Here is a 56,503-nt window from a genome sequence, read left to right on the forward strand (position 1 = left end):
ATCGTCCGGCGCCGCGAGCAGCGTCCGTGGGAGCGCAGCGCCGAGCTCGTCGAGGTCGTCCGCGGCGCGATCCCCGCCGCCACGCGCACGACGGGCGGGAACCCCGCCAAACGCACCTTCCAGGCGCTGCGGATCGAGGTGAACGGCGAGCTCGAGGTCCTCGAGCGCGCGGTCCCCGCCGCGGTGGACGTGCTCGCCGTCGGCGGGCGCGTCGTCGTCGAGTCGTACCACTCGCTCGAGGACCGCATCGTCAAGCGCGTGCTGGCCGCCGGGGCGACGATCAGCGCGCCGCCCGGGCTGCCCGTCGTGCCGGAGGAGGACCAGCCCTACCTGCGGCTCCTCACCCGCGGCGCGGAGGAGGCGTCCACGGACGAGCGGGAGTCCAACCCGCGCTCCGCGTCCGTCCGGCTCCGCGCCGCCGAGCGCACCCGGCCCACGCCGTCGCACCGCCGCCCGTCGCACCGCCAGACCGACCGACCGCACGACCCGGGGGAGAGGACACGATGAGCGCACAGAGGTCGACCGCCGCCCGCCCGCTCCCGCGCACGGCACGCCCGGCGCCCGCGCCGCGCCCGTCGCTCACGGCCCTGCCGGGTGGCGCGTCCGAGCGCGCGCTCCGCTCGCGGCTCGAGCTCGTCCGCGCGCCGCTGCAGGCGCGGTCCAAGATCCCGTTCCTCGTCGTCTGCATGTCGATCCTCGGAGCGGCGCTCCTGTGTGCTCTCCTGGTGAACACGACGATGGCGCGCAACTCCTACGAGATGTCGGAGCTGCGCCGGGAGGTGAGCCGCGTGGCCCAGGACACCCAGAGCCTGCAGGCGCAGGTCGACGCTCAGAAGACGTCGCTGCCGGACATCGCGACCTCCCTCGGCATGGTCCCCGCGGAGGACCCGGCGATGCTCCGGCTGTCCGACGGCGCGGTCCTGGGCATGCCGCAGGAGGAGGCCGGGCAGTGACGGGCGAGTCCGGAGCAGGGCGTGACCGCCGGTCGCGACCCGCGGCGAGCTCGCAGCGGTCCCGCCCCGCCCCCACGGCCTCCCGGCCCTCGCCGGGAGGCCGTGGCGCTGCTGCCGACGGGCGCAGGGTCTCGGGGACGGGCACCGGTTCGGCCGCGCGCGACCGGGTGCCCGGCGCCCGCGTCGCGGCGTCGGCCCGCCCGTCGAAGAGCACCGCGTCCCGCGCGCCGCGGAGCGGCGCCCGCCCGCCCTCCCGCCCCGCGCGCGGGACCCGCGAGCCCGGTCGCCCCGAGCGGCGCCAGCGCTGGCTCATCGTGGTCGCCGGCGTGATCACGGCGGTCTTCGTGGGTCAGCTCGTGAACGTCCAGGTGCTGCGCGGGCCGGCGCTCGCGGCCGACGCGCGCGCCGACCGCACGCGCAGCTCGACCCTCCTGGCCCACCGCGGCGACATCACCGACGCCGACGGCGTCGTGCTCGCGACGTCCGTGGACCGCTACACGGTCGCGGCGGACCCGAAGACGATCGCCGAGTTCAAGCCCCGCGCCGCGGACCTCGTCGACGGCGAGCCGCTCGAGGAGGGCGGCGCCGTGGGCGTGGCCAAGCTGCTCGCCCCGATCCTCGGAAGATCGTCCCCGGAGCTCGCCGCGCAGCTCAACGGGACGTCGCGGTACGTGGTCCTCGCCAAGGAAGTCACGCCCGAGGTGCAGCGCCAGATCACGGAGCTGCGGCTCTCGGCCTACGTGCGCACCACCATGACGAGCGAGCGGACGTACCCGGCAGGCACCGTCGCGGGCAACCTCGTGGGCTTCGTCAACGAGGAGCAGGCGGGCGGCGGTGGGGTCGAGGCGTCCTACGACGACGTCCTCGCCGGCGTCTCCGGGTCGCGCGAGTGCGAGGCCGGGCTGGGCGGGCAGGTCATCCCGACCGGCCGGTGCGACGTCGTGGACGCGGTGCCCGGGCGCAACGTGCAGCTCACGGTCGCCCGCGACGTGCAGTGGAAGGCGCAGGACTCGGTGGACCGCGCCGTGAGCGAGACCGGCGCGGAGTACGCGATCGCCGTCGTGCAGGACGTCCGCACGGGCGAGGTCCTCGCGCTCGCGGACTCCGGCACGGTGAACCCGAACGACCGGACGACCGACGCCGTCGCCCGGCCGAGCCGCGCGGTGTCGAACGTGTTCGACCCCGGCTCGACGGGCAAGGTCGTCACGATGTCCGCCGCGATCGAGGGCGGGTATGCCGACCCGGCGACGCAGTTCGAGGTGCCCTACCTCTACACGACGCCGAACGGGGAGACCTTCCGGGACTCGCACGAGCACCCGGTGGAGCGGCTCACGCTCGCCGGCGTGCTCGCCGAGTCGTCGAACACCGGGACCGTCCAGGTCGGGGAGAAGATCCCGAAGCAGGTGCGCTACGACTACCTGCACAAGTTCGGGTTCGGGGAGAAGTCGGGCCTCGGCCTGCCCGGGGAGTCCGCGGGGATCCTGCACCCCGCCGACGCGTGGGACGGGCGTACCGAGTACGCCGTGCTCTTCGGACAGAGCGTGTCCGTGAACGCGATCCAGGCCACGAGCGTCTTCTCGACCATCGCGAACGGAGGCGTCCGGACGACGCCGAGCATCGTCGCGGGCACGACCGACGAGCGCGGCACCCTCGTCCCGGCCGAGCGTCCGGCCCCGGTGCGCGTGGTCTCGCAGGAGACCGCGGACACCGTGCTGCACATGATGGAGTCGGTCGTCGAGGAGGGCACGGGCTCGAGCGCCGCGGTGCCCGGCTACCGGGTCGCGGGCAAGACGGGCACGGCGCAGATGGCGGGCTCCGACGGGAGGCTGTCCGCGATCATGGCGTCGTTCATCGGCGTCGCGCCCGCCGACGACCCGCGGTACACCGTGTCGGTGTTCCTCAAGAACCCCCACTCGTCGATCTTCGGCGGCGTCGTCGCGGCGCCCGTGTTCAGCGAGATCATGGGCTTCACGCTCGAGCACGAGGGCGTGCAGCCGAGCACGGAGCCGTACGTGCCGCTCCCGACGACGTGGTGAACCTCACCACGCCCGCCGGTCTCGTGCGGCGGGCCCGTCCCTTTGTCCGCGCGGATGTCCGTGCAGGTGTCCGCGAACGTGCCGGTGAAGGTCCCGTGAAGCGTGGTCCGGCGCGGCGGACGGGCCAGGACGGCTTGCGAGGGTCGCGGCCCCGGCACGGTAGGTTCTACACGTGACATCCCCGATCGACCGCCTTCGTCCTGCCGCGACCACCCGTCGGTCGGTCGGGGACCTGGCAGCACGGTTCGGTCTCGACGTCCGCGCAGGTGGCGGGCCTGGCGGGCCGTCCGCCCCGGGCCCCGTGGAGGTGTGGTCGGTCGCGTCCGACGACCGGACCGCGGACGCGGGCGACCTCTTCGTGGCCCTCCCCGGCGCCCGTGCGCACGGGGCGCGCTTCGCGCCCGCCGCCGTCGCGCGCGGTGCCCACGCCGTCCTCACGGACGAGGAGGGCGCGGCGCTGGTGGCCCAGGCGGGGCTCGACGTCCCCGTGCTCGTGGCCGCAGACCCGCGCGCGTTGCTCGGCCCGGTCGCCGCGTGGGTCTACGGCAGCCCCGCGCAGGACCTCACGACGTTCGGCGTGACCGGGACGAACGGCAAGACCACCACCACGTACCTCGTCGACCACGCGCTGCGCGCGCTCGGCTGGAAGGGCGGCCTCATCGGCACGGTGGAGATGCGGTCGGGCGACCGCGTCCTGCCCAGCCGGCTCACGACGCCCGAGGCCGCCGACCTGCAGGCGCTGCTCGCCGCGATGCGCGAGGACGCGGTGCGCACCCTCGCGATGGAGGTCTCGTCGCACGCGCTCGCGCTGCACCGGGTCGACGGGCTCGTGTTCGACGTCGTCGGCTTCACCAACCTCAGCCAGGACCACCTCGACTTCCACGGCGACCTGCAGGAGTACTTCGAGGCGAAGGCGCTCCTGTTCACGCCGGAGCACGCCCGCCGCGGCGTCGTCGTCGTCGACGACGCGTGGGGCGAGCGCATGGTCGCTGCCGCCGGTATCCCGGTCGCGACGCTGCGCGTCGGTGCGCGGAGCCCGGAGGACGGGCAACCCGTCGCGGACTGGACCGTGCACGACGTCGAGCCGTCGGCGGCCGGGGGCTCCGCGTTCACGCTGCACCACCGCGACGGCCGCAGCGTGCGCACGACGACCGCCCTGCCCGGCACCTTCAACGTGGCCAACGCGGCGCTCGCCCTCGCGCTCGTGCTCGAGGCGGGCACGGACCCGCGTGACCTGGAGGCGGCGCTCGACGCGGCCGGCGGGCTCACCCCGGCCGTCCCAGGGCGCATGGAGCTCGTGTCGCGTCCGCCGCACCGGCCGCGCGTCGTCGTCGACTTCGCCCACAACCCGGACGCGCTCGCGCTCGCGCTCGACGCGCTGCGCCCGACGACGCGCGGCCGCCTGGTCGTCGTGTTCGGCGCCACGGGCGACCGTGACCGCGGCAAGCGGCCCACGATGGGGGGCGTCGCGGTCGAGGGGGCCGACGTCGTCGTCGTGACGGACGACGACCCGCACGGCGAGGACCCGGCCGCGATCCGGGCCGAGGTCCTCCCGGGGGCGCTCGCCGCCCGCGAGGCGGCGGCCGCAGCCCCGGAGGCGCGCGACGTCGTCGTCCTCGAGGTCGCGCCGCGCGCACGGGCGATCCACCAGGCGGTCGCCGCCGCGGGCCCCGACGACACGGTGCTCGTCGCGGGGCGCGGCCACGAGGTGTGGCAGGAGATCGCCGGCGTCGACCACCCCCTGGACGACCGCGTCGAGGCGCGCGCCGCGCTCGAGGAGCGAGGCGCGGCCCGCGCACCCCACGACACCCCCGACGACCTGAAGGAGCACCACGCATGATCGAGCTCACTGCGGCGCAGGTGGCCGCAGCGACCGGCGGACGGCTGTCCGCCGACCCGGAGGTGCGGGTCGGGGGGCCCGTCGTCGTCGACTCGCGCCGGGTCGCGCCGGGGTCGCTCTTCGTCGCGCTGCCCGGCGAGCACGTCGACGGCCACGACTACGCGGCAGGGGCCGTCGCCGCCGGCGCGACCCTCGTCCTCGCGGCGCGCGAGCTCGACGTGCCGTGCGTCGTCGTCGACGACGTCCAGACCGCCCTCGGCGAGCTCGCCCGGCACGTGCTCGCGACGCTGCGCGAGCGCGGCGACGTGCGCGTGGTCGCCGTGACGGGCTCCGTGGGCAAGACGACGACCAAGGACCTGCTGGGTCAGCTGCTGCGGCCCGAGGGCGAGACGGTCGTGCCGCGCGGCTCGTTCAACAACGAGATCGGGCTCCCGCTCACCGTGCTCGAGGCGGACGCGTCCACGCGGTTCCTGGTGCTGGAGATGGGCGCGAGCGGCGTCGGTCACCTCACCTACCTGACGCGCATCGCGCCGCCCGACGTCTCGGTGGTCCTCGTCGTGGGCAGCGCCCACCTCGGGGAGTTCGGCGGGATCGAGGCCGTGGCGCGAGCGAAGGCGGAGATCGTCACGGGCCTGGCTCCGGGAGGGGTCGCGGTGCTCAACGCCGACGACCTCCGGGTCGCCGCGATGGCCGACGCCGCCCCGGGCGAGGTCGTGACGTTCGGGACGATCCCCGCGTCCGACGTGCGCGCCGAGGACCTCGGGATCGACCGCACCGGCCGTGCGTCCTTCACGCTGCGCGTCCGTCCGGGAGCTGCCGGGGACGCGCGGCCGACCGAGGAGACGCACGCGCGCGTGACCCTCGGCCTCGTAGGGGAGCACCACGTGACGAACGCCCTCGCGGCCGCGACGGCGGCGCTGCGGCTCGGCGTCGCGCTGCCCGACGTCGCCGCGCGGCTGTCCGACGCGCGCGCGCTGAGCCCGCACCGCATGCAGGTCACCGAGCGGCCCGACGGCGTCACGGTGATCGACGACTCCTACAACGCCAACCCCGACTCGATGCGGGCCGCGCTCAAGGCGCTGGCCGTCATGGCGGGGCGCGACCGACGGTCCGTCGCGGTGCTCGGCGAGATGCTCGAGCTCGGCGAGGACTCGCGCGTCGCTCACGACGACCTCGGCCGGCTCGTGGTCCGATTGAACGTCAAGCTGCTCGTCGTGGTCGGCGAGGGCGCCGGCGGGATCCACGACGGCGCGACCCAGGAGGGGTCGTGGGGCGACGAGACACGGTTCGTCCCCGACGTGGAGGCGGCGTCCGCGCTGCTGCGCGACGAGCTGCGGGAAGGGGACGTCGTGCTCGTGAAGGCCTCGAACGGGTCCGGGCTGTGGCGGCTCGGCGACGAGCTGGCCGCGGCCGGCGCGGACACGCCCGGAGGTGACGGCGCATGATCGCGATCATCGTCGCGGCGAGCGTCTCCCTGCTCGTCGCCCTCTTCGGGACGCCGCTGTTCATCCGGTTCCTCGTCCACCGCAACTACGGGCAGTTCGTCCGCCAGGACGGCCCGACAGCGCACTTCACCAAGCGCGGGACGCCCACCATGGGCGGGGTGGTGATCATCGGGGCGACGCTCCTCGGCTGGGCGATGTCGTACGTCGTCTCGGGGCGGTTCCCGAGCGTCTCCTCCTTGCTCGTGCTGTTCCTCATGACCGGGCTCGGGATCGTCGGGTTCCTCGACGACTTCACGAAGATCCGCAAGCAGCGCAGCCTCGGGCTCACGGCGCGCGCCAAGATCATCGGCCAGGGGGCCGTCGGCATCGCGTTCGCGGTGCTCGCGCTGCAGTTCCCCAACGAGCACGGCCGGACGCCCGCGTCCACGCGCATCTCCTTCCTGCGCGACACGAACCTCGACCTCGCGTTCGCGGGCGCGACGGTCGGGCTGATCCTCTTCGTGATCTGGGCGAACTTCCTCATCACGGCGTGGTCGAACGCGGTGAACCTCACCGACGGCCTCGACGGACTCGCGACGGGCGTCTCGCTCATCGTGTTCGGCTCGTACGTGCTCGTGGGCATCTGGCAGTTCAACCAGACGTGCCAGCGGCTCGCCTCCGCGGGCCCGCGCTGCTACGAGACGCGAGACCCGCAGGACCTCGCGATCGTGGCCGCGGCGATCGTCGGCGCGTGCTTCGGCTTCCTGTGGTGGAACGCGAGCCCGGCGAAGATCTTCATGGGCGACACCGGCTCGCTCGCCCTCGGCGGCGCGCTCGCCGGCCTGTCGATCCTTACGCGCACCGAGTTCCTCGCGCTCATCATCGGCGGCCTGTTCGTCATCATCGTGCTCTCCGACGTCATCCAGATCGGCTTCTTCAAGATGACCGGGCGGCGCGTGTTCAAGATGGCCCCGCTGCACCACCACTTCGAGCTGTCCGGCTGGGGCGAGGTCACGATCGTCATCCGCTTCTGGCTCATCGCCGGGCTGTTCGCCGCGCTCGGCTTCGGCATCTTCTACGCCGAGTGGGTGGTCAGCTAGTGGCACGCGACCGTCACGACCTCGCGGTCCCGCTCGACGAGGCGCGCGTGGTCGTCGCGGGCCTCGGCGTCTCGGGCCGGGCCGCCGTCGCCGCGCTCGCACCGCGGGCCGCCGCCGTCGTCACGCTCGACGACCGCGCCGCGGACGCCGACCTGCGCGACGCGGACGACGTCGACCTCGCGGCGACCGACCTCGTCGTCGTCTCGCCCGGCTGGCCGCCCTCCCACCCGCTGCTCGTCGCGGCGGGGGAGCGGGGCGTGCCGGTGTGGAGCGAGGTCGAGCTCGCGTGGCGGCTGCGCGTGGACGGACCCTCCGGGCGCCCCGCGCCGTGGCTCGCCGTGACCGGGACGAACGGCAAGACGACGACCGTCGAGATGCTCGAGACGATCCTGCGGACCGCGGGGCTACGTGCCGCGGCGGTGGGTAACGTCGGCACCCCGGTGGTCGAGGCGGTGGCCGACCCCACGCTCGACGTGCTCGCCGTGGAGCTCTCGAGCTTCCAGCTGCACTTCACGCACACGACGTCGCCCGAGGCGGGCGCGGTGCTCAACGTCGCCCCGGACCACCTCGACTGGCACGGCGGGATCGACGCGTACGCCGCGGACAAGGGCCGGGTCTTCGAGGACGCGCAGGTGGCGTGCGTCTACAACGCCGCCGACCCGCGCACCGAGGCGCTGGTGCGCGAGGCCGACGTGGTCGAGGGCGCGCGCGCCGTCGGCTTCACGCTCGGCGCACCGGCGCGCGGCCAGCTCGGCGTGATCGAGGACGTGCTCGTGGACCGCGCCTTCCATGCGCCCGCGGACGCGCCCGACCGGCACACGCACGCGGCCGAGTTCGCCACGCTGGGCGACCTCGCGCACCTGGCCGGGGCCGACGGCGTCGTGCCCGCGCACGTCGTCGCGAACGCGCTCGCCGCAGCCGCCCTCGCGCGGGCCCACGGCGTCCCGGCCGTCGCCGTGCGTGACGGTCTGCGGGCGTTCCGCACGGGCTCGCACCGCATCGAGCAGGTCGCGTCCGTCGACGGCGTCGCCTACGTCGACGACTCCAAGGCGACGAACGCGCACGCGGCCTCCGCGTCGCTCGCGTCGTTCGCGCCCGGGACCGTCGTGTGGGTCGCGGGCGGCCTCGCCAAGGGCGCCTCGTTCGACGAGCTCGTCGCCGCGCGCGCCGACCGGCTGCGGGCCGTGGTGCTCATCGGCGTGGACGCGGCGCCGTTCGCGGGCGCGCTCGCCCGACACGCGCCCGATATCCCGGTCGTGCGGGTCGATCCTGGCGAGACTGGGACGGTGATGCCCCGCGCCGTCGACTCCGCCCGCCGCCTCGCGCAGGCCGGCGACACCGTGCTGCTCGCCCCGGCCGGCGCGTCGATGGACCAGTTCCGCTCGTACGCGGCGCGCGGCGACGCGTTCGCCGACGCGGCGCGCGCGCTGCGCCCCGACCACGGGTAGGCCGGCCCGGCCATGACACAGACCGCGAACGGACGAGGGGCGCCGTCGACGCGCACGACCCCACGCACGGGCGCGGGTCGGAAGACGGCACCGGGCCGGGCGAAGGCCTCGGCCCGCAGCGGGGCGCGCCCCCGCACGCCCGCCACCCCGACCGAGCGGCCCTGGCTCGGACAGTGGAACAGCACCGTGACGAGCTACTACCTCCTGGTCGGGGCGACCGCGTTGCTGACGATCATCGGGCTCGTCATGGTGTTCTCGAGCTCGGCCGTCACGGAGATCGCCGCGGGCAAGTCCCCGTTCAACGCGTTCGCCAAGCAGGCGCAGTTCGTCCTCATCGGGCTTCCGGTGCTCCTGATCGCGACGCGGATCCCGGTCGCGTGGTACCGGCGCCTCGCCTGGCCTGCGCTGGTCGCGGCGGTGGCGCTACAGCTCCTCATCTTCACGCCGCTCGCGAAGAACGTGAACGGCAACACGAACTGGATCGACCTGGGCGCCTTCGACGTGCAGCCGTCGGAGGTCGCGAAGCTCGCGCTCGCGCTGTGGCTCGGCGCGGTGCTCGGCCGCAAGCAGCGGCTGCTCGGGCAGTGGCGCCACGTGCTGGTCCCCGCGGTGCCGGTCGCCGTGCTCGTCATCGGGCTCGTCCTGGCAGGTCACGACCTGGGCACCGCGCTCGTGCTCATGGCGCTCGTCGCGGGCGCGTTCTTCGTCTCGGGAGCCGACGGCCGTCTCCTCGCGCTCGGCGCCGGGCTCGCGGCCTTCGTCGTGGGCTACGTCTTCATCCTCAACCAGTCGGGCGGCGACCGGCTGGGGCGCATCATGGCCACGTACCGTGAGTGCACGGACACGTTGGGCGAGTGCTACCAGTCGCTGCACGGGCAGTGGGCGCTGGGCACCGGGGGCCTCACGGGCGTCGGACTCGGTGCCAGCCGCGAGAAGTGGAGCTACCTCCCGGAGGCGCACAACGACTTCATCTTCGCCGTGATCGGCGAGGAGCTGGGCCTCTTCGGCACGCTCCTCGTCCTCGGCCTGTTCGTGATCGTCGGCGTCGCGACCAGCCGGATCGTCCGGCGGCACCCGGACCCCTTCGTGAAGATCACGACCGCGGCGATCGCGTGCTGGATCGTCGGGCAGGCGTTCATCAACATCGGCGTCGTGATCGGGCTGCTCCCCGTGATCGGCGTCCCGTTGCCGCTCGTCTCCGCCGGCGGCTCGGCGCTCATCATGACCATGGCCGCGCTCGGGGTGCTCATCTCGTTCGCGCGCACGGAGCCCGGCGCGGCCGAGGCGCTGGCGGCGCGGGGGAGCGTCGTACGGCGCTCGCTCGCGGTCGTGGGCCGGGCGGCCCGGCCCCGGCGCCGAGCGCGATGACCCCGGTCCGGTGACCGGGCGACACCGGCCCCCGCGGCCGACATCTTCAGACCACAGCCAGGACGCGGCACCCGCCGCAGGGAAGGACGACGAGGTACGTGACGACGATCGGTTCGGTGGTGCTCGCAGGCGGCGGGACGGCGGGGCACGTGAACCCGCTCCTGGCGGTGGCGGACGAGCTGCGGGCGCGTGAGCCCGGCGTGGTGGTGACCGCGCTCGGGGTCGCGGGCGGCCTGGAGGACGACCTCGTCCCCGCGCGCGGCTACCCCCTGCGGCACGTGCCGCGCGTCCCCCTCCCGCGACGGCCGAGCGCCGAGTGGGTCAACCTCCCGGGGCGGCTCAAGTCGGCGGTCGACGCCGCGGGTGCCGTCATCGACGAGACGGGCGCACGCGTCGTGGTGGGCTTCGGCGGCTACGTGTCGACCCCCGCCTACCTCGCCGCGCGCCGTCGTGACGTCCCGGTGGTGATCCACGAGCAGAACGCGCGGCCGGGGCTCGCCAACCGGCTCGGTGCCCGGTGGGCTGCGCGCGTCGGGGTGACGTTCGAGGGCACCCCGCTCAAGGGCGGCGTGGTGACGGGCCTGCCGCTGCGCCGCGAGATCCAGGACCTCGTGGCCGCCCGCGCGGCCGACGCGGGGGCCGTGCGCACGGACGCCGCGGCGCGGCTCGGGCTCGACCCGGGTCGGCGCACGCTCGTCGTCACGGGCGGGTCGCTCGGGGCGCAGAGCCTCAACGAGGCGGTCTCCGGGGCGGCCGACGCGCTGCTCGGCGCGGGCGCGCAGGTCCTGCACCTGACGGGCAAGGGCAAGGACGCCGCCGTCCGCGACGCGGCCACGGCCGCCGTCGCGGCCCGGCCCGGCGCGCGGTACGACGTGCGCGAGTACCTCGCCGAGATGCAGCTCGCGCTCGCCGTCGCGGACCTGGTCGTGTGCCGCGCGGGCGCGGGGACCGTGGGCGAGCTCGCGGCGCTGGGCATCCCCGCCGTGTACGTGCCCCTGCCGATCGGCAACGGCGAGCAGCGGCTCAACGCGGGCCCGGTCGTCGCGGCCGGAGGCGGCCTGCTCGTCGACGACGCGCAGCTCGACGCGGTCTGGGTCGCCCGCGAGGTCCCGGCGCTGCTCGGCGACCCGGCGCGACTCGACGCGATGGCGCGCGCGGCCGCCGGCGCGGGGGTGCGCGACGGCGCGGCGCGCGTCGCCGACCTCGTCGCGGAGGCGGTCGCCGCCGCCGGCCAGACCGGGACGCGCTCGTGACGACGCCCGGCGCCACCGCCCCGGTCCCGCTCGAGGAGCTCGGCACGGTCCACCTCGTCGGGGTCGGAGGCGCCGGGATGTCCGTGGTCGCACGGCTCCTCGCCGCCCACGGTGTCCGGGTGCAGGGCTCGGACGCGCGCGAGAGCGAGACGCTCACCGCGCTCCGGGCCGACGGCGTGCAGGTCTGGGCGGGGCACGACGCCGCCCACGTCACGGGCGCGGACACGCTCGTCGTCTCGAGCGCGGTCCGCGAGTCGAACCCGGAGCTCGCCGCCGCGCGTGCCGCGGGGCTGCGCGTGCTGCACCGCTCGCAGGCGCTCGCGTCGCTCATGGCGCGCGGCCGTTCGGTCGCGGTCGCCGGCGCGCACGGCAAGACGACGACGTCCGCGATGATCGCGACGGTCCTGCGCGGCGCGGGCCTCGACCCGTCGTTCGCGATCGGCGGCACGGTGCTCACCGCGGACGGTCCCGTCGCCGGGGGGCACCTCGGGTCCGACGTCCTCGTCGCCGAGGCCGACGAGTCGGACGGCTCGTTCCTCAACTACGCGCCCGACGTCGCGGTCGTGACGAACGTGGAGCCGGACCACCTCGACCACTACGGGTCGCGCGCGGCGTTCGAGCAGGCGTTCGTCGACTTCGCGGCACGGATCGTCCCGGGCGGGACGCTCGTCGCGTGCGCGGACGACGCCGGGGCGCGGGCGCTCGCGGCCGCCCACGCCGAGGGCGGGGGCGTGGTCGTCACCTACGGCGCGGCCGAGGACGCCGACGTGCGCGTGTCGGACGTGCGCCCGACCGCCGACGACGGGCGTGCCGGCGCGCGGGCGTCGCTCGCGGGTGCTGTCGGGGGCGCCACGCTCGACGGGCTCGAGCTGGGGCTGCGCGTGCCGGGCCACCACAACGTACTGAATGCCACAGCGGCGGTCGTGACGGCGGTCGTGCTCGGCGTGGAGCCGGCGGCGGCTGTGGCGTCGGCGCACGGCTTCCTCGGCACGGGGCGCCGGTTCGAGGCACGCGGCGAGGCCGGCGGGGTGCGGGTCGTCGACGACTACGCGCACCACCCGACGGAGGTCGCGGCGCTGCTGGCCGCCGCGCGGCCCGTCGCCGCAGGTGGCCGGGTGCTCGTGCTCTTCCAGCCCCACCTGTACTCGCGCACCGCGACGTTCGCGCGCGAGTTCGCGCAGGCGCTGGGGGCTGCGGACGAGGTCGTGGTCACGGGGATCTATGCCGCACGGGAGGACCCCGACCCGGCGGTGGGACCACGCACGATCACGGACCTGATGGACGCCCCCGGCGTCGTGGTGGCAGCCGTGGAGGACCGGGTCGAGGCCGCGCGCCACGTCGCGGACGCCGCGCGGCCGGGGGACCTCGTCCTCACGGTCGGGGCCGGCGACGTGACCGAGCTGGGCGCGGTGGTCCTCGCGCGGGTCGCCGAGCGGACCGCCGGTGCCGGGGCTCCCGGAGGGGGCGCGGCCTGATGCGCCCGCCGCCCCGGCCCCGACCCGCCGCACCCCGACCGGACCGGTCGGGCGCGGGGGAGAGCGCCGCGCGGCCGGCGGCCCCGGCACGGCCGGGGACGCCGAAGCCGGTCACCCGGGCGCCGGCCGAGGAGACGCCCACCCGGCCCGTCCGCCGCGTGACCTCCGCCGGGCGCGAGCTCGTGCCGTCGACCACCGCGCGCCCACGGGCCGGCGGGCCCGCGACGGGACCGCAGAGCGTCCGAGGGCGGCCGCGGGGTTCCGCGCGGACGCCGACCGCCTCGCGCGGGACGCCGACGGCGCCGGTCGGCGTGGTGTCGCACGGGATGACCGAGCGGCTGGCCGAGCGCGACGCGATGCGCCGGCACCGGGTGCGCACCCGCGTGCTGGGGTGGGTCTCGGGCGCCCTCGTGGCGGCCGCGATCGTGTGGCTCGCGTTCTTCTCCTCGGTGCTCGGGCTCGACCCGGAGGACGTGACGATCTCGGGGGAGGGCACGGTGATCGACCCGGCCCAGGTCGAGGCCGTCGTCGCGGAGTCCGCCGGGGTGCCGCTGCCGCGGCTGGACACGGTCGCCCTGCGCGAACAGGTCCTGGCGCTCAACGGCGTCCGCGACGTCGAGATCCGCCGCGCCTGGCCGGCGGGGCTGACCGTGCGGCTCGAGCCGCGCGAACCCGTGGTCGCGGTCCCGGTGGACGGCGGGTTCGCGCTGCTCGACGCGGACGGCGTGCAGGTCCGGACGGACCCCGTCGTCCCCGACGGCCTGCCGGAGATCGACGCCCCGCTCGACGACCGCGGGGCCAAGGCGCTCGACGCGGCGCTCGTGCTCCTCAACGCGCTGCCGGCCGACCTCCACGCGCAGGTCGCCGAGGTCTCGGCCCCGACGCGGGACGCCGTCCGGATGACGCTGCGCGACGGCGTCGTGGTGGAGTGGGGGAGCTCGGAGGAGGCGGCGCTCAAGGTGCGCGTCCTGCAGACGCTCCGGGCGGTCCCGGAGAACGCGGGCGTGACGCTCTACGACGTCTCGGCACCCACGATGCCGGTGACGCGATGACCCGCACGGTGGCGTCCCGACCGGGGATCGCCGACACGCGCGAGGCGGTCGTTGATGATGGGCACGTCGACACCTACGGTCGACCCATGAACGACCTGACATAACTATAACCCTCTAGTTGAGGGTGAAGGTTCAGGGCTGACCGATCGAGAGGCATTGACGTGGCAACTCCGCAGAACTACCTAGCAGTGATCAAGGTGGTCGGCATCGGCGGTGGGGGCGTGAACGCCGTCAACCGGATGATCGAGGTCGGCCTCAAGGGCGTCGAGTTCATCGCCATCAACACGGACGCGCAGGCGCTCCTCATGTCGGACGCCGACGTCAAGCTCGACGTCGGCCGCGAGCTGACGCGCGGTCTCGGCGCCGGCGCAGACCCCGAGGTCGGCAAGAAGGCCGCCGAGGACCACGCCGAGGAGATCGAGGACGTGCTGCGCGGCGCGGACATGGTCTTCGTCACCGCGGGCGAGGGCGGCGGCACCGGCACGGGCGGCGCGCCCGTCGTCGCGCGGATCGCGCGCTCGCTGGGCGCGCTGACCGTCGGTGTCGTGACCCGGCCGTTCACCTTCGAGGGTCGTCGCCGCTCCGTCCAGGCGGACCAGGGCATCGAGAACCTGCGCAACGAGGTCGACACCCTCATCGTCATCCCCAACGACCGCCTCCTGTCGATGTCCGACCGCAACGTCAGCGCGCTCCAGGCCTTCCACCAGGCGGACCAGGTGCTGCTCTCCGGCGTGCAGGGCATCACGGACCTCATCACGACGCCTGGTCTCATCAACCTGGACTTCGCCGACGTCAAGTCGGTCATGCAGGGTGCGGGCAGCGCCCTCATGGGCATCGGCAACGCACGGGGCGACGACCGCGCCGTGCAGGCTGCCGAGATGGCGATCTCGTCGCCGCTGCTGGAGGCCAGCATCGACGGCGCGCACGGTGTCCTCCTGTCGATCCAGGGCGGCTCCGACCTCGGGCTCTTCGAGATCAACGAGGCCGCGCGCCTCGTCCACGAGGCCGCCCACACCGAGGCGAACATCATCTTCGGCGCCGTGATCGACGACGCCCTGGGCGACGAGGTGCGTGTCACCGTCATCGCCGCGGGCTTCGACGGTGGCGCGCCGCAGGTCCGCGGCGACGCCCGCGCGCTCGGCCAGGTGGCCGGCGCGCAGCGCCCGGCGACGAGCGCGATCCCCGTCGTGGCGGCCGCGCGCCCGGTGCCCCCCGCGCCGGCCCCGACGACCGGAGCGCACACGCTGCCCCGCCCGGTGGTGCCGATCCAGCCGGAGGCCGACGACGTGCCCGTCACGCTCGACGGGGGCTCGGGCCCGGTCCCCGTCCAGCCGACGCCCGCCCCGACGTTCACGGTGGTCGGCTCGGGCGACGCCGCGAACCAGAACGCCGACGCGGTGCCGGGCGGCCAGAACGCGGGTGTCGAGGTGCCGCCGCGGATCTTCGACGAGGAGCCGGCGCGTCGCAAGGTCGAGGAGCTCGACGTCCCCGACTTCCTCAAGTGACCCGGTGCTGACCCGGGGCCGGACCCGATGAGCACCCGACCGGCGTCCGACGGGAGGGGCGGTGTCCTCGACGCCGCCCCTCCCGTCGTGCTCGCCGTCGACCTCGGTCCCGGGGTGCGCGCCGGGTTCACGACGCGCACGGGTGGTGTCTCGCCGGAGCCGTGGGACTCGCTCAACCTCGGCCTGAACGTGACCGACTACGCGGCGCGCGTCCGGAGCAACCGTGCGCGCGCCGGCGCGTGGCTCGGGGCACCGGTCGCCTTCGCGTCCCAGGTGCACGGCACGCACGTCGTGCGGCTGGACTCCCCGCTCCGGGGCGCGGACGGTGCGCCCGTCGACTCCGTGGGCGAGGCCGACGCGATCGTCGCGACCGCACCGGGCGTCGGGCTCGGCGTGCTCGTGGCCGACTGCGTGCCCGTGCTCCTCGCGGACGCCGACGCGGGTGTCGTCGGGGTGGCGCACGCCGGACGGCGCGGGCTCGCGCACGGCGTCGTCCCGACGGTCCTCGAGGCGATGCGCGCGGCGGGCGCGCGGGTCGGGAACGTCCGGGCCGCCGTCGGGCCGAGCGCGTGCGGGCGGTGCTACGAGGTTCCCGCGACGATGCGCGACGACGTCGCTCTCGCCCGGCCGGCCACGCGGTCCACGACGTCGTGGGGCACCCCCGCGCTCGACCTGCCGGCGGGCGTGGTGGCCGACCTCGTCGCCGCGGGGGTCGAGGACGTCGTGCACGTCGACGCGTGCACGATCGAGGACTCGCGGTTCTTCTCGCACCGGCGCGCGGCGCGCGGCGGGACGACGACCGGTCGCTTCGCCGGGCTCGTGACGCTCGACGCCCCGTGACGTCCCCCGTTCTCGACCTCCGGGTGAGGTTGAGGACGACGGGCGTGTCGTCCCCTGATCGTCCGACGCCCTCGGTTAGCGTGAACGCACCGGTCCGACGGCCGGTGGACCGACGGATCGATCGAGGACGGAGCAAGGCCCATGGCGGGAGCGCTGCGCAAGACCATGCTGTATCTGGGCCTCGCTGATGATCGCGGCGAGGACGAGCAGGACGAGTACGTCGACGAGCTCGACGAGACGGGGGCGGACGTGTCGCACGACTACCAGGCCCAGGTGACGCCGCTGCACCGCGCGCTCGGACCGCGCGAGGTGCCGCAGACGAGCATGTCGGCCGCAGAGCTGCGCAGGATCACGACGGTGCACCCGCGGTCGTACAACGACGCGCGCGTGATCGGGGAGGCGTTCCGCGGCGGCACGCCCGTGATCATGAACCTGTCGGACATGGACGACGCGGACGCGAAGCGCCTGGTCGACTTCTCCGCCGGCCTCATCTTCGGGCTCCACGGTGCCATCGAGCGCGTCACGAACAAGGTGTTCCTGCTCTCGCCCGAGCACGTGGAGATCACCGGCGAGGAGCAGGCCGCGCCGCCGGCCCCCGGCCGCGCCGGGTTCTACAACCAGAGCTGACGACGTGCGGGGCGCGCAGCGCCCGCCCAGCACGCGCCCGCGCACGACAGACGGAGGGACGGACGTGACGACACGTCCGTCCCTCCGCTGCTGTCCGACCCCGCGGCAGGCGTGTCCCGTGCCCGGTCGCGGCGCGCGCGTCTGGCACAGTTGACCCGTGATCTGGGACCTCATCACAGGGATCGTCGGATTCCTGCTCTGGCTCTACCTGCTGCTGCTCATCGGTCGGCTCGTGTTCGACTGGGTGCAGTTCTTCGCGCGCGACTGGCGGCCCCGAGGCGTCATGCTCGTGGTCGCCGAGGTGATCTACTCGGCGACGGACCCGCCGCTGCGCGCGCTGCGCCGTCTCGTCCCGCCGCTCTCGCTGGGGCAGGTGCGCCTCGACCTGGCGTTCATCATCCTCTTCTTCGCGGTGACGATCGCCGCGCAGATCGTGTCGTCGCTCTGAGACGCACGTCACGTGCCCGGGGCGCGCGCCCCGTCGGTCGTGGTTCGCTACGTCCGGTTCGCCCCGACCGCGACCGCCCCGACGCCGGACCGTCACGTCATCCACACGGGCGCGCGGCGCGCGAACGCGCGGCCGCTCCCGACCCCCACGGGCAATCTCCGCTACTTTGGACTCTGGTGATCGCGAGGTCGCCCGGACCGACACGCAAACGCTATGAGGTGAACCGATGGCACTGCTCACTGCAGAGGACATCCTGAACAAGAAGTTCTCGGCGACGAAGTTCCGCGAGGGATACGACGTCGAAGAGGTCGACGACTTCTTGGACGAGGTGGTGAGGACCCTCAACTCCGTGCAGGAGGAGAACGAGGACCTCAAGTCGAAGCTCGCTGCCGCGGAGCGTCGTATCGCCGAGCTCAGCAGGGCCGACGCGTCCAGCGCTGCGGTGCAGCCCGCCGTGGTCGAGGCGCCCAAGGCGCCCGAGCCGGAGCCCGCCCCGGTGGCGCCGATCTCGCAGGCCGTCGTCGCGAAGAACGGCGCGGAGCCCGAGTCGGCGACCGGCATGCTCCAGCTCGCCCAGAAGCTGCACGACGACTACGTGCGCTCGGGCCAGGAGGAGGGTGACCGGCTCATCGCGGAGGCGAAGGAGGAGGGCACGCGCATCGTGCGCGAGGCCGAGGAGACCTCGCACCGCACGCTGTCGCAGCTCGAGCAGGAGCGCTCGCTCCTCGAGCGCAAGATCGACGAGCTGCGCATCTTCGAGCGCGACTACCGCACGCGCCTCAAGAGCTACCTGCAGAACCTGCTGGGCGACCTCGACAACCGGGGCAGCGCCCTCCCGCCGCGCAGCAACGTCGGCGGGGCGAGCCGGACGAGCGACCTCGCTCCCGGCATCTAGCACCTGCGTCGACCGTCCGGCAGCGGCCGGTACGCCCTCGCACCTGCGTCTTTCCGCCTCGGCGGCTCGGCGTGGTGTGTTGTGCGTACCGGCCGCTGCGTCTACTCTCGCGTGACTCGAACTTGGAGGGGCGACATGACCAAGCTCACCACCGCGGCCCGCACGGCCGTGCGCGACCGATTCCCGAACCTCGCGAAGGACGTCAAGTCCTTCCCCGTGCGCGACGGGGAGGAGCCCTGGACCCTGCGGGAGGCCGAGGAGCTCGCCTCCGAGCTCCTCTCGGAGAAGGAGCGCCTGGAGGGGGAGCTGGCCTCTGCCGACGAGGAGCTCTCCAATCTCCTGCGCCACTCCGGGGACGGGGCGGGGGACGACCAGGCGGACTCGGGCTCGAGCGCCCTGGAGCGGGAGCAGGAGCTGACGCTCGTCAACAACGTGCGCGACCTTCTCGCGCAGACGTCGCACGCCCTCGACCGCATCGCGGCGGGCACGTACGCGACCTGCGAGGAGACCGGGCTGCCGATCGGCAAGGCGCGCCTCCAGGCGTTCCCCCGGGCCAACCTCTCGGTCGAGGCCAAGCAGCGCGCCGAGCGGCGCTGAGCACCGCTCGCGCGACCGGCGGGGCCGGGACCCGCGCAGAGGTCCGGCCCGACGTGGCAGACTTGCCGCCGATGTCCACCTCCGCGCGCCCCGAGCCCACCGAACCCGCCGCCGCCGCCGCCGGCACCGATCCCGGCGGCGCGCCCGTCGCCGAGGCCGGTACCGAGACCGGCGCCGTGCCGGGTACCGAGGCCGGCACCGCCGCCCGGGGTCCGCGGCGCGTCCTCGTGGTCTGGACCGTCGTCCTCGCCGTCCTCGTCCTGGCTCTCGACCAGCTCACCAAGTGGTGGGCCGAGTCGAGCCTCACGCTCGGCGACGACACGATCCCGCTCCTGGGGTCGCTCCTCGGACTTCGGCTCATCTACAACCCCGGCGCGGCACTCTCCATCGCGACCGGGATGACCTGGCTCCTGACGATCGTCGTCGTGGCCGTGGTGGTCGTCATCGTGCGCATGGTGAGCAGGATCGGTTCTCGCGCGTGGGCCGTCGCGCTCGGGCTGCTGCTCGGCGGGGCGCTCGGGAACCTCGTCGACCGGTTCTTCCGCGAGCCCGGGTTCGCGCGTGGCCACGTGGTCGACTTCATCGCCTACGCGAACTGGTTCGTGGGCAACGTCGCGGACATCGCGATCGTCGCCGCGGCGGTGATGATCGCCGTGCTGTCGGTCCTCGGGATCGGGCTCGACGGGACGCGCCACGGTAGCGACGAGAAGCCCGAGGCCCAGGCCTCGGACGACGCGCCCGAGGTCCCCGCCGTCGGGGTCCAGGCTGACACGGACCCCGAGCCGGCGGCCGAGCCCGGCCCGGCGACGCTGCGCGCCGAGGGCGAGGAGGAGCGGTGAGCCTCCGGTCGCTCCCGGTCCCGGACGGCCTCGCCGGCGAGCGGGTCGACGCCGGTCTGTCCCGCCTCCTCGGCCTCTCCCGGACGCGCGCGGCGGAGCTCGCGGCGGGTGGCGCCGTCCGCCTCGACGGCCGGGAGGTCGGCAAGTCCGACCGGCTCGTGCCGGGGGCGTGGCTCGAGGTCGACGTGCCCGACGCCGCACCGGCGGCGGTCGAGGTCGTCGCCGAGCCCGTGCCGGGCATGGGCATCGTCTACGACGACGACGACGTCGTGGTGGTCGACAAGCCCGTCGGCGTCGCGGCGCACCCGTCGCCGGGCTGGACGGGACCGACCGTGGTCGGCGCGCTCGCCGCGGCCGGCTATCGGATCTCCACCTCCGGCGCGGCCGAGCGCCAGGGCATCGTGCACCGCCTCGACGTCGGGACCTCGGGCCTCATGGTCGTCGCGAAGAGCGAGGTCGCATACACGGCTCTCAAGCGCGCCTTCAAGGAGCGCACGGTCGAGAAGGTGTACCACGCGCTCGTCCAGGGACACCCCGAGCCGACCACCGGGACGATCGACGCGCCCATCGGGCGCCACCCCAGCGCCGACTGGAAGTTCGCGGTCACCGCGGAGGGCAAGCCGTCGGTCACGCACTACGAGGTCCTGGAGATGCTGCCCGCCGCGTCGCTCGTCGAGGTGCACCTCGAGACGGGGCGCACGCACCAGATCCGCGTGCACTTCTCCGCGCTGCGCCACCCGTGCGTCGGCGACCTCACCTACGGCGCCGACCCGGTGCTCACCTCCCGCGTGGCCCTGACCCGGCAGTGGCTCCACGCCGTGCGCCTCGGGTTCGAGCACCCGACGACGGGGCAGTGGCTGGAGCTGACGAGCGAGTACCCGGAGGACCTCGCGCACGCGCTCGAGGTCCTGCGCGGGGCGTACGCGTGAGCGACGACGTCCCCGGCGCGGGCGCGCGCCGGCTCGTCGTCGAGCGCGTGGTCGACGACGCCGGGCTGGCCGCCGCGCACGCGCTGCGGCTCGCCGTGTTCGTCGACGAGCAGGGCGTGCCCGTCGAGGAGGAGATCGACGACCTCGACACCGCGGCGACGACGACCCACGTCCTCGTCCGTGACCGCGCGCAGGGCGGCGACGTCGTCGGCACGGGCCGCCTGCTCACGGACCCGGCGCACCCGGGCGAGGTGCACGTCGGCCGGGTCGCGGTGTCCGCGTCCGCGCGGGGTACCGGCGCGGGTGCCGCGGTGATGCGCGCGCTGGAGGAGATCGCGCTGGCCGATCACGCGGCGTCGGGCACCGACGGGCGGCGCGTCGTGAGCGTCCTGCTCTCCGCCCAGGTCCAGGCGATCGGCTTCTACGAGCGGCTCGGGTACACCGTCTCCGGTCCCGTCTATCTCGACGCGGGGATCGACCACCGCGACGCCGCGAAGACCCTCACGACCGACGCCTGACGCGTTCGCGGACGCGGACGGGGAGCCGTCTCCGGGTCGGCGACGACGGCTGTGCGACGTGGCACACCGGAGGGCGCCGAGGGTGCCCGGGGGCGTGGGTGCCGCGACTTAGGATCGGTACATGCCGACCGCCACAGAGGACTTCGTCCACCTCCACGTCCACACCGAGTACTCGATGCTGGACGGTGCGGCGCGGATCGGGGACCTGTTCGACGAGGTCGAGCGGCTCGGCCAGAAGGCGATCGCGACGACCGACCACGGGTACGTCTTCGGGGCGTTCGAGTTCTGGTCGCGCGCGCAGGCCAAGGGCATCAAGCCGATCATCGGCGTCGAGGCGTACATCACGCCGGGGACCAGCCGGTTCGACCAGACGCGCGTGCGGTTCGGTCAGCAGGGGCAGGAGTCCGACGACGTCTCGGCGCGCGGCGCGTACACGCACATGACGCTCCTCGCCAAGGACAACGAGGGCCTGCACAACCTGTTCCGGGCGTCGTCGCTGGCGTCGCTGGACGGCCAGATGGGCAAGTGGCCCCGCATGGACCGGGACCTGCTCCAGACCTACGGCAAGGGCCTGATCGCGACGAGCGGCTGCCCGTCGGGGGAGATCCAGACCCGCCTGCGGCTCGGCCAGTGGGACGAGGCCGTGCGGACCGCGGGCGAGCTGCAGGACGTGTTCGGGCGCGAGAACTTCTACGTCGAGCTCATGGACCATGGTCTCGACATCGAGACCCGGGTCACCCAGGACCTGCTGCGCCTCGCGGAGACGATCGGCGCGCGGCTCGTCGCGACGAACGACCTGCACTACGTGCGCGAGGACGACGCGTCGAGCCAGGAGGCCCTGCTCGCGATCAACTCGGGCTCCACGCTCGACGACCCGGACCGGTTCAAGTTCGACGGGACCGGCTACTACGTGAAGTCGGCGGCGGAGATGCGGCGCGTGTTCGCGGAGCTGCCCGAGGCGTGCGACAACACGCTGCTCATCGCCGAGCAGTGCGAGGTGTCGTTCGACACGAAGGCGAACTACATGCCGCGCTTCCCCGTCCCCGACGGCGAGGACGAGACGAGCTGGTTCGTCAAGGAGATCGAGCGCGGGCTGCACCGGCGGTACCCGGCCGGGATCCCGGACGCGTCGCGCAAGCAGGCGCAGTACGAGACCGAGGTCATCATCCAGATGGGCTTCCCGGGGTACTTCCTCGTGGTCGCCGACTTCATCAACTGGGCCAAGGAGCAGGGGATCCGCGTCGGTCCGGGCCGTGGCTCGGCCGCCGGGTCGATGGCCTCCTACCTCATGGGCATCACGGAGCTCGACCCGCTCGAGCACGGCCTGATCTTCGAGCGGTTCCTCAACCCCGAGCGCGTGTCGATGCCCGACGTCGACGTCGACTTCGACGAGCGTCGGCGCGGGGAGGTCATCCGGTACGTCACGGAGAAGTACGGGGACGACCGCGTCGCCCAGATCGTCACCTACGGCACGATCAAGGCGAAGCAGGCCCTGAAGGACTCGGCACGCCTGCTGGGCTTCCCCTTCGCCATGGGGGAGAAGCTCACCAAGGCGATGCCCCCCGCCGTCATGGGCAAGGACATCCCGCTGTCCGGGATCTTCGACCCGAAGCACGAGCGCTATCCCGAGGCCGCGGAGTTCCGCCAGCTCCACGACACGGACCCCGAGGCGCAGCGCGTCGTCGAGCTCGCGCGCGGCATCGAGGGCCTGAAGCGGCAGTGGGGCGTGCACGCCGCGGGCGTCATCATGTCGAGCGACCCGCTCATCGACATCATCCCGATCATGCGCCGCCCCCAGGACGGGGCGGTCATCACCCAGTTCGACTACCCGACGTCCGAGGGCCTCGGGCTCATCAAGATGGACTTCCTCGGGCTGCGCAACCTGACGATCCTCGACGACGCGCTCGAGAACATCGAGATGAACGGCAAGGACCCGATCGAGATCGAGTCGCTGACGCTCGACGACAAGGCGTCCTACGACCTGCTCGCGCGCGGTGACACGCTGGGTGTGTTCCAGCTCGACGGCGGGCCGATGCGCGCGCTGCTGCGCCAGATGAAGCCGGACAAGTTCGACGACCTCTCGGCCGTCATCGCGCTGTACCGCCCGGGCCCCATGGGCATGAACTCGCACACGAACTACGCGCTGCGCAAGAACGGCCTGCAGAAGATCGAGCCGATCCACCCGGAGCTCGAGCAGCCGCTCGCGGAGATCCTGGACGAGACCTACGGGCTCATCGTCTACCAGGAGCAGGTGCAGCGTGCCGCGCAGATCCTCGCCGGGTACTCGCTCGGCCAGGCCGACCTGCTGCGGCGTGCGATGGGCAAGAAGAAGAAGGAGATCCTCGACAAGGAGTTCGTGCCCTTCCAGGCGGGCTGCCGCGAGCGCGGGTACTCCGACGGCGCGATCCAGGCCGTGTGGGACACGCTCGTCCCGTTCGCGGGCTACGCGTTCAACAAGGCGCACTCGGCGGGCTACGGCCTCGTCGCGTACTGGACGGCGTTCCTCAAGGCGAACTACCCGACCGAGTACATGGCGGCGCTCCTGCAGAGCGTGCGGGACGACAAGGACAAGCTCGCCCTGTACCTCAACGAGTGCCGGCGCATGCACATCACGGTGCTGCCGCCCGACGTGAACGACTCGGCGGCGAAGTTCACGGCCGTGGGCAACGACATCCGCTTCGGGCTCACGGGGGTGCGCAACGTCGGCGCCAACGTCGTCGACGCGATCATCCGCACGCGCGAGGAGAAGGGCGCGTTCACGTCGTTCACCGACTTCCTCGACAAGGTGCCGGCCGTCGTCTGCAACAAGCGCACCATCGAGTCGCTCATCAAGGCGGGCGCGTTCGACTCCCTCGGTCACCCGCGGCGCGCGCTGCTCGTCGTGCACGAGCAGGCGGTCGACTCGGTCATCAGCGTCAAGCGCAAGGAGGCCGAGGGGCAGTTCGACCTGTTCGCCGACTTCGGTGGCGACGCGGAGGACGGCATGTCGTTCTCGGTCGACGTGCCCGACCTCCCGGACTGGGACAAGAAGCAGCGGCTCGCGTTCGAGCGCGAGATGCTCGGTCTCTACGTGTCCGACCACCCGCTCTCGGGGTTGGAGCACGTGCTCACGCGGGCCGCGGATACCGGCATCGCGAACCTGCTCGCCGACGAGGGCCGGCCGGACGGGTCGACGGTGGTGATCGCGGGCCTGGTCACCTCGCTGCAGCGCAAGATGAGCAAGAACGGCAACCCGTGGGCGGCGGTGACCATCGAGGACCTCGAGGGCGCCGTGGAGGTCATGTTCTTCGGCGAGACGTACCTCGCCTACTCGACGATCCTCGCCGAGGACCAGGTGGTCGTGCTGCGGGGGCGCGTGCGCCGTCGCGACGACACGATGCAGCTCCAGGCCATGGAGGTGTCGCTGCCCGACATCACCGTGGGGGCGGAGTCGCCGCTCGCCGTGAAGGTGTCCCACACGCGCTGCGTGGAGCCGATCATCGTCCGTCTGCGCGAGGTGCTCGCGACGCATCCCGGCTCGGCCGAGGTCCACGTCCAGGTGCTCGAGCCCGGGAAGACCACGGTCGTGCGTGCCGGCGACGGGCTGCGCGTCGAGAAGTCGCCGGCGCTGTTCGGCGACCTCAAGGCGCTGCTCGGGCCGTCGTGCCTGGTCGGCTGACGCGGATGACGGAGGAGGCCGTCGTCGGCGCCGCCCGGGCGTCGTGGGACGACGGCTCGGCGTCGCACCGGTTCCGGGTCGTGCCCGCGGCGTACGTGCTGCTGCGCCGCGGCGACCAGGTGCTGCTCCAGCTCCGGCAGGGCACCGGCTACCGGGACGGGTTCTGGGCCGCGGCGGCGGCCGGGCACGTCGAGCCCGGGGAGTCGGTCGTGGCGGCGGCGGTGCGCGAGGCACGCGAGGAGCTCGGCGTGGCGATCCGACCCGCCGCTCTTCAGCCCCTCACCGTGCTGCACCGCGGCGAACCCGGCGGCCCGGCGCTCGAGCAACGTGTCGACTTCTTCTTCACGGCCACGGAGTGGGTCGGCGAGGCCGCGCTCCTGGAGCGGGACAAGGCGGCCGACCTGCGATGGTTCGGCCTCGACGACCTGCCGGACCCCGTCGTCCCGCACGAGCTGCACGTCCTGCGGGCACTCCTTGCCGGCGCCGTGCCGCCGATCATGACCTTCGGGTTCGACGCCTGACACCGGGCGACCGGTCGCACACGCACCGGGCGTCCGGTGACCGGGCGCCCGCGGCGCCCGGCGACGGAACCCGTAGGCTCGACGCCGTGATCCGCCTCAACCCCGAACAGCTCGTCTTCGTCACCGAGCGCCACCTGGCGACGCTCACCACGCTGCGCGCCGACGGCACGCCGCACGTCGTCCCCGTCGCCTTCACGTGGGACGCCGACGCGGGCGTGCTGCGCATCACGACCAACCGTGCCTCGGTCAAGGCCCGCAACGCGCGCCTCCCGGGAGCGGACGGCGGCGCACCGAGAGCCGCGGTGTGCCAGGTCGAGGGCGGCCGGTGGATCACGCTCGAGGGCACGATCGAGGTCGTCGAGGACGCGGACGAGGTCGCGGACGCCGTCGTGCGGTACGGCCGTCGCTACCGGGCGCTCTCGCCGAACCCCGAGCGCGTCGTGCTCCGGCTCACGCCCGACAAGGTCATGGCCTCGACCTACATGGCCTGACGGCCCGCTCAGGCGACGGTCGCGCTCTCGGTCCCCTGAGGGTGGTCGACCGAGATGACGTCGCCGCGGTGCAGCTGGCGGCCACGGCGCGTGTCGACCTCGCCGTTGACGCGGACCTCGCCCTCCGTGACGAGCTCGCGCGCCTCCGCGCCGGACTCGGCGAGGCCGGCGAGCTTGAGGAACTGCCCGAGGCGGATGACGTCGTCGGAGATCTCGACCGGGCGGGCGTCGTGAGGGGCGTTCATGCCGCCCATTCTCCCTGCCCGCGCCGGGTGGGCGCGACGCGGCGTGCTGCGGCCCGCGCGGCGCGACCGGTGGGCGAAACGCCTCGTCGCGGGGTCCCGCGGGCTCCTAGACTCGACCCATGATCACCCGCATCGATCTTCGAGGACGTTCCCTGTCCGCCCGCGAGCTCGTCGAGACCCTGCCGCGCGCAGAGCTCGGCGTCGAGGACGCGGCGCATCGGGTCGCCCCGATCATCGAGGCGGTTCGCGCCCGCGGTGCCGACGCGCTGCGCGAGTACGCCGAGCGGTTCGACGGCGTGCGGCCCGAGCACCTGCGCGTCCCCGGCGACGCGCTCGCCGACGCCCTCGCGCGGCTCGACCCGGACGTCCGGGCGGGCCTGGAGGAGGCGATCCGTCGGGTCCGGCTCGTGCACGCCGCCCAGCGCCCGCAGGACTTCACCGTCGAGATCGGGCCCGGTGCGCAGGTCCGCCAGCGCTGGGTGCCGGTGCGCCGCGTCGGGCTCTACGCGCCCGGCGGGCTCGCGGTCTACCCGTCGTCCGTGGTGATGAACGTCGTTGCGGCCCAGGAGGCCGGCGTCCGCAGCCTCGCGGTCGCGTCGCCGCCCCAGAAGGAGAACGGCGGCCTGCCGCACCCGACGATCCTGGCGGCGTGCGCGCTGCTCGGGGTCGACGAGGTCTACGCGGTGGGCGGCGCACAGGCCGTGGCGATGTTCGCGTACGGTGCGGCGGGCAGCGAGCCGCAGGACGGGGACGTGCTGTGCGAGCCGGTCGACGTCGTGACCGGACCGGGGAACGTCTACGTCGCTGCCGCGAAGCGGCTCGTCCGCGGCGTCGTCGGGATCGACGCCGAGGCTGGTCCCACGGAGATCGCGATCCTCGCGGACGGCACCGCCGACCCGGGGCACGTCGCGGCCGACCTCATCAGCCAGGCGGAGCACGACCCGCTGGCGGCGGCCGTCCTCGTCACGCCGTCCGTCGAGCTCGCCGCCGCGGTCGAGGCCCGCCTCGCGGACCTCGTGTCGGCCACGAAGCACGCCGCGCGCGTCGCGCAGGCGCTCGCCGGTCCGCAGTCCGCGATCGTGCTCGTCGACGGCCTCGAGCACGGGTTGCAGGTGGTCGACGCCTATGGCGCGGAGCACCTCGAGATCCAGGCGGACGGAGCGGCCGAGCTCGCGGAGCGCGTCACGAGCGCGGGCGCGATCTTCGTCGGCCCCTGGTCGCCCGTCTCGCTCGGCGACTACATGGCCGGCTCGAACCACGTCCTCCCGACCGGCGGCTGCGCGCACTTCTCGAGCGGCCTCGGGGTGCACAGCTACGTCAAGGCGGTCCAGGTCGTCGAGTACGACCGCGACGCCCTCGAGGAGCTCGCGGACCGGATCGTCGCCGTCGCGAACGACGAGGACCTCCCGGCTCACGGCGAGGCGGTGCGGGCGCGGTTCCGGTGACGGGCGCGCGCGAGGACCGTGCGCCGGTGCGGCGTGCGGTCCCGCGCGACGCCGACGACCTCGTCGCTCTGCGCGTCCACCTCATGCGCGCGATGGGCGAGGCGGACGCCGAGGACGGCCTCTGGCAGCACCGGGCCAGGGAGTGGTTCGCCCGGATGCTCGGCTCGGACGACGTCGTGGCCTTCGTCGTCGACGGACCGGGCCAGGTCGAGGCGTGCGCGCTCGTCGAGCTGCACCGGTCGGTGCCGTCCGCGCGGAACCCGCACGGCACGACGGCGCACCTGTCGAACGTCTGCACGGTGCCCGGCGCGCGGGGGCAGGGCTTCGCGCGCGCATGCGTCCTCGCGGCCCTCGACTGGGCGCGCGCGAGCGGCGCCGACTCGGTCTCCCTGCACGCCACGGCCGACGGCGAGTCGCTGTACCGCTCGCTGGGCTTCGTCGACACGACCTACACGGAGCTCCGCCTGCGGTGGTGACGCGCTCCCCGCCGCCTCAGCGCACGCCGAGGACGAACGGGTGCGCCGCCGCCGCGCCGGCCTGCCGCAGCAGGCGCGCCGCGACGGTGAGCGTCCACCCCGACTCGGTGTAGTCGTCGACGAGGAGCACGCGTCGCCCGGCCAACCCGGCGCGGGCGGCGTCCGACAGCTCGAGCTGCAGGCGCCCGGCGACGCCCGCGAGACGCGTCGCGGAGTTCACGTCGTGCCGCCCCGGTTCCTCGCGCCCCGGGACGGGACCGACGGCGCCGATGAGCGGCTTGCCGAGGTAGCTCGCGAGCCCGTTCGCGAGGTGGAAGGTGAGGCGCGGGCGGGTCGCGGAACGCACCGCGACGACACCGTCGACGAGCAGCCGCCGCTCCGGTGCGGTCGCCGAAGCGTCCTCGCCGGCGTCCAGCTCGGTCTGCGCGGCGGCCTCGTACAGCTCCGCCCACTCGTCGAGCACCCGGGCGGCCGCGCGCCGGAGCGCGACGGGCGTGTCGCCGTCGGGCGTCGCGGGGGCGAAGAGCTCGCGCAGCGGGGCGGACCAGCCGAGCCCGTCGAGCCGCGCGACGGCGCGCCCGGTCTCCGCGAGCTCGTCGGGGCCGAGCCGACCGCGCAGGTCCAGCCCCAGGCGGTCCATACCGCTCGGCCACTGGCGGCGTGCGACGACCTCGACGCCGGGCCGGTCCATGTCGGCGCGCGCGGCGGCGACGGCCTCCGCGTCAGGGAGCGCGGGCAGCGTCACGCCGCCGCACGTGTCGCAGCGCCCGCAGCGCCACCCGTCCTCGAGCTCCGGGTCGTCGAGCGCGGCACGGAGGAACGCCATGCGGCACCCGTCCGTCGCCTCGTAGTCGAGCATCGCCTGCTGCTCGGCCGAGCGCGTGGCGTCGACGCGCTCGTACCGCTCCGCGTCGTACGACCACGGCCGCCCCGTGGCCTCCCAGCCGCCCTTGACGCGCCGGACCGCGCCGTCGACGTCGAGCACCTTGAGCATGCCCTCGAGGCGCGAGCGCTTGAGGTCGACCTGCGTCTCGAGCTGCGCGACCGACTGGGTCCCGCCCGTGCTCAGCGCGTCGAGCGTCGTGCGGACCTGCGCCTGCGGCGGGAACGCGGTCGAGGCGAACCACTCCCAGATGCGCCGGTCCTCCTCGCCGGGCAGCAGCACGACGACCGCGGAGTCCACGCCACGGCCCGCGCGCCCGACCTGCTGGTAGTAGGCGATGGGCGAGCTCGGCGCGCCGAGGTGCACGACGAACGCGAGGTCGGGCTTGTCGAACCCCATCCCGAGCGCCGAGGTGGCGACGAGCGCCTTGACCCGGTTCTCCTTGAGGTCCTCCTCCAGCCGCTCACGCTCGGCCGGGTCGGTCTGACCCGTGTACGAGGCGACGGCGAGCCCCGCCGCGCGGAGCTGGCTCGCGACCTGCTCGGCCGCGGAGACGGTGAGGCAGTAGACGATGCCCGACCCGTCGACGTCCTGGAGCGCCTCGACGAGCCACGCCACGCGCGTCGGCTGGTCGGGCAGGCGCAGGACGGCGAGGTGCAGGGACTCGCGGTCCAGCCCGCCGCGCAGCACGAGCACGTCCTCGTGGCCCGCCTCACCGGCTCCGGGGACAGCACCGGACGCGTGCGCCGCGGTGACGCCGAGCTGCTCCGCGACGTCCGCGGTCACGCGCGCGTTCGCGGTCGCCGTCGTCGCGAGCACGGGGATGCCCGGCGGCAGGTCGGCGAGGAGCGTGCGGATGCGCCGGTAGTCGGGACGGAAGTCGTGGCCCCAGTCCGAGATGCAGTGCGCCTCGTCGATGACGACGAGTCCGGCGTCGGCGGCGAGACGCGGGAGCACCTCGTCACGGAAGCCGGGGTTGTTGAGCCGTTCGGGCGAGCACAGCAGCACGTCGACCTCGCCGGCCGCGATCGCGCGGTGCACGTCGTCCCACTCGGTGACGTTCGCGGAGTTGATGGTCACGGCCTTGATGCCGGCCCGGGCCGCGGCCGAGATCTGGTCGCGCATGAGCGCGAGGAGCGGGGAGACGATGACCGTGGGCCCGGCGCCGCGGTCGCGCAGCAGGCGCGTGGCGACGAAGTACACCGCGGACTTGCCCCACCCGGTGCGCTGCACGACGAGCGCCCGCCGACGGAACGCCACGAGGGCCTCGATCGCGCGCCACTGGTCCTCGCGCAGCGTCGCGTCGTCGCGCCCCACGAGCGCGCGCAGCGCGGTCTCGGCGTCCTCGCGCAGCGACTGCCCGTCGAGCAGGCCGCGCAGCATGGCGAGCTTGGCCCGCTTGGCGGCCTCCCCGCCGTCGGGCACGGGTGTGGGTGCGGCGGTGCCGCCCGCGGCCTCCTCGCGCGGCTCCGGTGTCGCGTCCGGTCCGGGCTCCGACGGCGCGGCCCCCGCCCAGGGGTCGCCGTACGGGTCGGCGGGCTCGTCGAGCGGCGGTGCGTCGGCCGGGTCGAAGGGCAGGTCGGCGTACGGGTCGGTGGGGCTCACCCGCACGATCGTAGGCGCACCCGCCGACCCTCGGGTCGTCGTGCACAGGCCGCGGCCCACGGACCCCGGGGCGGGGTCGCAGGCCGCGAGAGGCGAGGGCGCCGTGCGTCAGGAGCGCATGTCCATGACCACGCGCCCGTCGATCTTGCCCTCCTCCATCTCGGAGAAGATCGCGTTGATGTCGTCGAGCGGGCGCACCGTGTACGTCGGGCTGATCTTCCCGCGGGCGAAGAAGTCGAGCGCCTCCGCCATGTCCTTGCGCGTCCCGACGATCGACCCGCGGACGGTCAGCCCGAAGAGCACGGTCGTGAAGATGTCGAGGGGGAACTTCTCCGGCGGCAGCCCGACGAGCGAGACCGTGCCGCCGCGGCGCAGCGCACCCACGGCCTGGGGGAAGGCGTGCGCGTTGACGGCGGTCACGAGCGCGCCGTGGACGCCGCCGCCCGTCTGCTCCTGGATCTCGGCCGCGGCGTCGGGCGACGTGGCGGCGTTGACCGTGACCTCCGCGCCGTGCTTGCGGGCCAGGGCCAGCTTCTCGTCGTCCACGTCCACCGCGGCGACGCGGCGGCCCATCGCGACCGCGTACTGCACCGCGATGTGCCCGAGGCCGCCGATCCCGGAGATCAGCACCCACTCACCGGGCCGCGTGTCCGTCACCTTGAGCCCCTTGTAGACGGTGACGCCGGCGCACAGGATCGGGCCGACGGCGGAGAGGCCGACCCCGTCCGGGACCACTGGGCAGTAGCGCGAGTCGACGAGCATGTACTGGCCGAACGAGCCGTCGACCGAGTAGCCGCCGTTCTTCTGGTTCGGGCACAGGGTCTCCCAGCCCGTCTCGCAGTACTCGCACTCGCCGCACGCGCTCCACAGCCAGGCGTTCCCGACCGTGTCCCCGACCTTAACGCGCGTCACCTGGTCGCCGACCGCGACGACCGTGCCGACGCCCTCGTGGCCCGGGACGAACGGGGGAGCGGGCTTGACCGGCCAGTCGCCGTGCGCGGCGTGCAGGTCGGTGTGGCACACGCCGGTGTAGTCGACCTTGACGAGGGCCTCGTGCGCTCCGGGGGTGGGGACCTCGACCTCGTCGACGCTCAGCGGGTCGGCGAAGGAGTGGACGACGGCGGCACGCATGGTGGGCATGACGATCACCTCGGTTGCTCGGGGAGAGTGGCGGCCGGACCGTGCCGGCGGTCCTGCCTCGTCCTCGACGCTACGCGCGCCGGGGAGGGTCGGCGCGGTGAGCGGCGGTATCGACGACTCAGGGCCGTGCGGCTCGTGACCTTCGCCTCTCCACGACGAGGGCGAGCGTCCCGGCGACCACGACGACCCACTCGCTCACGGCGGCGAGCACCTGCTGCGTCCCGCCCACGGTCTCGTTCACGCCGAAGAAGCCCACGGTCGTCGACAGGTAGAACGCGGCGAGGGTCAGCGCCCCGAAGCCGACCGCGCCGAGGAGCGGGAGCCAGTGCCGCCACACGAGCACCAGGAGCCCCAGGACGAGCCCGGCGACCGCGTTGAGCGCGAAGAGCGGGCCGACCACGTCGATGTCGCGGTAGCCCTCGACGAACAGGACGAGGTGCACGTCGGCGGAGAGCAGCAGCCCGGCGGCGGTCAGCCCGCGCAGGACCCATGCGCCGAGCGCGCGGCCCTCCCGCACGGGCGGGGTCGGCGTCCCCGTGGTCATGGACATCGTCGTCTCCTCCGCTCTGGCGCGGTCGGGGCGCGGGCTCGCGCACCCCGGTGCTTCAATGGAACCGCCGACGGCGGCCTCGCGCGCGCCGGGCGACCAGGACGGGTCGAGGGCTCGTCCGTCCACGCACCGCGCAAGGAGGCCGGACATGGACGCACCGCACCCCGCGGTACCCGCCGAGGACGCCCCGCGCTCCGACCCTGTCCCGCGCGGCCCGCTCGGGGCGACGCCCACGCGGCGCGTCGTCCTTGCCGGGTCGGGCGCGGGCGCCGCGCTCTCCCTGCTCGCGGCGTGCGGCGGCGGCGAGCCGTCGGGGTCGACGGACGGGGGCACGAGCGGTGCCGACGGCTCCGGGGGCGGCGAGGCCGTCGTCGGGCCCGGGCAGGCGCTCGCGAGCGTCGACGACGTCCCGGTCGGCGGGGCGCTCGCGGTCACCGTCGACGGCGCGCCGCTGCTCGTCACGCAGCCCGAGGAAGGGACGTTCGCGGCCTTCAGCGCGATCTGCACCCACCAGGGGTGCACGGTCGCGCCCGGGGACGGCGAGCTCCTGTGCCCGTGCCACGCGTCCCGCTACGACCTCGCGACCGGTGCCGTGCTCGGTGGGCCGGCGCCGTCGCCCCTGCCCGAGGTGCCCGTGACCGTCGACGGCGGCGAGGTCACCTCGGCCTGAGCGGCGGCCGGCCCCGCACGGTCCGGGTGTGGCGTGAGGTGCCGCTGCCCGCGTGCCGGACGTCACGGACGTCGGTGCGCGCACGGTTCGTAGACTGTCCGGGTGACCCCACCCTCCGTCGCGGGACGGCCCCTGCTCCCGCTGCGCCCCGAGCTCGCCGGCGTCGAGCCGTACGGCGCGCCCCAGCTCGACGTCCCGGTCCTGCTCAACGTCAACGAGAACCCGCACGCGCCGAGCGAGGCCGTCGTCGCGACGATCACGCAGGCCGTGCGCGACGCCGCCGCCGGCCTCAACCGCTACCCCGACCGCGACTTCCTCGGGCTGCGCGCCGACCTCGCGGCGTACCTCGGCACGGAGTCCGGCGTCGTGCTCGAGGCCGAGCAGCTCTGGGCCGCCAACGGGTCGAACGAGATCATGCTCCACGTGCTCCAGGCGTTCGGCGGCCCGGGACGCACCGCCGTCTCCTTCGCGCCCACGTACTCGATGTACCCGGAGTACGCGCGCGACACCCACACGACGTGGGTCGTCGGGCGTCGGGCCGAGGACTTCACGCTCGACCCCGAGCACGCGCGCGACGTGATCGCGCGCGAGCAGCCGTCCGTCGTCCTGCTCGCGAGCCCCAACAACCCGACCGGGACGGCGCTGCCCGCCGCGACCGTCGAGGCGGTGTGCGAGGCGGCGCTCGCGGTGCGCGTCCCGCTGCCCGACGGGCGCGAGGCGCCGGCGGTCGTCGTCGTGGACGAGGCGTACGGGGAGTTCCGCCGTGCCGGCACACCCTCGGCGCTCGAGCTGCTCGACCGGTACCCGAACCTCGCCGTGACGCGCACGATGTCCAAGGCGTTCGCGCTCGCGGGCGCCCGGGTGGGCTACCTCGCGGCGTCGCGCGAGCTCGTCGACGCGCTCCGGGTCGTCCGGCTCCCGTACCACCTGTCGGCCGTGACCCAGGCGGTCGCCCGCGCGGCCCTCTCGCACTCGGCGGAGCTGCTCGCGCAGGTCTCGGCGCTGCGCGAGCGCCGCGACGAGACCGTCGCGTGGCTGCGCTCGCTCCGGCACCCGGACGGGCGCGCGCTCGCGGTCGCGGAGTCCGACGCGAACTTCGTCCTGTTCGGCACGTTCGACGACCGCCACGCGGTCTGGGCGGGCCTGTTGGAGCGGGGCGTGCTCATCCGGGAGACTGGTCCCGACGGCTGGCTGCGGGTGTCGATCGGCACCGGCGAGGAGATGCGGGCCTTCCGACAGGCCCTCGTGGAGGTGGCAGGACTGTGAAGCGCACCGCGCGCATCGAGCGCGCGACGTCCGAGTCGAGCGTGCTCGTGGAGCTCGACCTCGACGGCACAGGACGGACGGAGATCTCGACGACCGTCCCGTTCTACGACCACATGCTCACGGCGCTGGGCAAGCACTCGCTCATCGACCTCAAGGTCGTCGCGACGGGCGACACGCACATCGACGCGCACCACACCGTCGAGGACGTGGCGATCACGATCGGCGAGGCGCTGCGCGTCGCGCTCGGGGACAAGGTCGGCATCGGCCGCTTCGGCGACGCGACCGTGCCCCTCGACGAGGCGCTCGCGCTCGCCGTCGTGGACGTGTCCGGGCGCCCCTACCTGGTGCACTCGGGCGAGCCGGAGGGCCAGGAGTACCACCTCATCGGCGGCCACTTCACGGGGTCGCTCACGCGCCACGTGCTCGAGTCGATCGCGCACCACGCGGGCATCTGCATCCACGTGCGCGTCCTCGCGGGCCGCGACCCGCACCACATCGTCGAGGCGCAGTTCAAGGCGCTCGCCCGGGCGCTGCGCGCCGCGGTCGCGCCGGACCCGCGCGTCGAGGGCGTCCCGTCCACCAAGGGGGCCCTGTGAGCACTCACGACGACGACGCGCTGGACGGCGTCGAGATCCCGGACGACCTCTCGTCCCTGACAGGACCGGCGCGGCCGGACCTCGTCGCGCTCATCACGCAGATCGCCGGGGCCGAGCCGCTCGCCGCGGCGTGCTCGCTCGCGCAGGTCGAGGCCGACGTCGTGCCGACCGACGTGGGCGCCGTCGCGGTGCTGCGTGACACGGCCGGCGACGCGCCCGCGCACGCCGCCGCCGCGCTGACCACCCTGGTCAAGGGCGTGCCGCTCGTGCTCGTCGTGCGCAGCGGCGAGCAGCTCACCATGACGCGCTGGGCCGACGGCGCGGCGGGCGACCAGCTCGCCCCGGGCCTCGTGCTCGGCGGCGCGCCCGAGGCGCTCGAGGACCTGCTCACCGGCACGACGACGCTCGCCGACCTGGACGGCGTCGTCGCGAGCTCGTCCATCTCGCGCTGGAAGGCGATGCGGCTGCTCACGTCCGCCGCACGTCGGGCCCGGAAGGACGGCGCATGAGCGAGGCAGGACCCGGCGGGACGTCGGGCGGGCGCCGCCCGTCCGTCGTCGTGCTCGACTACGGGTTCGGCAACGTCCGCTCGGCCGTCCGCGCGCTCGAGCGCGTCGGCGCGGACGTCGAGCTCACCGCGGACCGGGGCGCGGCCCAGGACGCCGACGGGCTCGTCGTCCCCGGCGTCGGCGCGTTCGCCGCGGTCATGGCGGGCCTGCGCGGGGTCCGCGGCGACGAGATCGTCGGACGGCGGCTCGCCGGCGGGCGGCCCGTGCTGGGCATCTGCGTGGGCATGCAGGTCATGTTCGACCGCGGCGACGAGCACGGCACCGTGACCGACGGCCTGGGGGAGTGGGCCGGGCTCGTCGACCGCCTGGAGGCGGAGATCGTGCCCCACATGGGCTGGGACACGGTCGACGTGCCCACGGGCAGCGTGCTGTTCCGCGGGGTCGAGGACGAGCGCTTCTACTTCGTCCACTCCTACGCCGCCCGGACCTTCACGACGGGACAGGACCTGCCCGCGGACTCGCCGGTCCGGCGCCCGCTCGTCACGTGGTCCGACCACGGCGGGCGGTTCGTCGCCGCCGTGGAGAACGGGCCGCTGTCCGCCACGCAGTTCCACCCCGAGAAGTCCGGCGACGCGGGCGCGACCCTGCTCGAGAACTGGGTCCGCTCGCTCTGACCGACCGCGCGCCCGGTGCACATCGCCCGGCGCGCACCACCCGGCGCGACAGCGACGCGCCACCGACACCGATGGAGAACCCCGTGACCGACCGCCTCGTGCTGCTCCCCGCCGTCGACGTCGCCGACGGCCAGGCCGTCCGCCTCGTCCAGGGCGAGGCCGGCTCCGAGACCTCGTACGGCGACCCGCTCGCCGCCGCGCTCGACTGGCAGTCGGGCGGTGCGGAGTGGATCCACCTCGTGGACCTCGACGCCGCGTTCGGCCGCGGCTCCAACGCGGAGCTGCTCGCCGACGTCGTCGCGCGCCTCGACGTCCAGGTCGAGCTCTCCGGCGGGATCCGCGACGACGCGTCGCTCGAGCGTGCGCTCGCCACGGGCGCGCGCCGCGTCAACCTCGGCACCGCGGCGCTCGAGAACCCCGAGTGGACGGCGAAGGTCATCGCCGAGCACGGCGACGCGATCGCCGTCGGCCTCGACGTGCGCGGCACCACGCTCGCCGCGCGCGGGTGGACGCAGGAGGGCGGCGACCTGTGGGAGGTCCTCGACCGCCTCGAGGCCGCCGGGTGCGCGCGCTACGTCGTCACGGACGTGACCAAGGACGGCACGCTGCGCGGGCCGAACATCGACCTCCTGCGCGACGTCGCGGCGCGCACGGAGGCGCCGGTCGTCGCGTCGGGCGGCATCTCCAGCCTCGCCGACCTCGAGGCGCTGCGCGCGCTCGTCCCCGCGGGCGTCGAGGGCGCGATCGTGGGCAAGGCCCTCTACGCGGGCGCGTTCACGCTGCCCCAGGCGCTCGACGTCGCGGGCCGGCCGTGACGACGGGCCCGGACCCCGCGGGGAAGGCGCTGCCGCCGTCCTCCGGCTTCGCGGGCGACGACGGGTCGGCCGACCCGGCGCTGTCCGCGCTGCTCGCCGCCTACGCCGCGGGCTCGGCCCTGCTGGCCGACGTCGTCGCGCGGCTCGGCGAGACGCGCGTCCTCGTCCCGATCCTGGCCGAGCTCGAGAGCGCGGGCGAGGGAGAGCACGGGCACACCGTCGACAAGGAGGCCTCGGCAGGCGTCGTCGCGATCGAGGCGCCCGACGGGCGCCGTGCGCTCCCGGTGTTCACCTCCGTCGCGGCGATGGCGGCGTGGCGCGCGAGCGCGCGGCCCGTCCCCGTGGACGCGCGCCGCGCGGCGCTGTCCGCCGTGAGCGAGGACTGGTCGCTGCTCGTCCTCGACCCGGGCGGCCCCGTGACCGCGCTCGTGCCGCGCCCGGCCGTGTGGGCGCTCGCCCAGGGCAAGGACTGGTCGCCGGCGGTCGTCGACGACGCGGTGGACCCCGAGGTGCTGGCCGCGGTCCAGGCTGCGCTCGCCGGGATCCCGCACGTCGCGCGGGCGTGGGCGGAGCCCGGGCGGCGCGCGGAGGTCGCCGTCGTGCTGCGCATCGACGCCGGGCTGGACCGGGCGGGCCTCGACGCCGTGCTCGGGCAGGTCAACGGCGCGCTCGCGAACGACGCCGTCGTGTCCGAGCGCGTGGACGGCCTCGAGCTGCGGGTCGGCCGGGCGGACTGACCCCCGCGGGTCAGCGACGACGCAGGCGGCTCAGGCCCCACGCGAGCGCGGCCGAGAACGCGACGACGGCGCCGAGGGCCTGCCCGCCGAGGATCACGCGGTTGAGGTCGAGCGCGGGCTGCCAGCGCACGCCCGCGTCGTCGACGACGTAGACGCCCTTGGCGACGACACGGACCCCGAAGCCGCCCCCGCCCCCCGAGCCCTCCCCGCCCGCCTCGCCGCCGGCGTTGCCGGACCCGGGGTCGGACGACGCGCCCGTGCTCGGTGTCGCGGCCTCCTCGCCCTCCGCGGGCGCGGACGCGGCCCCGATGCGGCGACGCCAGTCGGCAGCCCCCTTGCCGGACAGCTCTCCCGCGCCGGAGCCCCAGCCCGAGCCGGTGCCGCCCCAGACGGTCGCGACGGGGATGACGAGCGTGCCGTCGCGCTCGTAGGACTCTCCGAAGACGCGACGCACGGTGAGCGTGTCGCGTGCTGCGTGGGTGATGTGCGCCGGGTCGACCGGGGACGTGTCCGAGCTCGCGTGTGTGCTCATGGCAGGAAGGGTAGACCTGCGCTCCCGGGTGCGCGCGGGGTGCGGTGCGGCGGGTCGTGCCGGGCCGCCGCACCGCCCCGACGGGCTCCGCTGCAGGGGTGGTCAGGCGTCGCACTCCGGGAGGGCCGTGAACGCCGACTCGTCGCCGAGCATCGTCTGGAGCGTGCTCACCGGGACGAGCAGCGACTTGTCGGTCGACGTCTTCGCGTAGACGACGCCGATCACCTCGCCGGCGTCGTTGAGCGCGGCGGAGCCGGAGCTCCCGGGCTCGACCGGGGCGTCGGTGACGAGCACCTCCCCGAGGTTCTCGTGCAACGGGTCCGTCGTCGTCCCGATCACGGAGCCCTGCGTCACCGTGAGCCGGCCGCCCTCGGGGTAGCCCACGACCGTCACCGGGTCGCCCGGCGCCGGGTCGGCCGCCGCGAGGGTCGGGGCCGACGGGAGGTCCTCCGACGTCCGGACGATCGCGAGGTCCGCGAGACCGGCCACGCTCGCGGTCTGCGCGGCGATGTCGCGGCCGTCGTAGGTGAGGAGCTGCAGCGATCGCGACGAGTCGACCACGTGCTTGTTGGTGATGAGCGTCCGGGAGTCGACGGCGAACCCCGAGCCGGTCGAGAGCCCGTCGCAGCGCACGTTGCGGATGCGCACGGCCATGCGGCGGACGGCGTCGAAGCCGTCCGCCGAGAGGTTCTCGGACCCCGCGGGGTCGTCGGGGGCGACGAGCGACGGGACGACGGTGTCCGGTACGGGCTCGGGGAGCTCTGGCAGGACGCCGCACGCCGCGAGCGAGCCGGCGAGCAGGGAGATCGAGACGAGCGACCCGACGACGCGCCCGACGGCGGCCCTGGCGACGGTCGCTGCGGCCGGCGCGGTGCTGCGGCGCGTCATCCCGCGAGCTCCTGCTGGAGCTGCGCGTTCGCGTCCGTGGCCTCCTGGCACAGCAGGTCCACCTGGTCGGCGAAGCGCTCGAGGTCCGCGGGGTCGTACGCGTCCCGGTTGTTGAGGTAGCCGATGAGCTGGGTCTGCGCCGTCGTGCACTGGCCGAGCGCGGCGGCGACCTTGCCCGCCGCCTCGGAGACCCGGCTCTGGTAGTCGAGGTACTGCTGGGACGCCTCGTTCTCGTCGCCGAGCTGCGCCTTCTCGTTGGCGAGGTCGCTGATGCGGTCCTGCGCGGCGGTGAGCTGGGTGCGCGCGGACTCGAGCTCCGCGTTCGCGCCGTCGAGCTCGGTCTGGAGCCGGGCGACGTCCTCGCCGAGGCCGCGGGCCTCGCCCTCCCAGTCCGCGCTCGACTCCTGCCACCGCGTCGTGGTGACCCACAGGTAGGCGCCCACCCCCAGGGCGGCCGCGAGGAGGAGGGACAGCACCACGATCGCCACCACGGCGCGGCGGCGGCGCGGCGGCGCCGACGCCTCCCCGGCGGCGGGCGGCGCTCCGTCCAGTCTCGGTGCGCCGACTCCGAGGGGGACGGTGGCCGCCGGGACCGTGCCCGCGCCGACGGCGGGCGACGTGCCGGGGGCTGTGGCGCGGGGGGCCGCGGAGGCCGGGGTGAACGACGGCGGCCCACCGGCCGACGACGGTGCGCCTGGGACGGCGGGCGGCGTCGTTCCCCGCGGGACGCTCTCCGGCCGGGCCGCCGACGGCGGCGGACCCTGCGGCGGCACGTGGGACGCCCCGTGCGGCGGCGGCACCGGGGGAGTGCTCAACTCACGGCGCCCGTGTACTTCTCGCCCGGGCCCTCGCCCGGGGCGTCGGGGTAGACCGACGCCTCGCGGAACGCGAGCTGGAGCGAGCGCAGCCCGTCGCGGAGCGAGCGGGCGTGCTGGTTGCCGATGTCCGGAGCGCTCGCCGTGACGAGCGCGGCGAGCGCGTTGATGAGCTTGCGCGCCTCGTCGAGGTCGAGGTGGCCCTGCTCCTGCGCGTCCTCGGCGAGCCCGCACTTGACGGCCGCGGCGCTCATGAGGTGGACGGCCGCGGACGTGATGACCTCCACGGCGGCGACGTCGGCGATGTCGCGCACCGCGTCGGTGGCAGGGTCGGGCACGGCGGCGTTCTCGGTACTCATGGCGACCATCTTTCCATCCGACGGCGGGGGAGGGGGCCCCGGGCGCGGGAGCGCAGCCGGCGCCGGCCGCTCCTGGGGACGACGTCGGCCGCCGCCCCCGGCGAGGGGCGACGGCCGGCGTGGGTGCGACCGCCCCGCAGGGCGGCCACGACGGGGTCAGGCGCGGACCGGCTCCGCCGCGGTGCCGGGCTGGCCACCCTCGACGGGCGCGCCGGTGGCGGCGAGCGCGACGCGCAGCGCGCCCCCGAGGGCCGCGTCGACGTTCGTCCAGTACGCGATCGCGCGCTCGCGGATCTCGTCGCTGCGGACGGCGCCGACGTGCCCCGTGATCGTCGCGAGGAAGCGGTCGCGCGCCGCGTCGTCGAACACCTCGCGGTAGAGCGTGCCCGCCTGCCCGAAGTCGTCGTCCTCCGGGTGCAGCGTCGCGGCGGAGCGCGTGAGCTCGCCGTCGGCCTCCCAGCCCGCCGACTCGGCGGCGCGCGCCGGGTCGGCGTGTGCGCCGCCCTGGCTGTTGGGCGCGTAGACGGGCGTGGTCGCAGAGGAGAAGGAGTAGCGCATCGCGCCGTCCTTCGCGTACGAGTGACCGCCCTCGGCCGCCGCGTGGGGAGCGTTCACGGGGAGCTGGGCGTGGTTCGTGCCCACGCGGTACCGGTGCGCGTCGGCGTAGGAGAAGATGCGCGCGAGCAGCATCTTGTCCGGGCTCGTCGCGATGCCGGGGACGAAGTTGCTCGGTGCGAACGTCGCCTGCTCGATCTGGGCGAAGTAGTTCTCCGGGTTGCGGTTGAGCTCCATCACGCCCACCTCGACCAGCGGGTAGTCCGCGTGCGGCCACACCTTGGTCAGGTCGAACGGGTTGAACCGGTAGGTCTTCGCGTCCTCGTACGGCATGACCTGGACCGAGAGCGTCCAGCGCGGGAAGTCGCCCGCGTCGATGTGGTCGTACAGGTCGCGGATGTGGTGGTCGGAGTCCGACCCGGCGAGCTGCGACGCCTCGTCGGCCGAGAGGTTGTCGATGCCCTGCGCGGTCTTGAAGTGATACTTGACCCAGAACCGCTCGCCGGCCGCGTTGATCCACTGGTACGTGTGCGAGCCGAACCCGTCCATGTGGCGCCAGCTCGACGGCAGGCCGCGGTCGCCCATGAGCCAGGTCACCTGGTGCGCCGACTCGGGGGACAGGCTCCAGAAGTCCCACTGCATGTCGTTGTCGCGCAGGTTCGAGCCGGGCAGGCGCTTCTGCGAACGGATGAAGTCGGGGAACTTGATGCCGTCGCGCAGGAAGAACACGGGCGTGTTGTTGCCGACGAGGTCGTAGTTGCCCTCGGTCGTGTAGAACTTCAGCGCGAAGCCGCGCGGGTCGCGCCACGTGTCGGGGGAGCCCTGCTCGCCGGCGACGGAGGAGAAGCGCGCGAGCATCTCGGTCGTCGTGCCGGGCTGGAAGAGGGCCGCGCGCGTGAAGGCGCTCACGTCGTTCGTCACGGTGAACGTGCCGAACGCCCCGCCACCCTTGGCGTGCACGACGCGCTCGGGCACGCGCTCCCGGTTGAACTGGGCGAGCTTCTCGACGAGGTAGTGGTCGTGCAGGACGATCGGCCCGTCGGCGCCGACGGTCTGGGCGTGGGCGTCCGAGGCGACGGGCGCGCCGGCGTTCGTGGTGGTGAAGGGGGTGGTCATGGGTCTCCTTCCGTGGGCCGCGGTCGCGGCCCGGATGGCGTTCTCATACCAGGATCTTCGTGAGAAAACGGGCGCTCTCCGAGTGCGCGAGGCCCGAGAGCGGGTCGGGGGTGGTCAGTCCGCGCAGTCGGGGCAGAGGCCCCAGAACGTCACCTCGGCGGTGTCGATCTGGAACCCCGACGTGCTGCTGGGGGTCAGGCAGGGCGCGTGGCCGACGGTGCAGTCCACGTCGGCGACGGCGCCGCAGCCCCGGCACACCACGTGATGGTGGTTGTCGCCGAGGCGGCGCTCGTAGCGCGCCGGGTGCCCGGCGGGCTCGATCCGGCGGACCAGGCCCTTGTCGGTGAGCGTGTGCAGGACGTCGTAGACCGCCTGGACCGAGACGGAGCCGAGCGACGCGCGCGCCGCCCGCAGCACGTCGTCGGCGTCGGCGTGCTGGTGCACCTCGACCGCGTCGAGCACGGCGAGGCGGGCCGCGGTGACGCGCAGGCCGTGCTCGCGCAGCTCGCCCTCGTGGCGGGCGCGCCGTGGCCCGTCCTCGAGGGTCGTCCCCGCGCCGGGCGTCGCTCCTGTCGTCATGGCACCACTCTAACCACGTAAACTGGAAGAGTTCCAATGATGGAGGAGATCCGGACTCCGGCTCCCGCCGGGGACGGAGGCCCTGCTCGCGTCTGCTATTCTTGATGGCTGACCGACTCGTGCGCGTCCCCTCGTCCGCTTCCGGGCGACGGGGTGGTGCGCGAGTGCGCAAGTGGATCTCATCCCACCCGGGTCTCGACCGTCGACGTACGTCGCGACAGAGGCCGGGTCCTGGTCCGGGACGGCTCCCTCGGGAGCCGCTCCGACGTGGTCGTCGCCCCGTGCGACGGCCCGACCTGATGGCCTCCGCCCTGCGCTCAGGGACGGAGGCCTTCTTCGTCCCGGGCGGTCTACCGACGACTTCCTAGGAGCATCACATCAGCGAGCCTCGCATCAACGATCGGATCCGCGTCCCCGAGGTCCGACTCATCGGTCCCGGCGGGGAGCAGGTCGGCGTCGTCCGCACCGAGGTTGCCCTGAGCCTTGCCCAGGACGCGGACCTCGACCTCGTCGAGGTCGCCCCGGACGCCCGGCCCCCCGTCGCCAAGCTCATGGACTTCGGCAAGTTCAAGTACGAGTCCGACATGAAGGCGCGTGAGGCGCGGCGCAACCAGGCGAACACGGTCCTCAAGGAGATCCGCTTCCGCCTGAAGATCGACCCGCACGACTACGGCACCAAGAAGGGCCACGTCGAGCGTTTCCTCGCCGCCGGCGACAAGGTCAAGGTCATGATCATGTTCCGTGGCCGCGAGCAGTCCCGCCCGGAGATGGGCGTGCGTCTGCTCCAGCGCCTCGCGGAGGACGTCGCGGAGCTCGGCTTCGTGGAGTCCATGCCGAAGCAGGACGGCCGCAACATGACCATGGTGCTCGGCCCGGTGAAGAAGAAGGCCGACGCCAAGAGCGAGCAGCGCAAGCGGGCGCAGGAGGCCGAGCCCCGGCTGACGAAGTCCGCCCAGCGCGCCGCGGCGCGGACCGGCGACGAGACCGAGGTCGAGGACCTCGACGTGCCCGCGGCCGCCGAGGTCTCCGAGACCACCGAGGCCCCTGCGGTCGAGGCTGCTCCGGCTCCGGCCGAGGACGTCGCGTCCGTCGAGGCTCCGGTGGAGGAGGCGCCCGCGCCGAAGGCCGCCCCCGCACCGAAGGCCGCTCCCGCCCCGAGGGCGGCGGCCGCGCCGAAGGCTCCTGCTGCTCCGCGATCGGCACCCGCGCCGCGTCCTGCCACGGCACCGCGTCCCGCTGCTGCCCGACCGGCCGCGGACTCGAAGCCCGCCGCGCCCCGTCCGGCACCGGCGGCTCCGTCCGCGCCGGCCACCGGCGCCAAGCCGGCGGCCCCCAAGCCTGCCGCGCCCAAGCCGAGCGCCCCGCGCCCGGCGCCCAAGCCGGCACCGCGAGGCAAGGCCGGCTGACGGCCGGCTGCACAGACCGACCCTGCTCGGGGTCCGGGCCCACCGGCCAGGACCCGAACACGTCGGCCGCCGCGAGGCGGCTGACCGGACACAAGGAGAGACGGCAGTCATGCCGAAGAACAAGACGCACTCGGGTGCCAAGAAGCGCTTCCGCATCACGGGTACCGGCAAGGTCATGCGCGAGCAGGCCAACGCTCGACACCTGCTCGAGCACAAGGCCACCAAGCGCAAGCGCCGCCTCGCCCAGGACCAGGTGGTCTCGCCCGCCGACGTCAAGACCATCAAGAAGCTGCTCGGCAAGTGACCCGGCAGGTGGCGGGACCCGCCACCGACCGGCTCACCCCTGAGCCCCGAACTGCAAGGAGCATCACGTGGCACGCGTGAAGCGGGCGGTCAACGCCCAGAAGAAGCGCCGTACGACCCTCGAGCGCGCCAGCGGCTACCGCGGCCAGCGCTCGCGCCTCTACCGCAAGGCGAAGGAGCAGGTCACCCACTCCCTCGTCTACTCCTACCGTGACCGCAAGGCGCGCAAGGGCGACTTCCGCAAGCTGTGGATCCAGCGCATCAACGCGGCGTCGCGCGCGCAGGGCCTGACGTACAACCGCCTCATCCAGGGCCTCAAGGCCGCGGGTGTCGAGGTCGACCGTCGCCTGCTCGCCGAGCTCGCGGTCAACGACGTGGCCGCGTTCAACGCGCTGGTCCAGGTCGCGAAGGACGCGCTCCCCGAGGACGTCAACGCGCCGAAGGCCGCAGCCTGACCGGCACCTCACCTGGCCGCACGTCGGCCCCGGACGCCCGGTCGGCGCCCGGTCCGCTCGACCCCACGCTGACGAACCCTCGCAGCGACCGGGTCAAGGCGGTCCGTGCGCTGGCCGGGCGTCCGGCGCGTTCGCGGCACGGACAGCTCCTCGTGGAGGGCCCCCAGGGCGTGCGCGAGGCCGTGCGGCTCGCGCCGGACCGGGTGCGTGACGTCTACGTGACGCCGACGGCGGGCGAGCGGTATCCGGAGATCGTCGGGGACGCCCGCGCGGCGGGGCTGCACGTCCACGTCGCGACGGCCGAGGTGCTGACCGCGATGAGCGCCGACGCGCAGGGCGTGCTCGCCGTCGTCCGCACGCAGGAGCCGACGCTCCCGGACGTCGTCAGCATGCTGGTGGCCCCCGGGAGGGAGCGCCCCGCCCTCGTCGCGGTGCTCGCGACGGTCCGCGACCCCGGGAACGCGGGGACGGTGATCCGGGCCGCCGACGCGGCGGGCGCGGACGCGGTCGTGCTCGCGGGCGAGAGCGTGGACGTGCACAACCCCAAGGTCGTGCGCTCGACGGCCGGCTCGCTGTTCCACGTGCCCGTGGTGACGGGCGTGAGCCTGGGGGACGCCCTGGCCGCGCTGCGGGGCGCCGGGCTCACGGTCCTGGCGGCCGACGGCGCGGGGGACCTGGACCTGGACGACCTGCTCGACGTGGCGGGCACCGCGGACGCCGGGACCGGCGCCGGCACCACACGCCGCGTCGACCTCGCCGCGCCCACGGCCTGGGTCTTCGGGAACGAGGCCTGGGGCCTGCCTGCGGAGGACCGGGCGCTGGCCGACGCCGTCGTGCGCGTACCGATCCGCGGTCGGGCCGAGTCCCTGAACCTCGCGACGGCTGCGACGGTGTGCCTCTACGCCTCGAGCCGGGCGCACCGACCCGCCCGGGGTCCGGCGGCCTCGGACGAGGACGCGTGAGCCTGTTCGCCGCGCTCTACCCGAGCGCCGCGGCGCTCGACCACCTCGCGCTCGCGCTGTCGGGCGCGAGCGCCCAGGAGTCGCGTCGCCCGGACGGCGCCCCGCTCGTGCGGTGGACCCCGCCCGAGCTGTGGCACGTCACGGTCTCGTTCTTCGGGGACGTGCCGGACGGGTCGGTCCCCGACCTCGCGGCCGCGCTCGGCCCGGTCGCGGGCGAGGCAGCGCCGCTGTCCCTGCGGCTGCGCGGCGCGGGCGTCTTCGACCGGCGGGTGCTGTGGGTCGGCGTCGGGGGCGCCGACGCGGACGCGCTCCGCGACCTCAGCGCGGCCGTCGCGGAGGCGGCCGGGGACGCCGGCGTCCGCGTCGACCGGCGGCCGCGGCAGCGTGCCCACCTGACCGTGGCGCGCGCGGCCGCAGGTGCCCGCCAGGCCCGCCGTCGTGCGCGCCCCGGTGGCCGCGCCCCGGGTGCCCACGCAGACGCGCGCACGGCAGGCGACCCGCTCGCGGGGCCCGCCGCGGCGCTCTCCGTCTACGCGGGGCCCGACTGGACCGTGAGCGAGCTCCACCTCGTCGAGTCCGCGTCCGGCGACCTGCCGGGGGACGCGTCCGGCCGTCGCGTGTACCGGACGGTCGAGGCGCTGCCGCTCTCCGGCGGCGTCTGAGCGCACGACCGGTGCGCGAGCGCCTGTGCCATCATGGCTGTCATGAGCAAGCACGGTGGTCGTCGATTTCCCGGGCCCGTCACGGGCCCGCGCGACTGACGCGTGCACCACTCCCGCCTGCGGCGGGACGGACCGGGGCCGGACGGGCGCCCTAGAATGACGGCGACGCGCGCACGAGCGCGCGCACGCGCGCGCCCCGTGCGCCGCGCCCCCGCGGGACGACCTCTGAGCAGATGCCTGCCCGGGCTGTCGCCCGCTCCCGCAGTCCCGCCCTCGCCAGGAAGGCACGCATGTCCAGCCCTGACGCCGACGTCGTCACCCCCGTCACGGGGGACGGCGGCCCGGACACCCCGACCGCTCCCTCCCCGCTCGACGCCGACGCGCTCCAGCACGCGCTCGACGCCGCCCTCGCCGCGATCGCCGGGGCCGGCGACCTCGACGCGCTCAAGCTCGTGCGTACCGAGCACACGGGCGACCGCAGCGCGCTCGCGCTCGCGAACCGCCAGATCGGCTCGCTCGCGCCGGCGGACAAGAAGACCGCCGGCAAGCTCCTCGGCCCGCTCCGCGGTCGCGTGAACCAGGCGCTCGCCGCGCGCCAGGCCGAGCTCGAGGCCGAGCGCGACGAGCGCGTGCTCGTCGAGGAGGCCGTGGACGTCACGCTCCCGGTCGACCGCGTGCCCGCGGGCGCGCGGCACCCGCTGGAGACGCTCCAGGAGCGCGTGGCCGACTTCTTCGTCGGCCTCGGCTGGGAGATCGCCGAAGGACCCGAGGTCGAGGCCGAGTGGTTCAACTTCGACGCGCTGAACTTCGGCGTCGACCACCCGGCGCGGCAGATGCAGGACACGTTCTACGTCGCGGGCCCGGCCGAGGGACCGGACGGTCCGCACGCCCCGTCGAACCTCGTGCTGCGCACGCACACGTCACCCGTGCAGGCGCGTTCGCTCCTGGAGCGCGGCGTGCCGCTGTACGTCGCGTGCCCGGGCAAGACGTTCCGCACCGATGCGCTCGACGCCACGCACACGCCCGTCTTCCACCAGGTCGAGGGCCTGGCGATCGACGAGGGCCTGACGATGGCGAACCTGCTGGGGACGCTCGACGCGTTCGCGCGCGCGATGTTCGGCCCCGAGGCGCGCACGCGCCTGCGACCGAGCTACTTCCCGTTCACCGAGCCGAGCGCCGAGATGGACCTGTGGTTCCCGCAGAAGAAGGGCGGGCCCGGCTGGATCGAGTGGGGCGGCTGCGGCATGGTCAACCCGAACGTGCTGCGGTCCGTCGGGGTCGACCCGGACGTGTACTCGGGCTTCGCGTTCGGCATGGGCATCGAGCGCACGCTCATGCTGCGCCACGGGATCGCGGACATGCACGACATGGTGGAGGGCGACGTGCGCTTCTCCGCCCAGTTCGGAACGGAGATCTGATGCCCTACGTCGCCATCGACTGGTTGGGCGACCACGTCGAGCTGCCCGCGGGGCTCACCGCCGAGCGGCTCGCCGCCGACCTCGTCCGCGTCGGCTTGGAGGAGGAGGCGATCCACGGTGCTGCCGTGACGGGTCCCCTCGTCGTCGGGCGCGTCGTGGAGATGACGCCCGAGCCGCAGAAGAACGGCAAGACGATCAACTGGTGCCTGGTCGACGTCGGCCCGGAGCACAACGTCGCCGAGATCAAGGGCGTCGACCCCGCCGACGTGCCGGCCGGCGGCGCGCGCGGCATCGTGTGCGGCGCGCACAACTTCGCGCCGGGCGACCTCGTCGTCGTCGCGCTGCCGGGCTCCGTCCTGCCCGGGCCGTTCGCCATCGCGAGCCGCAAGACGTACGGGCACGTGTCCGACGGCATGATCTGCTCGCAGCGCGAGCTCGGGCTCGGCGAGGACCACGACGGCATCATCGTGCTGCCGCGGCTCGGGTACGCGGCCGAGGACCTGACCCCGGGGCAGGACGCCGTCGCGCTGCTCGGGCTCGGTGACGAGGTGCTCGAGATCAACGTGACGCCGGACCGCGGGTACGCGTTCTCCTACCGCGGCGTCGCGCGCGAGTTCTCGCACTCGACGGGCGCGCGCTTCACCGACCCCGGCCTGCCGGGCTCGCTGCCGACCCCGCCGCCCGCCGCGACGCCCGACGGCTTCCCCGTCGAGGTGGACGACGCGGCGCCGGTCCACGGCGTCGTCCGGTGCGACCGCTTCGTCACGCGGGTCGTGCGGGGGATCGACCCCGCGGCGCAGACCCCCGCGTGGATGCAGCGCCGGCTCACGGCGTCGGGCATGCGGCCGATCTCGCTCGCGGTCGACGTGACGAACTACGTCATGCTCGACCTGGGCCAGCCGCTGCACGCGTACGACCTCGAGCAGGTCGCGGCGCCGATCGTCGTGCGTCGCGCCGCACCGGGCGAGCGTCTGGTGACTCTCGACGACGCGGACCGAGCGCTCGACCCCGAGGACCTGCTCATCACGGACAGCCCCGAGGGCGCGCGCGCGTCGCGCGTGCTCGGGCTCGCGGGCGTCATGGGCGGGGCCTCCTCGGAGGTCGGTCCGACGACGACGGCCGTGCTCGTCGAGGCCGCGCACTTCGACCCGGTGACGGTCGCGCGCACGTCGCGCCGCCACAAGCTGTCGAGCGAGGCGGCGAAGCGGTTCGAGCGCGGCGTCGACCCGCTGCTGCCCGCGGTCGCGGCGCAGCGCGTGGTCGACCTCCTCGTCGAGCTCGGCGGTGGGACCGCGGACCCGGCCGTGAGCGACCTCGACCGCGTCGCCGCGCCCACCGCGATCCGGCTCCCCGTGGGCGAGGCCGCGCGCCTCGTCGGGGTGCCCTACACGCTGGAGCAGGTCGTCGGGACGCTCGGCGCGATCGGGTGCACGGTCGAGGCGGACGACGTGGACGCCACGGGTGTGCTCGTGGTGACCCCGCCGTCGTGGCGGCCCGACCTCACGGAGCCCGCTGAGCTCGTGGAGGAGGTCGCGCGTCTCGTCGGCTACGACGAGATCCCGTCCCTGCTGCCCGCCGCTCCCGGCGGTCGCGGGCTCACGCGCGAGCAGCGCGTGCGCCGGTCGGTCGCCCGGGCGCTCGCGGAGGACGGGTTCGTCGAGACGCTGAGCTACCCGTTCGTCGGGGACGCGGAGCTCGACGCGCTGCGCCTGCCCGCGGACGACGAGCGCCGCGGGGCGCTGCGCCTGCTCAACCCGCTCGCCGACGACCGGCCGCTGATGCGCACCGACCTCCTGAGCACGCTGTTGGAGACCGCGCGCCGCAACGTCGGCCGCGGGCTGGGCGACGTCGCGCTGTTCGAGGTGGGCCTCGTGACGCACCCGCGGGCGGGAGCGCCCGCAGCGCCCGCGCTGCCGGGCGGCGTCCGGCCGTCCGACGACCAGCTCGCCGCGATCGACGCGTCGCTCCCGGCGCAGCCGCGCCACGTGGCGGGCGTCCTCGTCGGTCGCCGCGTGCGCGCCGGCTGGTGGGGAGCGGGCCGTGCCGCGGACTGGACCGACGCGCTCGCGGCGGCCCGGCTCGTGGTGGAGCGTGCCGGCCTCCACGTGGGCGCCGATGTGTCCGTCGTGGCCGACACGGCGCGCGCCCCGTTCCACCCGGGCCGCTGCGCGCGCCTGGAGCTCGCGGACGGGACCGTGGTCGGGCACGCGGGCGAGCTGCACCCCAAGGTGCTGGAGAACCTCGGCCTGCCCGCGCGCACGGTGGCGTTCGAGGTCGACCTGTCCGCGGTCGTCGCCGCCTCGTCGGACGAGCCCGTGCAGGCGACGCCCGTCTCGGGCTTCCCGGCCGCCAAGGAGGACCTCGCGTTCGTGGTGGACGCCGGCGTGACCGCGCAGGCGCTGCGCGACGCGATCGTCGACGGTGCCGGGGACCTGGTCGAGGACGTCGCGCTGTTCGACGTCTTCACCGGCGAGCAGGTCGGCGCCGGGCGCAAGTCGCTGGCGTTCTCGCTGCGACTGCGCGCCGCCGACCGCACGCTGACGGCGGACGACGTCGCGCGCGTCCGCGAGGGTGCCGTGACGGCCGCGCGCGAGCGCGTGGGCGCGGAGCTGCGGGCGTGAGCGCTGACGACGCGGGCCTGGTGGGCGCGGCGGGCACCGTCGCGCCCGCCCGGACGGCGCTCGTCACCGGCGCGTCGCGCGGCATCGGCCGCGCGATCGCGGTCGGCCTGGCCGCGGCCGGGGTCGACGTCGCGCTCCTCGCGCGCGACGCCGACCGGCTCGCGGGCGTGGCGGACGAGATCGGCGCCCTGACCGACAGCGGTGCGGGGCGCGCGGTCGTGGTCACGGCGGACGTCACGGACGCCGCGGCGGTCGCGGCGGCGGTCGGGGACGTACAGGACGCCCTCGGGAGCGTCGACCTGCTCGTCAACAACGCGGGTCGCGTGGACGCCGAGGTGCCGCTCTGGGAGGCGGACCCCGACGAGTGGTGGGCGATCGTCGAGACCAACGTGCGCGGACCCTTCCTCCTCGCGCGCGCCGTCGTCCCGGGGATGCTCGCGCGCGGGGGTGGCCGCGTCGTCGACCTCAACAGCGGCGCGGGCTCGCACGACATGGACGGTGCGAGCGCGTACAACGCCAGCAAGACGGCGCTCCTGCGGCTCGGCGCGAACCTGCACCGGTCCGGGTTCGCGCGCGGGCTGCGCACCTTCGAGGTCTCGCCGGGGGTCGTGCAGACCGACATGACGGCGTCGATGGTCATGCACGAGGGCCGCACCGAGTGGACCCCGGTGGAGCGTACGGTCGAGATGGTCGTCGCGATCGCGCGCGGCGAGCTCGACGCGTTCTCCGGCGCGTTCGTGCGCGTGACGCACGACTCCCCGGAGTCGTTGCGCGCCGCGGCCGAGGAGGCCCTGGACCGCGGAGACGCCCTGCCCGGCCCCGACGCGCGGCGGCTGCGCGTCACGCGCTGGGGCGCGGACGACCCGATGCCGGGAGAGCTCCCGGCGCGCTGAGGTCCCGTCGGCGCCGGACGCGACCACCCGGGGGCGTCGCGGACCCGCCGCAGCTCGACGAGCGCCGTCCGACCTCTCCGGGTCGGGCGGCGCTCGTGCGCCCAGGGACTGCGGCTCCCAGGGGCCGTGGACGGCGCGTGCGCGGGGGAGATCACCCGGCATCTGGTTGAAACTTCACTCACTCATCGGGGATGCTGTCCTGGACACCTGACCAAGTACCGGGCGGACACCGACGTCGCGGCTCGACGACGCCTGGGAGCGACGGATGACGACGGCACGCCCTGTCCGGCAGTGGAACGGCCTCACCGTTCCCGAGGCCGGTACCTACGCCCTGGACGAGGCGCACAAGCGCATCGGGTTCACCGGGATGCACATGATGGTGTCGCCCGTCCGGGGCGAGTTCACCCGGGCGCGCGCGACGATCCTGGTCGGCGAGGACCCGCTCGCGTCCGCCGTCTCCGCGACCATCGAGACGGCGAGCCTCACGACCCACCACGAGGAGCGCGACGCGCACCTGCGCAGCCCCGACTTCCTCGACGTCGACGCCTACCCGACGATCGAGTTCCGCAGCACGTCGGTCACGTGGCAGGGCGAGCAGCAGGACCAGATCCTCGCGTGGGCGCGGCTGCGGAACCGCTCGCCCGAGCGTGCCGAGCTCGCGCCGGAGCGGGTGCAGCCGCGGGCGGCGCAGGCGGGACGTTTCCTCGTCGACGGGCTGCTCACCGTCCGGGGCGTCACGCACCGGACCACGCTGTCGATGCAGTACGGGGGCGCGCGCCGCGACCCCTACGGCCGGGACATCTTCGGTTTCCACGCCGCGGCCGAGATCGACCGCGAGAGCTTCGGCCTCGTCTGGAACGTGCTCCTCGAGACCGGGGGGTTCCTCGTCGGCAAGAAGATCGGCCTCGAGATCGCGGGGGAGGCGATCCACCAGGCCTGACGTCCGGTCCGTCAGGGTGCGTCGCGCACGACCGCCGCACGGGCGACCCAGACGTGCCACACGCCGCGCACGGGGTGGGCGTGCTCGAAGGCGACACGGTCGCCGTCCTCGTGCGTCACGACGCCGGTGAGCACGACGCGGCGGCCGCGGCGGTCGACGGTCGTCCAGCGGGCGGGGACCGGACGACGCAGCGGCGTCGCGGAGCCCGGCACGGGGCGGCGGGAGGGTCGGTCGTGCGGCATACCCAGGAGGACGCCGTCGCGCACGAGTTCTCGCGCACGAGAACGGGTGAAACCCTCCGGCGCCCAGGACGTAGCATGGCGAGCGACACGGGGTGCCCGCGAGGGCTGAGATGAGACCCGTCGAACCTGCTCTGGCTCGTACCAGCGAAGGGATGTCCGGCGATGACGCTCGCCCTGCCCCAGCACGACCCCGCCTGCCCGCCCGGTCCCGACAGCAGGACCGGTGCCCGCCCCTCGCGTCCGCGCGTCCTCTCGATCGCCGGGACCGACCCGACCGGGGGCGCGGGCATCCAGGCGGACCTCAAGTCCTTCGCCGCGCACGGCGCCTACGGCATGGCCGTCACGACGGCGCTCGTCGCGCAGAACACGCACGGCGTGCGGTCCGTGCACGTCCCCGGACCCGCGTTCCTGCGCGAACAGCTCGACGCGGTGTCCGACGACGTCGAGATCGACGCCGTGAAGATCGGCATGGTGGCCGACGAGGCCAACGCGCGCGAGATCGGGGCGTGGCTCGACGCGCTCGCCACCGCCCGCGCCCGCGTCGGTCTCCCGCGGCCCTGGGTGGTCCTCGATCCCGTCATGGTCGCCACGTCGGGGCACCGCCTGCTCGACGCGGGCGCGGAGCAGGCCGTGCGCGACCTCGCGGCGCGGGCCCACGTCGTCACCCCCAACCTCCCCGAGCTGGCCGTCCTCGCCGGGCAGGACGTCGCCACGACGTGGGACGACGCGCTGCGCCAGGCGACGTCGTACGCGGGGACCAGCCGCGCCGTCGTGCTGCTCAAGGGCGGTCACCTCACGGGCGCGACGTCGCCCGACGCGCTCGTGGTGCCAGGGACGACCCTGGGCACGGCGTCGGTGGTGGCGACGTTCGACGCGGTGCGCGTGGACACGCCGCACACCCACGGCACGGGGTGCTCGCTCTCCGCGGCGCTCGCAGCCCTGCGACCGCAGCGCGACGGCTGGGAGGATGCCGCGCGCGACGCCAAGGAGTGGCTCACGGCCGCGCTGCGGGCCGGTGCCGCGCTGCGGGTCGGGACGGGCCGCGGGCCGGTCGACCATCTGCACGCGACGTCGCCCGTCGCGTCGCACTGAGCGCCGACCCGCGCACGAGCCATCGGCACGTGGGTCAGGCGCGTGCGACGTCCTCCTCAGCCGTCGCGTAGACGCAGTCGTAGCCCGGCGGGGACCAGCGCCACCGCGTGTCGACGTCACGGATCGCGACGCCCTCGGGGCGGTCGGCGACGCACGCGTCCGCCTGCTGGCGGAGGCCGACCGTCACCCAGTACACGGCGAACGCCGCGGTGAGCAGGACGGCGAGGACCGTCACGGCGCGGCGCAGGGCGGGGGAGGGGCCGCCGTCGGACCCGTCCTCCTCGCCCGGCCGCGCGGGCACCCAGTCCCAGCTCACGCGGTGCCCGCGCCCGCGGCCCGTGCCGCTGCGTCAGGGACGAGCAGGACCTTGCCCGTGGTCGCGCGGCCCTCCAGCGCCCGGTGCGCGTCGGCGGCGTCGGCGAGCGGGAACGTGGCGCCGACGCGCACGTGCAGCGTGCCGCCCGCGACCGCGCCCAGCACCTCGGTCGCGCGCTCGACGAGCTCGGCCCGCGTCGCCGTGTGGTCGGCGAGCTTGGGGCGCGTGAGGAAGAGCGACCCGCCCGCGTTGAGGCGCTGCGGGTCGAACGGCGGGACCTGGCCGGACGAGCCCCCGTAGAGCACGAGCGTGCCCCGGCGGTGCAGCGACGCGAGCGACGCGTCGAACGTGTCCTTGCCGACCGAGTCGTACACCGCCGCGACGCCCTCGCCGCCCGTGAGCCCGCGCACGACCTCGGGCAGCTCGGCGGTGAGGTCCGCGAACGCCGTGTACTGGATCGCGTGCTCGGCGCCCGCGCCGTGGGACAGCTCCGCCTTCTCGGGTGTCGAGACCGTCGAGATCACGTGCGCCCCGCGTGCGACGAGCATCTGGGTCAGGAGCAGCCCGACGCCGCCCGCGCCCGCGTGCACGAGCACCCGGTCGCCCGGGCGGACCGGGTACGACGACGTGCACAGGTAGTGCGCGGTGAGGCCCTGGAGCGCGACGGCGGTCGCGTCCTCGAGCGACACGGCGTCGGGGACGTGCAGCGCCTGCGCCGCGTCCACGACGACGAGGTCCGCGTACGACCCCGGCGCCTCGGTCCACACGACGCGGTCGCCGACGGCGAACCCCTCGACGCCGTCGCCCAGCCCGGCGACGACGCCCGCCCCCTCGCTGCCCACGACGTGCGGGTACTCCATCGCGTACACGCCCGAGCGCTTGTACGTGTCGATGAAGTTCACGCCCGCCACGGCGGACCGGACGAGGAGCTGCCCGGGACCCGGCGAGGGGTCGGTCAGCTCGGTGTACTCCAGGACGTCGGGGCCGCCCGCCGCGCGGGCCACGATCGCGTGCATGGCCCCAGCCTAGGGTCGAGCGGCTGCCGGGGCCGCAGCCGGGTCTGCCACGGCGCGGGACGCCGTCCCGAGGGCGGCCGCGTCGTCGCCGACGAGGCGGGGCGGACGCGCGTGCCCGGCCGTCGCGTGCCAGCGCCCGAACCGGCGCTCGACGTGCACCGGGTGGTCGAAGCAGCGCGTGACGTGCTCCGTGACGAGCACGTCCTCCGCGGCTCCCGCGACGACGACGCGGCCGTGCGCGAGCAGGAGCGCGTGGCTGGTCGTGGTCGGCAGCTCCTCGAGGTGGTGCGTCACCAGCACCGAGGCGACGTGCGGCCGGGTCGCGCGCACGGCGTCGAGCGTCTCGAGGAGCTGCTCGCGCGCGGCGACGTCGAGCCCGGTGGACGGTTCGTCGAGCAGCAGGAGGGCGGGATCGGGCAGGAGGGCGCGCGCCACGAGCGCTCGCCCGCGCTCGCCCTGGGAGAGCGTCGGCCAGGGGTCGTGCGCGCGGTGGGCAAGACCGAGGTCGGCGACGAGGCCCCGGGCGAGGTCGACCTCGTCCGGGGTCGGCTGCCAGCGCGGGCGCCAGTCGACGGTCCCCGTGAGACCGGTCAGGGTCACCTCGAGCACGGTCAGCGGCGAGCGCAGGTCGTGACGCGGGTCGACGTGGCCGATGCGGCGGTGCAACGTCTGGATGTCCACGCGGCCCAGGCGCTCGCCGAGCACGTGGACCGTGCCCCGGGTCGGGTGGCGGCGCGCCCCGCAGAGCCCGAGGATCGTGCTCTTGCCCGCCCCGTTCGGGCCGAGCAGCGCCCAGTGCTCGCCCGCCCGGACGACGAGGTCGACGCCGTCGAGGATCGCCCGCCCCTCCCGCACCAGGTCGACGCCGCGCAGGGACAGGACCTCCGCGCTCACCGCTCGCCACCCGCTGCGCCGGCGCCGCGACCGGCGACCTTCGCGTGGACGGCGGCGAGGTGCTTGCGCGCCGCCGCGGACGCGCGGACGGCGTCGCGCTCGCGCACCGCGTCGAGGATCGCCTCGTGCGCGTCCTGGTCGTGCCGGTGCGCCTCGCCCGCACGGTCGAGGTCGACCATCGCGACCATCGCGCGGCGCAGTCGTGGGACGAAGGTCGCGAACAGCTCGCCCAGCACCGCGTTGTGCGCGGCGTCGACGACCGCCCGGTGGAAGACGAGGTCCGCGTCCACGTACTCGGCGGCCGACGACGTCGCCGGGACCTGCCCGCGACGCGCGAGCGCCGTCGTCATCGCCCGGAGGTCGGCGGGGGTGCGGCGTGTGGCGGCGAGGCCCGCGGCCTCCGCCTCGAGCGCGGCGCGCACCTCCAGCACGTCGACGATCTCCCCGCGGCGCAGCACCTCGTCCCAGTCGTCCGCGGTGTCGGTCGACACGACGTACACGCCCGACCCCTGCCGGCTGTCGAGCACGCCGCGCCCCGCGAGCTGGCGGATCGCCTCGCGGACGGTCGAGCGCCCGACGCCGAGCTCGGTCGCGAGCGTCTGCTCGCCGGGCAGCCGGTGGTCGAGGGGCCAGACGCCGGAGCGCACGCGGTCGAGCAGGAGCTCGGCCGCCTGGTCCGCGAGGGGGCGCCGCTGCAGCGCGTTCATGGATTACCTCTCAGGTTGTCTGAGGACTTGTTCGGCGCTAGCGTACCCGGCATGTCCTGGACGGCGCTCCTCCTTCGGCGCCACGGCGGGGTCTGACCGGACCGGCTCCCCGCCGTGGGGAACCGTCGCGCGCCGGTCGCCCACCGCCCCGCCCTCGCGGGGCGCGACCCGAAGGACAGACCATGACCGCTCCCACCTCCGCCGCGCGCACCCCCGACGTCTCGACCGATCCCTGGACCGACGCCTCGACCGTCCTCCCGACCGACGGGGGCGAGGCCAGGCCCTCCTGGAACCGCCAGCGCCC

General features: G+C 74.7%; 57 protein-coding genes and 1 riboswitch (1 of these 58 cut by a window edge). Of the genes, 42 read left to right on the forward strand and 15 right to left on the reverse strand.

What is annotated here, in order from left to right; genetic code table 11:
- From rsmH to NF338_RS15135, 23 genes are all read left to right on the forward strand, one after another.
- On the forward strand, positions 1–507 hold the 3' portion of the coding sequence (gene rsmH / locus NF338_RS15025; protein ID WP_264031517.1) for a 16S rRNA (cytosine(1402)-N(4))-methyltransferase RsmH. The gene continues 528 nt to the left of window position 1, outside the view; the window shows 507 of its 1,035 coding nt (coding positions 529–1,035); its start codon lies off the left edge, out of view; it ends in the stop codon at positions 505–507.
- Complete coding sequence (locus NF338_RS15030; protein ID WP_087471808.1) at positions 504–953, forward strand: hypothetical protein; 450 nt, start codon at positions 504–506, stop codon at positions 951–953. The genes rsmH and NF338_RS15030 overlap by 4 nt, the downstream gene beginning before the upstream one ends.
- Positions 954–1,279: 326 nt before the next feature.
- Complete coding sequence (locus tag NF338_RS15035) at positions 1,280–2,989, forward strand: peptidoglycan D,D-transpeptidase FtsI family protein (RefSeq protein ID WP_264031518.1); 1,710 nt, start codon at positions 1,280–1,282, stop codon at positions 2,987–2,989.
- A 172-nt stretch (positions 2,990–3,161) separates the two neighbouring features.
- Complete coding sequence (locus NF338_RS15040; RefSeq protein WP_264031519.1) at positions 3,162–4,829, forward strand: UDP-N-acetylmuramoyl-L-alanyl-D-glutamate--2,6-diaminopimelate ligase; 1,668 nt, start codon at positions 3,162–3,164, stop codon at positions 4,827–4,829.
- Positions 4,826–6,274, forward strand: coding sequence for a UDP-N-acetylmuramoyl-tripeptide--D-alanyl-D-alanine ligase (locus NF338_RS15045; RefSeq protein WP_264031520.1), 1,449 nt, complete (start codon positions 4,826–4,828; stop codon positions 6,272–6,274). The genes NF338_RS15040 and NF338_RS15045 overlap by 4 nt, the downstream gene beginning before the upstream one ends.
- On the forward strand, positions 6,271–7,353 hold the full coding sequence (gene mraY / locus NF338_RS15050; protein WP_264031521.1) for a phospho-N-acetylmuramoyl-pentapeptide-transferase: 1,083 nt from the start codon (positions 6,271–6,273) through the stop codon (positions 7,351–7,353). Before NF338_RS15045 ends, mraY begins: the two co-directional genes overlap by 4 nt.
- Complete coding sequence (gene murD, locus NF338_RS15055; protein ID WP_264031522.1) at positions 7,353–8,801, forward strand: UDP-N-acetylmuramoyl-L-alanine--D-glutamate ligase; 1,449 nt, start codon at positions 7,353–7,355, stop codon at positions 8,799–8,801. The genes mraY and murD overlap by 1 nt, the downstream gene beginning before the upstream one ends.
- A gap of 186 nt (positions 8,802–8,987) precedes the next feature.
- Positions 8,988–10,169 (forward strand): putative lipid II flippase FtsW, encoded by a 1,182-nt coding sequence (gene ftsW, locus NF338_RS15060; RefSeq protein ID WP_318783104.1) that lies wholly within the window; start codon positions 8,988–8,990, stop codon positions 10,167–10,169.
- Between the two features lie 98 nt (positions 10,170–10,267).
- Positions 10,268–11,422 carry an undecaprenyldiphospho-muramoylpentapeptide beta-N-acetylglucosaminyltransferase gene (murG, locus tag NF338_RS15065; protein WP_264031524.1) on the forward strand — a complete coding sequence of 385 codons (1,155 nt, stop codon included), beginning with the start codon at positions 10,268–10,270 and terminating at the stop codon, positions 11,420–11,422.
- Positions 11,419–12,897: a UDP-N-acetylmuramate--L-alanine ligase gene (gene murC, locus NF338_RS15070; RefSeq protein ID WP_318783105.1), complete on the forward strand. Its 1,479-nt coding sequence runs from the start codon at positions 11,419–11,421 to the stop codon at positions 12,895–12,897. Before murG ends, murC begins: the two co-directional genes overlap by 4 nt.
- 326 nt (positions 12,898–13,223) lie before the next feature.
- Positions 13,224–13,949 (forward strand): cell division protein FtsQ/DivIB, encoded by a 726-nt coding sequence (locus NF338_RS15075; protein WP_264031525.1) that lies wholly within the window; start codon positions 13,224–13,226, stop codon positions 13,947–13,949.
- A 161-nt stretch (positions 13,950–14,110) separates the two neighbouring features.
- Positions 14,111–15,454, forward strand: a complete 1,344-nt coding sequence (gene ftsZ / locus NF338_RS15080; RefSeq protein ID WP_264031526.1) for a cell division protein FtsZ — start codon at positions 14,111–14,113, stop codon at positions 15,452–15,454.
- A 27-nt stretch (positions 15,455–15,481) separates the two neighbouring features.
- On the forward strand, positions 15,482–16,294 hold the full coding sequence (gene pgeF / locus NF338_RS15085; protein ID WP_264031528.1) for a peptidoglycan editing factor PgeF: 813 nt from the start codon (positions 15,482–15,484) through the stop codon (positions 16,292–16,294).
- 141 nt (positions 16,295–16,435) lie between these two features.
- Complete coding sequence (locus NF338_RS15090) at positions 16,436–16,921, forward strand: cell division protein SepF (protein ID WP_087471818.1); 486 nt, start codon at positions 16,436–16,438, stop codon at positions 16,919–16,921.
- A 157-nt stretch (positions 16,922–17,078) separates the two neighbouring features.
- On the forward strand, positions 17,079–17,369 hold the full coding sequence (locus NF338_RS15095; RefSeq protein WP_264031529.1) for a YggT family protein: 291 nt from the start codon (positions 17,079–17,081) through the stop codon (positions 17,367–17,369).
- A gap of 226 nt (positions 17,370–17,595) precedes the next feature.
- Complete coding sequence (locus tag NF338_RS15100; RefSeq protein WP_047233999.1) at positions 17,596–18,264, forward strand: DivIVA domain-containing protein; 669 nt, start codon at positions 17,596–17,598, stop codon at positions 18,262–18,264.
- A 135-nt stretch (positions 18,265–18,399) separates the two neighbouring features.
- Entirely contained in the window at positions 18,400–18,861 is a 462-nt protein-coding gene (locus NF338_RS15105; RefSeq protein WP_087471820.1) for a TraR/DksA family transcriptional regulator, read from the forward strand.
- 71 nt (positions 18,862–18,932) lie between these two features.
- On the forward strand, positions 18,933–19,700 hold the full coding sequence (locus NF338_RS15110; protein WP_264031530.1) for a signal peptidase II: 768 nt from the start codon (positions 18,933–18,935) through the stop codon (positions 19,698–19,700).
- On the forward strand, positions 19,697–20,629 hold the full coding sequence (locus tag NF338_RS15115; protein WP_264031531.1) for an RluA family pseudouridine synthase: 933 nt from the start codon (positions 19,697–19,699) through the stop codon (positions 20,627–20,629). Before NF338_RS15110 ends, NF338_RS15115 begins: the two co-directional genes overlap by 4 nt.
- Positions 20,626–21,147, forward strand: coding sequence for a GNAT family N-acetyltransferase (locus tag NF338_RS15120; RefSeq protein ID WP_264031532.1), 522 nt, complete (start codon positions 20,626–20,628; stop codon positions 21,145–21,147). Before NF338_RS15115 ends, NF338_RS15120 begins: the two co-directional genes overlap by 4 nt.
- A 121-nt stretch (positions 21,148–21,268) precedes the next feature.
- On the forward strand, positions 21,269–24,805 hold the full coding sequence (dnaE, locus tag NF338_RS15125; protein WP_264031533.1) for a DNA polymerase III subunit alpha: 3,537 nt from the start codon (positions 21,269–21,271) through the stop codon (positions 24,803–24,805).
- A 5-nt stretch (positions 24,806–24,810) separates the two neighbouring features.
- Positions 24,811–25,326 carry an NUDIX hydrolase gene (locus tag NF338_RS15130; RefSeq protein ID WP_264031535.1) on the forward strand — a complete coding sequence of 172 codons (516 nt, stop codon included), beginning with the start codon at positions 24,811–24,813 and terminating at the stop codon, positions 25,324–25,326.
- Positions 25,327–25,412: 86 nt separating this feature from the next.
- The gene (locus NF338_RS15135; protein ID WP_264031536.1) at positions 25,413–25,817 is read left to right on the forward strand and encodes a pyridoxamine 5'-phosphate oxidase family protein; all 405 of its coding nucleotides are present in this window, start codon (positions 25,413–25,415) and stop codon (positions 25,815–25,817) included.
- 8 nt (positions 25,818–25,825) lie between these two features.
- On the opposite strand, the gene NF338_RS15140 is transcribed toward NF338_RS15135, so the two are convergent.
- Positions 25,826–26,062: an RNA-binding S4 domain-containing protein gene (locus tag NF338_RS15140; protein WP_412846968.1), complete on the reverse strand. Its 237-nt coding sequence runs from the start codon at positions 26,060–26,062 to the stop codon at positions 25,826–25,828.
- A gap of 119 nt (positions 26,063–26,181) precedes the next feature.
- Between NF338_RS15140 and hisD the strand changes: the two genes are divergently transcribed.
- Positions 26,182–27,507 carry a histidinol dehydrogenase gene (gene hisD / locus NF338_RS15145; protein ID WP_264031539.1) on the forward strand — a complete coding sequence of 442 codons (1,326 nt, stop codon included), beginning with the start codon at positions 26,182–26,184 and terminating at the stop codon, positions 27,505–27,507.
- 26 nt (positions 27,508–27,533) lie between these two features.
- Complete coding sequence (locus tag NF338_RS15150) at positions 27,534–27,983, forward strand: GNAT family N-acetyltransferase (protein ID WP_264031540.1); 450 nt, start codon at positions 27,534–27,536, stop codon at positions 27,981–27,983.
- 16 nt (positions 27,984–27,999) lie between these two features.
- Here NF338_RS15150 and NF338_RS15155 read toward each other — a convergent pair whose 3' ends face one another.
- From NF338_RS15155 to NF338_RS15165, 3 genes are all read right to left on the reverse strand, one after another.
- Positions 28,000–30,249, reverse strand: a complete 2,250-nt coding sequence (locus tag NF338_RS15155; protein ID WP_264031580.1) for a RecQ family ATP-dependent DNA helicase — start codon at positions 30,247–30,249, stop codon at positions 28,000–28,002.
- A 330-nt stretch (positions 30,250–30,579) separates the two neighbouring features.
- Complete coding sequence (adhP, locus tag NF338_RS15160; protein ID WP_264031541.1) at positions 30,580–31,611, reverse strand: alcohol dehydrogenase AdhP; 1,032 nt, start codon at positions 31,609–31,611, stop codon at positions 30,580–30,582.
- A gap of 118 nt (positions 31,612–31,729) precedes the next feature.
- The gene (locus NF338_RS15165; protein WP_264031542.1) at positions 31,730–32,161 is read right to left on the reverse strand and encodes a hypothetical protein; all 432 of its coding nucleotides are present in this window, start codon (positions 32,159–32,161) and stop codon (positions 31,730–31,732) included.
- A 148-nt stretch (positions 32,162–32,309) separates the two neighbouring features.
- Between NF338_RS15165 and NF338_RS15170 the strand changes: the two genes are divergently transcribed.
- The 7 genes from NF338_RS15170 to NF338_RS15200 all read left to right on the forward strand — a co-directional run bounded on the left by NF338_RS15170 (position 32,310) and on the right by NF338_RS15200 (position 37,428).
- Positions 32,310–32,831: a Rieske (2Fe-2S) protein gene (locus NF338_RS15170; RefSeq protein WP_264031543.1), complete on the forward strand. Its 522-nt coding sequence runs from the start codon at positions 32,310–32,312 to the stop codon at positions 32,829–32,831.
- Positions 32,832–32,933: 102 nt separating this feature from the next.
- The gene (locus NF338_RS15175) at positions 32,934–34,097 is read left to right on the forward strand and encodes a histidinol-phosphate transaminase (protein ID WP_264031544.1); all 1,164 of its coding nucleotides are present in this window, start codon (positions 32,934–32,936) and stop codon (positions 34,095–34,097) included.
- Positions 34,094–34,693, forward strand: coding sequence for an imidazoleglycerol-phosphate dehydratase HisB (gene hisB, locus NF338_RS15180; RefSeq protein WP_021482124.1), 600 nt, complete (start codon positions 34,094–34,096; stop codon positions 34,691–34,693). Before NF338_RS15175 ends, hisB begins: the two co-directional genes overlap by 4 nt.
- On the forward strand, positions 34,690–35,202 hold the full coding sequence (locus NF338_RS15185; RefSeq protein ID WP_264031545.1) for a hypothetical protein: 513 nt from the start codon (positions 34,690–34,692) through the stop codon (positions 35,200–35,202). Before hisB ends, NF338_RS15185 begins: the two co-directional genes overlap by 4 nt.
- A complete protein-coding gene (hisH, locus tag NF338_RS15190; protein WP_264031546.1) occupies positions 35,199–35,876 on the forward strand; it encodes an imidazole glycerol phosphate synthase subunit HisH in 678 nt (225 codons plus the stop codon). Before NF338_RS15185 ends, hisH begins: the two co-directional genes overlap by 4 nt.
- Before the next feature lie 83 nt (positions 35,877–35,959).
- The gene (gene priA, locus NF338_RS15195) at positions 35,960–36,691 is read left to right on the forward strand and encodes a bifunctional 1-(5-phosphoribosyl)-5-((5-phosphoribosylamino)methylideneamino)imidazole-4-carboxamide isomerase/phosphoribosylanthranilate isomerase PriA (RefSeq protein ID WP_087472915.1); all 732 of its coding nucleotides are present in this window, start codon (positions 35,960–35,962) and stop codon (positions 36,689–36,691) included.
- Positions 36,688–37,428: an SseB family protein gene (locus tag NF338_RS15200; RefSeq protein ID WP_264031547.1), complete on the forward strand. Its 741-nt coding sequence runs from the start codon at positions 36,688–36,690 to the stop codon at positions 37,426–37,428. Before priA ends, NF338_RS15200 begins: the two co-directional genes overlap by 4 nt.
- A gap of 10 nt (positions 37,429–37,438) precedes the next feature.
- Here NF338_RS15200 and NF338_RS15205 read toward each other — a convergent pair whose 3' ends face one another.
- The 6 genes from NF338_RS15205 to NF338_RS15230 all read right to left on the reverse strand — a co-directional run bounded on the left by NF338_RS15205 (position 37,439) and on the right by NF338_RS15230 (position 42,272).
- A complete protein-coding gene (locus NF338_RS15205; protein WP_253051393.1) occupies positions 37,439–37,960 on the reverse strand; it encodes a hypothetical protein in 522 nt (173 codons plus the stop codon).
- 102 nt (positions 37,961–38,062) lie between these two features.
- Positions 38,063–38,848: a S1C family serine protease gene (locus NF338_RS15210; RefSeq protein ID WP_264031548.1), complete on the reverse strand. Its 786-nt coding sequence runs from the start codon at positions 38,846–38,848 to the stop codon at positions 38,063–38,065.
- Positions 38,845–39,327 carry a hypothetical protein gene (locus NF338_RS15215; protein WP_264031549.1) on the reverse strand — a complete coding sequence of 161 codons (483 nt, stop codon included), beginning with the start codon at positions 39,325–39,327 and terminating at the stop codon, positions 38,845–38,847. Before NF338_RS15215 ends, NF338_RS15210 begins: the two co-directional genes overlap by 4 nt.
- A 332-nt stretch (positions 39,328–39,659) precedes the next feature.
- A complete protein-coding gene (locus NF338_RS15220) occupies positions 39,660–40,031 on the reverse strand; it encodes a DUF1844 domain-containing protein (protein WP_374059024.1) in 372 nt (123 codons plus the stop codon).
- 147 nt (positions 40,032–40,178) lie between these two features.
- Positions 40,179–41,693: a catalase gene (locus NF338_RS15225; protein WP_264031550.1), complete on the reverse strand. Its 1,515-nt coding sequence runs from the start codon at positions 41,691–41,693 to the stop codon at positions 40,179–40,181.
- Between the two features lie 114 nt (positions 41,694–41,807).
- Positions 41,808–42,272 carry a Fur family transcriptional regulator gene (locus NF338_RS15230; RefSeq protein ID WP_264031551.1) on the reverse strand — a complete coding sequence of 155 codons (465 nt, stop codon included), beginning with the start codon at positions 42,270–42,272 and terminating at the stop codon, positions 41,808–41,810.
- A gap of 428 nt (positions 42,273–42,700) precedes the next feature.
- Between NF338_RS15230 and infC the strand changes: the two genes are divergently transcribed.
- The 9 genes from infC to NF338_RS15275 all read left to right on the forward strand — a co-directional run bounded on the left by infC (position 42,701) and on the right by NF338_RS15275 (position 51,932).
- Positions 42,701–43,678, forward strand: a complete 978-nt coding sequence (gene infC / locus NF338_RS15235) for a translation initiation factor IF-3 (protein WP_264031581.1) — start codon at positions 42,701–42,703, stop codon at positions 43,676–43,678.
- Between the two features lie 109 nt (positions 43,679–43,787).
- Positions 43,788–43,982, forward strand: a complete 195-nt coding sequence (gene rpmI / locus NF338_RS15240) for a 50S ribosomal protein L35 (protein WP_047233980.1) — start codon at positions 43,788–43,790, stop codon at positions 43,980–43,982.
- A 67-nt stretch (positions 43,983–44,049) separates the two neighbouring features.
- Positions 44,050–44,436: a 50S ribosomal protein L20 gene (gene rplT, locus NF338_RS15245; protein WP_024840664.1), complete on the forward strand. Its 387-nt coding sequence runs from the start codon at positions 44,050–44,052 to the stop codon at positions 44,434–44,436.
- A 68-nt stretch (positions 44,437–44,504) separates the two neighbouring features.
- A complete protein-coding gene (locus NF338_RS15250) occupies positions 44,505–45,398 on the forward strand; it encodes a TrmH family RNA methyltransferase (RefSeq protein WP_264031583.1) in 894 nt (297 codons plus the stop codon).
- On the forward strand, positions 45,395–46,060 hold the full coding sequence (thpR, locus tag NF338_RS15255; protein ID WP_264031552.1) for an RNA 2',3'-cyclic phosphodiesterase: 666 nt from the start codon (positions 45,395–45,397) through the stop codon (positions 46,058–46,060). Before NF338_RS15250 ends, thpR begins: the two co-directional genes overlap by 4 nt.
- A gap of 290 nt (positions 46,061–46,350) precedes the next feature.
- Positions 46,351–47,478, forward strand: coding sequence for a phenylalanine--tRNA ligase subunit alpha (gene pheS, locus NF338_RS15260; RefSeq protein ID WP_264031553.1), 1,128 nt, complete (start codon positions 46,351–46,353; stop codon positions 47,476–47,478).
- Entirely contained in the window at positions 47,478–50,099 is a 2,622-nt protein-coding gene (gene pheT, locus NF338_RS15265) for a phenylalanine--tRNA ligase subunit beta (protein ID WP_264031554.1), read from the forward strand. The genes pheS and pheT overlap by 1 nt, the downstream gene beginning before the upstream one ends.
- Entirely contained in the window at positions 50,096–50,992 is an 897-nt protein-coding gene (locus tag NF338_RS15270) for an SDR family oxidoreductase (protein ID WP_264031555.1), read from the forward strand. Before pheT ends, NF338_RS15270 begins: the two co-directional genes overlap by 4 nt.
- 265 nt (positions 50,993–51,257) lie before the next feature.
- Entirely contained in the window at positions 51,258–51,932 is a 675-nt protein-coding gene (locus tag NF338_RS15275) for a YceI family protein (protein WP_264031556.1), read from the forward strand.
- Positions 51,933–51,943: 11 nt separating this feature from the next.
- Here the strand turns inward: NF338_RS15275 and NF338_RS15280 are convergent, their stop codons facing one another.
- The gene (locus NF338_RS15280) at positions 51,944–52,144 is read right to left on the reverse strand and encodes a hypothetical protein (RefSeq protein WP_264031557.1); all 201 of its coding nucleotides are present in this window, start codon (positions 52,142–52,144) and stop codon (positions 51,944–51,946) included.
- Between the two features lie 108 nt (positions 52,145–52,252).
- Positions 52,253–52,344: riboswitch (TPP riboswitch) on the forward strand.
- Here NF338_RS15280 and thiD point away from each other — a divergent pair.
- Entirely contained in the window at positions 52,337–53,266 is a 930-nt protein-coding gene (thiD, locus tag NF338_RS15285; protein ID WP_264031558.1) for a bifunctional hydroxymethylpyrimidine kinase/phosphomethylpyrimidine kinase, read from the forward strand. (Overlaps the previous riboswitch by 8 nt.)
- Positions 53,267–53,300: 34 nt before the next feature.
- Here thiD and NF338_RS15290 read toward each other — a convergent pair whose 3' ends face one another.
- From NF338_RS15290 to NF338_RS15305, 4 genes are read right to left on the reverse strand one after another with little or no spacing between them, the layout of a single operon-like run.
- On the reverse strand, positions 53,301–53,582 hold the full coding sequence (locus NF338_RS15290) for a hypothetical protein (protein WP_264031559.1): 282 nt from the start codon (positions 53,580–53,582) through the stop codon (positions 53,301–53,303).
- Complete coding sequence (locus NF338_RS15295) at positions 53,579–54,598, reverse strand: quinone oxidoreductase family protein (RefSeq protein ID WP_264031560.1); 1,020 nt, start codon at positions 54,596–54,598, stop codon at positions 53,579–53,581. Before NF338_RS15295 ends, NF338_RS15290 begins: the two co-directional genes overlap by 4 nt.
- 9 nt (positions 54,599–54,607) lie before the next feature.
- Positions 54,608–55,492 carry an ABC transporter ATP-binding protein gene (locus NF338_RS15300; RefSeq protein ID WP_264031561.1) on the reverse strand — a complete coding sequence of 295 codons (885 nt, stop codon included), beginning with the start codon at positions 55,490–55,492 and terminating at the stop codon, positions 54,608–54,610.
- Positions 55,489–56,199, reverse strand: a complete 711-nt coding sequence (locus NF338_RS15305) for a FadR/GntR family transcriptional regulator (RefSeq protein WP_264031562.1) — start codon at positions 56,197–56,199, stop codon at positions 55,489–55,491. The genes NF338_RS15300 and NF338_RS15305 overlap by 4 nt, the downstream gene beginning before the upstream one ends.
- Positions 56,200–56,503 lie beyond the last annotated feature (304 nt).

It is taken from the genome of Cellulosimicrobium sp. SH8 (assembly GCF_025818875.1).
Taxonomy (GTDB): Bacteria; Actinomycetota; Actinomycetes; order Actinomycetales; family Cellulomonadaceae; genus Cellulosimicrobium; species Cellulosimicrobium cellulans_D.

What these genes read in the sequence shown, in the direction of transcription:
- NF338_RS15030 (WP_087471808.1), top strand. Translation starts at nt 504, where the DNA reads ATGAGCGCACAGAGGTCGACCGCCGCCCGCCCGCTCCCGCGCACGGCA.
- NF338_RS15045 (WP_264031520.1), top strand. Translation starts at nt 4,826, where the DNA reads ATGATCGAGCTCACTGCGGCGCAGGTGGCCGCAGCGACCGGCGGACGG.
- mraY (WP_264031521.1), top strand. Translation starts at nt 6,271, where the DNA reads ATGATCGCGATCATCGTCGCGGCGAGCGTCTCCCTGCTCGTCGCCCTC.
- NF338_RS15075 (WP_264031525.1), top strand. Translation starts at nt 13,224, where the DNA reads ATGACCGAGCGGCTGGCCGAGCGCGACGCGATGCGCCGGCACCGGGTG.
- pgeF (WP_264031528.1), top strand. Translation starts at nt 15,482, where the DNA reads ATGAGCACCCGACCGGCGTCCGACGGGAGGGGCGGTGTCCTCGACGCC.
- NF338_RS15090 (WP_087471818.1), top strand. Translation starts at nt 16,436, where the DNA reads ATGGCGGGAGCGCTGCGCAAGACCATGCTGTATCTGGGCCTCGCTGAT.
- NF338_RS15100 (WP_047233999.1), top strand. Translation starts at nt 17,596, where the DNA reads ATGGCACTGCTCACTGCAGAGGACATCCTGAACAAGAAGTTCTCGGCG.
- NF338_RS15105 (WP_087471820.1), top strand. Translation starts at nt 18,400, where the DNA reads ATGACCAAGCTCACCACCGCGGCCCGCACGGCCGTGCGCGACCGATTC.
- NF338_RS15110 (WP_264031530.1), top strand. Translation starts at nt 18,933, where the DNA reads ATGTCCACCTCCGCGCGCCCCGAGCCCACCGAACCCGCCGCCGCCGCC.
- dnaE (WP_264031533.1), top strand. Translation starts at nt 21,269, where the DNA reads ATGCCGACCGCCACAGAGGACTTCGTCCACCTCCACGTCCACACCGAG.
- NF338_RS15130 (WP_264031535.1), top strand. Translation starts at nt 24,811, where the DNA reads ATGACGGAGGAGGCCGTCGTCGGCGCCGCCCGGGCGTCGTGGGACGAC.
- NF338_RS15140 (WP_412846968.1), bottom strand. Translation starts at nt 26,062, where the DNA reads ATGAACGCCCCTCACGACGCCCGCCCGGTCGAGATCTCCGACGACGTC.
- hisD (WP_264031539.1), top strand. Translation starts at nt 26,182, where the DNA reads ATGATCACCCGCATCGATCTTCGAGGACGTTCCCTGTCCGCCCGCGAG.
- NF338_RS15155 (WP_264031580.1), bottom strand. Translation starts at nt 30,249, where the DNA reads ATGCTGCGCGGCCTGCTCGACGGGCAGTCGCTGCGCGAGGACGCCGAG.
- adhP (WP_264031541.1), bottom strand. Translation starts at nt 31,611, where the DNA reads ATGCCCACCATGCGTGCCGCCGTCGTCCACTCCTTCGCCGACCCGCTG.
- NF338_RS15165 (WP_264031542.1), bottom strand. Translation starts at nt 32,161, where the DNA reads ATGTCCATGACCACGGGGACGCCGACCCCGCCCGTGCGGGAGGGCCGC.
- NF338_RS15170 (WP_264031543.1), top strand. Translation starts at nt 32,310, where the DNA reads ATGGACGCACCGCACCCCGCGGTACCCGCCGAGGACGCCCCGCGCTCC.
- hisH (WP_264031546.1), top strand. Translation starts at nt 35,199, where the DNA reads ATGAGCGAGGCAGGACCCGGCGGGACGTCGGGCGGGCGCCGCCCGTCC.
- NF338_RS15205 (WP_253051393.1), bottom strand. Translation starts at nt 37,960, where the DNA reads ATGAGCACACACGCGAGCTCGGACACGTCCCCGGTCGACCCGGCGCAC.
- NF338_RS15210 (WP_264031548.1), bottom strand. Translation starts at nt 38,848, where the DNA reads ATGACGCGCCGCAGCACCGCGCCGGCCGCAGCGACCGTCGCCAGGGCC.
- NF338_RS15220 (WP_374059024.1), bottom strand. Translation starts at nt 40,031, where the DNA reads ATGGTCGCCATGAGTACCGAGAACGCCGCCGTGCCCGACCCTGCCACC.
- NF338_RS15225 (WP_264031550.1), bottom strand. Translation starts at nt 41,693, where the DNA reads ATGACCACCCCCTTCACCACCACGAACGCCGGCGCGCCCGTCGCCTCG.
- NF338_RS15230 (WP_264031551.1), bottom strand. Translation starts at nt 42,272, where the DNA reads ATGACGACAGGAGCGACGCCCGGCGCGGGGACGACCCTCGAGGACGGG.
- rpmI (WP_047233980.1), top strand. Translation starts at nt 43,788, where the DNA reads ATGCCGAAGAACAAGACGCACTCGGGTGCCAAGAAGCGCTTCCGCATC.
- pheS (WP_264031553.1), top strand. Translation starts at nt 46,351, where the DNA reads ATGTCCAGCCCTGACGCCGACGTCGTCACCCCCGTCACGGGGGACGGC.
- pheT (WP_264031554.1), top strand. Translation starts at nt 47,478, where the DNA reads ATGCCCTACGTCGCCATCGACTGGTTGGGCGACCACGTCGAGCTGCCC.
- NF338_RS15275 (WP_264031556.1), top strand. Translation starts at nt 51,258, where the DNA reads ATGACGACGGCACGCCCTGTCCGGCAGTGGAACGGCCTCACCGTTCCC.
- thiD (WP_264031558.1), top strand. Translation starts at nt 52,337, where the DNA reads ATGACGCTCGCCCTGCCCCAGCACGACCCCGCCTGCCCGCCCGGTCCC.
- NF338_RS15295 (WP_264031560.1), bottom strand. Translation starts at nt 54,598, where the DNA reads ATGCACGCGATCGTGGCCCGCGCGGCGGGCGGCCCCGACGTCCTGGAG.
- NF338_RS15305 (WP_264031562.1), bottom strand. Translation starts at nt 56,199, where the DNA reads ATGAACGCGCTGCAGCGGCGCCCCCTCGCGGACCAGGCGGCCGAGCTC.